Genomic DNA, 54,323 nt, shown 5'->3' on the forward strand with positions numbered 1-54,323 from the left:
GCCGAGCGGTTCGATGATCCAGTACCAGCCCGTCTCCGGCTGGGAAAAGCGCAGATCGCCGAGTTGCGGGCTTCCGGAGAGCTGGTTGTCGCTGCCGATCGTGATCGAATTGATGACGTTGTAGAGTTGAGCGCGCAGAAGGTCGGTGAAGGCGCGCTCCGCCGATTGCCGGTAGAGCTGCGAAATCACGATCGAGATCACCACCAGGGCCAGCGCCGACCAGGCGGTTGCGAGAAGCAGCACGCGGGCTGTCAGCGATCTCGGTCCGATGGTGTGAAACCTAACGCGCATCAGTTGGCGCTTGCATCCTGTAGCCGAGGCCGCGGACAGTCTCGATGAGATCGACGCCGAGCTTCTTGCGAAGCCGGCCCACGAAAACCTCGATCGTATTGGAATCGCGGTCGAAATCCTGGTCATACATATGCTCCACAAGCTCGGTGCGGGAAACGACCTGGCCCATATGGTGCATCAGGTAGGAGAGCAGCCGGAATTCGTGCGAGGTAAGCTTGAGCGTCACGCCGTCGACGCTCGCCTTCGATGCCTTGGTGTCGAGCCTGACCGGCCCGCAGACGATCTCCGAAGAGGAGTGCCCGGCGGCACGGCGGATCAGCGCACGCACCCGCGCCAGCACTTCCTCCACGTGGAAAGGTTTTGCGACATAATCGTCGGCACCGGCATCTATTCCCGCCACCTTGTCGCTCCAGCGGTCGCGCGCGGTCAGCATCAGCACCGGCATGCCCTTGCCGCCGGCGCGCCATTTCTCGATGACGGTGATGCCATCCATGGCCGGCAGGCCGATATCGAGGATCACCGCGTCATAGGGCTCGTTGTCGCCGAGGTAATGGCCTTCCTCGCCATCGAAAGCCTGGTCGACCACATAACCGGCCTCTTTCAAGGCATCGGAAAGCTGCCGGTTGAGATTGACGTCGTCTTCGACCACCAGAATGCGCATGCACCGTCCCTCGAATGATATGCCGGCAGATTGGCCGAGAGCTTACATCGGAACCCTTACGGTGACCTTACGCGGCCTCTCGCTGCCGTTGCCCTGGACGAGCACCGTGACGACACAGGTCTGGCCGTCGGAGGACGGCTGAGCAGAAAGAAGCTGGCCGCCGGTTTCCCGCACAACGCGAGATGCCGCCGAGCCGCAATCGCCCGCAACGAGCATGAGATAATCACGCGCGGAGGCCTTTTCCGGCTGCAGGCCGGAAAAACCGGCAATGCCGGCAGCCAGTATCGCGATGATCGGCAGTCGCGCCATGGTTACAGTTTCCACTCACAAGACAACAGGATACATGCCCGAAGCATATGACGGAGTATGTAACCAAAGGCGGCTGAATGGCAAATGAATGGTCCGTAATGCTTTCTTTCAGGAGGCTATTTTCCCCTGATTCCGGTATCGGCAGAAATCCGCCCATAGATTGCAAGAAGCCCGCCGGCCGCGCCCGCCAACGTCACCGCGATGTCCGCAAGATCGGCCTGCATGTCGGCGCCGAGCTCGATTCCCGCCACCTGCAAAAGTGATGCACCGACTGCAATCAGTGCGCCCCAGACCGTTTTCGACTGATACCAGGCCTTCATCCCGTCCATGTTTCATCTCCGTTTCTTGAGCTAAAGTAAAATGGTCGTTCCAACCGGCACACCGAGCGGCACGGCGCGGCCCATCTGCCGTATGCGCAATGAAAGGCTCGTCTGCGCCGCGCCGAAGTCGGCAGTCTCATCGGCCGCCGGATAGGTGAAGGCCGGTTCCGTCACCTCGATCACGCGCCGGACGATTGCTCCGTCCAGAACCTCGATGCGGTAGCGCTCCGTCGGTTCGTCCAGCGGGATATCCGCTCCCTCCCAGTCGTCCGCTTCCACCCTGCCGCGTCTCACCCAGGTCACCCGGACGTCGCCCGCTGCCTGTCGCTCCCCGCGGACATGCACGGGCGACAATGGCGTCTCCGCGCGGATGCCGCCTGCAAAGACATGCGGGCCTGAGCGGCCGCCAGCCTGGCCAAGGCTTTCCGCCAGCCAGTTCATGCTGAGACCACGCTCTTCCGCCGTGAGCCCCAGCGACACCACCGCCTCGTCGAGAACCACGACGGCAGCGCCCAGACCCGCGCCGGCCAGCATCGCATCTTCCGTGCCGGCGAGACCGCGCAGCAAGCCCCCGAGGCGCCAGCGGTTCGGACTGATCTCCTCCGCATCCGCATAACCGACCACCTCCCAGACGCCGTTCGCCGCCTTTACTGCGATCCGGTTCTCCCCATTCAGCACCGCCCGCTCATCCGCAGAGGACAATCCGCCGAAGAAGAGGTCGAGTTCCACCATGCCGCCCCGATCGAAGCGCCCGGTCATGCCGGGACTGAGCGGCGCAGCCAGAACGCCCACTCTCGCGGGTCGGTCGAGCACCGTCCGCGTCCGGTAGCCCTGGTTTCCGGCTGACGACGACAGCGCCGTGCGTCGCCACGGCCGGCAGAGGCCGGCAATGCGCGCGAAGCTTGGCGCTTCGCCTGACGAGAAACGGGGCAGGTCGAGGAAGTGCAGGACCGGCGCAAAGGCATCGGACACGATGCCGCCCCCGTTCCTGCGTTCCGGCTCGCCGGCGTAATTCGCCGGTGCAAGCGGCGCGTGATGGCGTGCCTCGATCCGCCGTGCGGCACCCTCCTCGATCCGCTCGACGATGAAGGTCCCGTCCGGACCGGCGATATCCGGCAGCGCCAACCGCACCGCATCCCCTGGCTCGACCCCGATATCGGCGGGTGAGAGTGAAAAGGTCACCGTTCTCCGCCCGATCCGCTGCGTGCGCAGCAGCGTCTCGACCGCGCCGAGTGCCGTCTCCTGCGCAAGCACCGCCGGCAGATCGTAGCTCAGGGTCCGCTGGCTTGCGGCCCGCGTCCGGTGGGAGCGCACACTGGCCTGCTCATAATCGAGCCGCGGATTGTATGATGTCAGCACCGCTTCCGCTGCGAAATCGCTGTCGTGACTGCGGTTCTCGGACCAGAGCGGCTCGCCCTCGATATCGGCGACGACCGAAACGTTCGCTGGCGCCAGGCTCGCCCTCAGCCGCGACCGAAAGCGCAGTTTTCCAGCATCCTCGGTGACATCCACCTGAAAGACGTCGAGCAACGGCTCAAGGAGTGCGCGCGCCGAGGTCACCTCACCCTGCACGTAACCTGCCAGGTCACCGCTCACTTCGGAGACGTCGAAATCCATGAACCCGTGCTCGGTCAGGACCGTTGCGATCGCATCCGCCAGCGTCGTGCCTCCCATGCGCCCGTTCAGCCAGTGGCCGGCGCGCCAGTTGCCGCCGTCGCTCCAGATCGACAGGTCGTCGGGGAAGGCTGGCATAGGCCTCGCATCCCAGGTCCAGACGAATATGTGGTCTGGATCGACAATGCCGGTCGATGCGTCTTCGCCCTGCCACCGGCCATGATGTGCTTCGAGAAACCGTCGCTGCATGCTGTCGGAACGGGCGAGGCTGGAGAAATAAGGTGCCGCGCTTTCCGTCGATTTCGGATCGATGAAGACGTTCGGCTGGTTGGCGCCCTTGTCCACGGCCGGGCAGCCGAGTTCGGTGAACCAGACCGGCTTCATGCCGGGCGTCCAGGCTGTCGTCGTCGCTTTCTCCCCACCATCCACCCGGTCGTAATGTCGGTTCGACCACCAGCCGGAGAGATCCTTGGTACGGAATACCCATGGTTTTCCGGCGAGCCCGTCGGTGATCGGCGAGCGCACCCGGTTCTCCCGGTCCGTATCGCTCGCATAATACCAGTCGAAGCCTTCTCCGGCGGTGATCTGCCCCGCCATCGCTTCGGCATCGTCGGCCAGCCGGAAGCCATCCGGATTGTCCGCAGAAAGGTCCTCGTCCCTCCAGTCGGCCAGCGGCATGTAGTTGTCGATGCCAACGGCATCGATATCCGGCGAAGCCCAGAGAGGGTCCAGATGGAAGAACACCGCGCCCGAACCATCCGGCGGGTGATAACCGGAATATTCACTCCAGTCCGCGCCGTAGGTGAGCTTCGTTGCCGCGCCGACGTTCGCCCTTACGTCCGCAGCCAGCGCGACCAGTTCCTGCACGAAGGGAAAGGCATCCGTCTCGTCGCGGAGCTGCGTCAGCCCGCGCAATTCCGAGCCGATAATGAACCCGTCCACGCCACCCGCAGCCTCCGCCAGACTGGCGTAATGCAGGATCATCCGCCGATATCCGTCGGCACCGGCCGAGAACGCCTCGACCTGCGCTCGCGCCGCCGCCGTCCTGTCTGCAGTTCCCGGCTGCCCCTGCGCCGGAAAGCAGGTGATCCGACCGCGCCAGGGAAAAGCCGCTTGCTCCGCATCGCCATAAGGGTCCGGCAGGCTGTTGCCCGGCGGGATATCCATCATCACGAACGGATAGAGATAGACCTTCAGCCCCCGCGCCTTGAGGTTGGCGATCGCCTGCCTCACGCTCGCATCGCTCGGCGTGCCGCCGAAGGCCGGTCCGCCATCCCGGCTCACCAGATGCGCTGCCGAACGCGACATCCCGGCCACGGACCACTCGGTACTCTCCTCCCTCCTTGCCGCGACTTCCACGCCCGGCACGATCCGGCAATGCCCGGCCCTGAGATCGGTCCCGAACCAGGAGACCACCAGCGCCACACGCTGAAGGTTCGGGCAGAGCGCCTGCAACTCGTCCAGCGAAGCCTGCCAGTCCGTCGCCGCCGTCAGCACATTGCGGTTCAGGATGCGCGCGCTGCCCTCGCCGGTCTTTTCGGTCACCGGCACCGTCGAATAACCATGTTCAGTCGCGCCAGGGATGATCGTGACGGCACGGATCTGCCGCTCCAATGCGCCCACCGGCCGCAACACCTCGAACTGCATGAGCGGAATGCGGTTTCCGAAACTGTCGAGCGGCAATCGCTCGAACACCACGTAAGCAAGGCCGCGATAGGCCGGCGCATTATCTTCGCCTTGCTTCGCTTCGACCAGCGGATCGGGCAACTGCCCCTTGTCGCCGCGATAGACCCGCATCTCGATCGCTGTCAGGCTGAGTTCGCGCCCGTCGGCCCAGACGCGCCGCACGCCCGCAATCGGCCCTTCACACAGCCCGACCGCCAGGTTGGCGAAATACCGGAACGTCTCGACACGCTGCCCCGTCGCCTTGCCGCCGGAACGTTCACGCGTCACCTCCTCCTCGAACCGCGTCGCCCAGATCAGCGTGCCACCGATCCGTGCCGTGCCGTAGACGCGGTTGATCGCCGATCCCTCGTCCGCACCCGGAATGCGCGCAGTGGCCAACCGGGCGCCTGAGACCGTCGTGCTGCCATTGATCAGAGCGCGATCGACCAGGCCGCCGGCCAGCGCCCCCGCCGCGCGCCCGAGGATCGCGCCGACAGGACCGAACACACCGCCGAGCGCCGCACCCGCTGCCTGAAAGAGAATGGTGGCCATGAAAATACCTCGCGGCCATCCGGCGGATACCACTGGATGCGCGCCTAGATTGTGATAGCGTGTGGAAATTCGAGAGCAGAAGCAGCAGGCGCCGCGCCAGCCGGCGCATCAGTGGAGATAGGCTACACTGACTCAGGCAGGAGCCCTGCCCTCGATGATGGAGGTGATGTTATGAGGCTTAGGCCGATTGGCATTGCGCTTATATTGAGAATGACCCGGACGAGCTGGTCACTGACCGTCCGGGTCGTATTCAAAAGATAAGTCCACGGTGGGCGGGGTTGCCGCCTCGCTCACCACTCCATCAATATACGCCAAACGGCATGTTTTTCAATCGCGCCCTATCGCCGGAAACCGATGCACGGCTGCAATCCGTCGCCTCCACGAAGGCACCAGCGCCGAGCGCGTCACCGCCGTCTGCTCATAGGCATGAATGAAGTGCTCCGGCTCGGCGAGGATGCCGGCATGCTTGGCGGCGCAATCCGGCCGCCAGCGGAACAGCAGCAGGTCACCCGGCTGTGCCTCACCCATCGGCACTGGCTCCCCGAACAGCCGCCGCGCCGCGTCCACCAGACGATCCTCGCCGCTCCGCTCTGCCCAGTCTGGCGCATAGGCCGGCACCGCCTCCGGCTCCCCACCGTAGAGCTCGCGCCAGATGCCGCGGATCAGCCCGATACAATCGCAGCCGATCCCTTTGGCCGCGCCCTGATGACGATAGGGCGTGCCGATCCAGCTCTCCGCCAACACAACGACCTTGCCGCCTATCCCGCTCATTCGAAAATCGGGCCGCCGTCATGGACCCGCTCCCCGTCGGCATAGGAATAGGCGAAGTCGGCGCCCGGCATATGCGGGAAGCCCCGGAAATTCAGGTGGTTGGCAAAGCGCGCCCTGCAGGTCGCAAACGACTTGTCGCAGCCAGCCGTCACCGTGAACGTCTCGCCCGCTGCAATCGGCTCCTCCAACGGCAGCCAGAAGGTCAGCTCCGCCGTGCCATCCGCTCTCCGCTCGTGCGTTTCGACATCGGCCGCCCCGTCGCTGGAGAACGTCAACGCGCCCTGCCGGAAGAACCCGCTCTCGAAACCGCCGAGCCCGGAAACGACGATCCGGCTTGCATCCTTCACCTCGATAACCGCTCCTTCGCCGCGCCAGGACGAAAGGTCCAGACCGCAGCGGGCATCACCCAGCACGGCATCGCAGCGGCGGCTGTAGACACGCCCCTGCGGCTGGCTCAACCGATGCGCCAGGCTGCGCAGCTCCGCCCGGAACTCACCGCCGGCGCGTGAGACCTCGCCGATCTCGCGAATGTTCAGCAGCATATGCTGATCGGGTGCTGCCCAATTCACCAGAAACTGTTCGACGCGCGCGCCGTCGTAACGCCCGGCCGCCAGGTCTTCCTCGCGGATCGCCGCGCTTGAAAAACCGCCGGACACCTCGTCGGCGCTGATGGAAAGTCCGGCGGCCGCTTCCGCTTCACTCGCTGAAAAGCCGCTCGCAGCCAGGAAGGCCGTGCCGCCGAGGGCGAGATCGCGATCGTGGTCGGTGAAACCGAGCACCACGCCGTCGCGCCGGGTCACCCGCCAGCAATGGCAGGTGGTGGTGGCCTCGCCGGCCAGATGTGCGGCAAGCGCCGCCGGTGCCGTTCTCATGCCAATATCTCCGTCAGTGGAATGGTCTGGATGCGCCCCGCGTCGAAGTGCGCGAGATTGACGTCGATCCGGTCGGTATCGAAGCGCACCGGCACGTCGAATTCGAAACCTGCCCGCACCACCGCGCCGGCCATCGGGATATGCTCGGCCACAAAAGTCACGATTCCGGTCGCCGGATCGACTTCGAACGAACCCGCCGGCTTCTCGATATCGTCCACCGAGACGACCACCGTCCCCGCCACCGGTTTGGCGATCCGCCGTATCCAGCTCCCGCCGCTGTCGGCATAGGTCTTTACGAGCTGAAACTCGGCTGCTGCACCATCCCCGGTGCCGATCACCTGATCGCTCGCCGACACCGCCTCGCCCGGCCCGCAGGACTTCCAGTCGACCGGATCGCGGAAGCGGAATCCGTAAAGCTGTCCGCCGCGCGCCTCGAAGAATTCCAGCACGGCATAAAGGTCGGCCAGCGATTTTACGCCCGATCCGGCATCATAGCTTCGCCGGGAATCCCGCCAACGCTGGTTGCGGCTCTCGCGGCCATTGGAAAGATTGACGATATCGGTGCGCCGCACCGGCCCGCCCGTCGCGCCGAGCGCCAGCCGCAGCGGGAACCGTACATCATGAAAACCGCTCATCCTGTTTCAAAGTCCTCTTCGTCCGCGTGCGACGCTGCGCGCCAGCATGGCGGAAATCTGTCCTTCGCTTTTGCGGAAACTTGCGGCATCGGTCGCGGTAACATTGAAGACGATCTGCGGCTCCGCCCCGCCTGCGGCCGCGGCCACGCCGAGCGCGCCATCCGGCCCGCGCCGGAGCGGCAGGATCGCCTCGGCGCCAGCCTCGCCCATCAAGCCCATATTGCCGCCCATCGGGAAGAAGCTTGGCGCGCGCACCACCCCGCCATCGGCAAACGGCGTCACAGCGCCGACCAGACCACCCACCGCATTGCCCAACATGCTCTCCAGCGGTTTCAGTCCGGCGGCAAGCGTGATATCGGCCAGGCGATTGCCAAGCCCCCGCAGCACGTCCTCCAGCCCCTTGCCGCCTCCGGCAGCGGACTTCAACGCGCCCGTCAATGCGGCGCCGAAACGCTGCGACCGGCTTTCCAGCTCGGCCATCACGCCGGCCAGCGCCTCGGCATTGGAGAGCGCGCCGGCAAATGTGTTCTCATCGTCTTCCATGATTGGTCTCCAATTGCCCCTCATCCGCCTGCCAGCACCTTCTCCCCGCCGGCGGGGAGAGGGCGCGAGCCAGGGTGGCATGCTCCCACCTCCCCCTCGAGGGGGAGGTCATCGCGAAGCGATGGGTGGGGGTGACATCTTCAGGCTAGGTCACCCCACCCCGGCACGGCGTGCCGACCCTCGCCCTCAAGGGGAGGGTACTCACCCATCCGGAAACTCCCTCATCAGCGACTCCAGCCCAGCCCTTTCCATAGCCGCGCCTCGCGATCGCAGCCCTCCGGTCATGGCAAAGAACTCGACGGGCGTCAGTGCCCAGAAATCTCGCGGTACCAGCCGCAGCAGGCAGAGGCCGGCATGCATGACCGTTTCCCAGGGAAACGGTTCCGCCTTGACCTCTTTTTCCTCGATCACAATTCCGGACGGAAAACCGCTTCGCACGTTTCCGGGAGTTGCCTGACCGCCTGCCGCGGCCCTCAAGGGTTTGCGGTGGCTTCCCCGCTGGCCTCGCCGAACGTCGCCAAAAGCAGGTCACCGACGATCCTGGCGGAACCGGCAACCCCACCGTCGACGTTCATCGCCGCCACCTCGTCGTCGGAAAAGAGATTGCCACCGCCTCTCAATCCGGCGCCGATGACGCGGATCATGTCCGCCGCCTTCAGGCGCCCGGAAGAGAAGCGTTCCGCCAGTCCGTTGAGGTCACCGGCGGCAAAGGCCGTCTCCAGTTCCGCCAGCGCCCCCAATGTGAGGCAGAGGATGCGGTGTTCGCCGTCGATCATCGCCTCCACCTCGCCGCGCCTGCGGTTCGCCCGCCCGCCGCCGAGCATCACAGCGCTCCGAATGCCAGGCTGCCGGCCGATTCCAGCGCCAGCTCGAAACGGATCTCGCCATTGTGCTCGCCGGAATATTCGAGCGCCGTCATCTGGAAAGGACCCGTGATCGTTCCGAAAGCCGGAATTGAAATCTGCCAATCCAGAATGCTGCCGGCGAAGAATGCCGTCCGCACCAATGCGTCGCTCGCCTGATCCTTGAAGAGGCCGGCGCCCGTCTCCTCCTCGCACTGGCAGACGAGATAGCGCCGCGTCTCGTCGGGATCGCGGGCCAGCTTGACGACGAACACCCGCGTATAGGCGTCGAAGGCGGCCTTGTGCTCGACCGCTTCGGCGGAAAGTTCGCCGCCGCCCCGGCCGAGCTGCGGACGGGCTTTCTTCAGCACCAACTGGTCGAGCACCTTCTTCTGGTCGTCCATCGCGCGGTTGATGCGGTCCACCTTGTCGCGCGTCACCACGTCGGCCGTCAGTTTCTGCTCGATCTCGCCGAGCCTGCGGTCGTTGACGTCCTTGAACGCCTCGAAGGCTTCCATGAATTCGTCGAAGGCGGCCGTCACCGTTTCCGGTACTCCCTTGACTTCCGGGGCCTTCACCTCAGGCGCCACGCTTGCTGCATTCGTCATATCGCTTTTCCTTTGAAGGTTGACTGCATCATCATCTTCGCCGCCCGCCGCATCTGGCGGGCGAGCTCGGTTTCCCGGTCACGGAAGAACCGCGCATGTTTGACGTCGGAGACCCGGGCCGACGGGAGCATCGGGAAGGTCACGACGGAAATTTCCCAGAGATCGGCCTCGAGGATTTTTCGGACGCCCGTCTTTGCATCGGTGCGAGCCTTCACCGTCCGGAAGCCGATCGACAATCCGTCGAGCGCGCCCGATTTCATCAGCGCCAGCACCTCGCGGGCGCGTGCCACGCCGGGCGACAACACGCCCTCGACATAAAGACCGCGGGCATCCTCGCGGATCGTCTTCCAGGCGCCGATCGGCTCGTTCGGATCGTGCTGGTAGAGCATGCGCACACCCGGCGCGCCGCGTTCGACGAGCGAGTGCCTGAAGGCGCCACGTTCGATCGTGTCCTTCCCGAGATCGACCTCGCCGAAAATGCTGGCATAACCCGAGAAGGTCCCGTCGCCCGCAACGCCGGCAAGTTCCAGATTGGCGAATTTGCGCCCACTGGGGCGTACGGGCGGGCGCGGCCCGCGATAAGCGTGCATGGGTAGTCTCCTGAAATGTCTTTGGATTCTCGGCCCCTCTCCTCCGCGAAACGGAATTTGGAGCATGGACTGCGCGGCAGGCGCCTATCTCCCCCTTGGCGGGGGAGAATGGAATTTCAGCACCTTAGGCGGAGCTAAGTGCTAGAAATTCCAAGAGAGGGGGAAGAGCGGGCTGCGAAGCTGAACAATTGATCCCGTAAATCGATTGTAGTGATGAACGCCTTGAGAGCGAAAGGCCGGACTGGATGGAGACGAATTAGCCCCTCTCCTGAAAAATCTAGCACTTAGCCTCCGGCTAAGCTGCTGATCTTTCTTCCTCTCCCGCAAGGGGAGAGGCGGGCCTTCACCCCACCCGTCTCCCATACCTGTCCGCCACCCGCGCCAGCACGCCCAGCACCCACCAGGCGGACAGACTGGCCGTCGCCGCGCCCGCGAGCATCACCTCGGCGTCTGAAAGCTCGCCGCCGATCCCCAGCCTCGTCTCGAGCCAAAGCCCGGTCGGACCGCCGAAGATCAGCCCGAAGCTCACGCCGGTCAGAAAACGGCTCGCCGCCTCGCGACGGCTTTTCGGCACGAGGTAGATCAGCGAGACACCGGCTCCCGCCATCGAGCCCAGGACCTTGGCGATCCCGACGCCCGGATCGCTTCCGAGGTCAGACATTTTTAATCTCTCTTTTTTAGAATTTGCGCATAAAGAGCCGCCAGGGCTCGGCTGCAGTGCCACGCGCCGTCAGGCGAAAAGGATACCGCAGCTCTTCAAGATGCCGCATGTCCGATCACAGCATGCAGCAGCCATAACGGCTCACTCGGCCTCCCTTCGGGGCGGCCGCTTCTGTTTTCGTCAGTCTTCGGAATCGCTTGGACGTGCTTGTTGCGAAGTTGAGTCCGGGGCTTGAGAGGTTGAGCCAGGTTCTTGACAAACCACGCGAAGGCGATACTTGCCGATTGGCTCAGCCTTCTTCGCCGGGCTCTCCGTCCTTTTCGAGTTCGAGCGGCTCCTGGCGACCGTGACGGATATGCGAAACGTAGACGGCTGACTTTTCAACCCGATAATGGATGATGTAGGCTCCCGATACGAGACGGCGGCGCCCCTCCAGAGCCTGAAGATCACCGCCTGCCCTCGGAAACTCCCCTAACAGCCGCAAGGACGACCGCAACTGGCGCATCACCGCCATTGCGGCGCGTGGATTGAACTGCTCCAGATAGGCGCGCTCCTGCCGGAGGAACCGGCCCGCTTTCTTCGACAGGATCACCTTCATCACGCAGCGTCGCTTTTGCGCTCATCCAGAAGCTCGTCGAAAAGCTCCTCCATGTCGACCGTCTCGCCATCGCGGATCTGCTCTTCGCCCTTGCGGATCTGCAGGATATCGTTCCCCTCCGCCATCAGATAATATTTCAGCGCGCGCACGATCACCCAGGATCGGCTGCGATCCGCGGTCTCCGCGATCTTCTCGACGTCTTCCAGAATGTCGAGCGGCAGGCGCAGCGTGATCGGATCGGAAAGAACAGGCTTGGCCATGGGAGCCTCCATTTGTAATACGGCGTATTACAAATTACACCAATTCCGCTCCTGTTAATACCCCACCGCTTCGCGCTTCTCATCATCGCTCAGGAAGGTCGCGGCCCCCACCCTCGCCCAGAGCGCTTCACGTTCTGCGGAAAGCCCGGCGATTCGGTCGAGGTCGGGCTCCAGCCGCAACCCGCCTCCATAGGCATCCGACAGCCAGGCGGAGAAGCTCGCGGCGGTGCGGGAAATCAGCGGCAGCACGGTCAGGCGGTAGAAGGCGCGGTTCGCCTCCTGGTAATTGGCATAGGTGTTGTCGCCCGGGATGCCGATCAGCATGGGCGGCACGCCGAACGCGAGCGCGATGTCGCGCGCCGCACCGTTCTTCGCCTCGATGAAATCCATGTCCTTCGGCGAGAGCCCCATCGATTTCCAGTCGAGACCGCCTTCCAGAAGCAGCGGCCTGCCGGCATTCACCGCACCGGAATAGCCCGCCTCCAGCTCGTCTTTCAGCCGCTCGTACTGGTCGGCTGAGAGATTGCCGCCGTCCTTCGGCTGGTAGACCAGCGCGCCGGAGGGTCTGGCGGAATTGTCGAGCAGCGCCTTGTTCCAGGAAGCCGCCGCATTGTGCAGGTCGAGCGCCGCACCCGCCGCGCCGATCGGCGGAAAGCCGCAATGGTCGTCGAGCGGATGAAACAGTTTCAGATGCAGCAGCGCCAGCCCATCGGTCTCCGCAGCCAGTCGCCGCGTGACGCCGCCGGCGCGGTAGTCGTAGCCCGTCACCCAGCCGTCGCGGCCCTCGACCACGCTCACCCGGTCGGGACGCAGGAGATGCAGTTCCCGCAGGGTCCCGCCGATCAGAAGCGGCTCCACATAGGCATTGCCGGAAAGCAGCAGATGCCCATAAAGCGCCTCGAAGAAATCCGGTCCGCCCTGCCGCCCGTTCGGCCGGGAGAGGAGCGCCAGCGCCGGATGATCCGCCACCTCGCTTCCGCCTTCATAGGCAAGCCAGGGCACCGCCGCTGCCGCTTCGGCAATCATCCGCATGGCACGGTAGGCGACCGGGTTCCTCATGAAGCCGGCACGCGACAGCGCCGCATAGGAACGTCCGGACCAATAGGCCGCGCCCTCGCCGGAAACGATCGTAAATCCTGACGCAAAGCCCGTTGCCGTTTTGGTCTCGGGCTGGGCAGCAAAAGCGCCTGCAGCTTCGGATGTCCGGGCTTCGCGCATGGCCTTTCGTCCGCCGGCGGAAAACCCCTGAGGGAACCACCGACGCCGGAATGGAGATTTCATGGAGTAATTCCTTCGGCTCTATAAGGATCGGGCGGCTCTGTAGAGATCGGGCCAGGTGCAGCGACCGCGCCTTCAGCCCGTGGTGTAGCTGATGCAGCTATAGAAGGCCCTGCCATAGTCGGCGAGTTGCGGCGCCCGCTCGACACCGTTGATGATCCGGCGTGCGTTCAGCCAGTCCTCCTTCGGTCCCAGGAAGAACTGCTCCAGCCGGTGACCGGTGAAACTGCCCTGCTCCATGCCGAGGAACATGATGCGCAAGGCGACATCCATTCGCAGCGTCACCGAAGGGTCGGTCACAAGATCCATACCGGTCACCCGGCTTAACTTCTCGTAATTGCGGGGATGCGTAAGCTGCACCAGCCCGCGGCCCAGCCAGGTCTGGCCGCCCGGATCCCGCCGCCAATAGGGATTGCTGACCCAGGGAAGCCGACCGCGCCGCCAGGCGTTTTCCAGTATGGCGATGGCCTTGTCGTCCGTCGGTGCCAGCGTTTCCCGCACCGGCTGCATCGTTCGGGCCGTCTCGTGGAATGCCGTCCCGAGCATATAGGCGAGCCAGCGATCGTCCTTGGCAGGACTCGTCTGCTCCCAATGATCAAGGATCGCCTCCAGCCCATGAACCTGATGCTGCTGAAACCGTCCCCCGAACAGCCGCTGACGCGCGTTCTCGAAGAAGAAACGCCTGTTGATCCCCATTCCCAACCCTCCCGTTTCGCGATTTACCAATAAAATACTCTCGCAAAAATTGTATATGCGAATTACATCTTCAAGGTGATTTTTCTATTTACACATCTATAGGATGCAATACTGCGAACGAAGGTGCGCCGGGAGGCATCCCGCCGATCGCGGTCCTCAACATTCAATCGGTTTAGAAAAACTAAATCGTTTTAAGCTCTTAGGCGCCACTTTACTTTTCATTGACGCTATGGAACCAACGGTGCCGCAGGACGTTCATGTCTGCCTTCTAATGAACAAGGAGATCATGATGATGCAGCAGCCGATGCAGGCCGCCCCTTCCAAGCAGATCCCCCAGCATATCGCCGAGCGCATGGAATCCGAATGGAAAGAGATGCGCGAAAACGCTCCGCCGAAGCCGGCAAGCCAGCAGCGCTGATCACCACGATCCAATCATCGAGCCGCGTCAGATGCCCCGCACGCGCGGCTCCCCCGAGCCTTCCAGCAGAAGCGCCGTCAGCGCCCAGACCAGTGCGTCGAGCCGGTCCGGCGAACGGCCGGAAGACAGCCCGTTCGGCCCGAAATCGCACATCTGGTCCTCCAGGTCCGCGAACCGCCCGGCATGGGCGACGCGACCCTGCTCATAGAGTGCCGCCACCGGCTCTGCCCGCAGGAATTTCCCCCGCGTCGCACGCACCATGGTCACCGGCAGGACCGAATCGACGCTTTTCAGCATCGCCGTCACCATCTCGCCGCCCTGGTTGACCTCCGCCACCACGCGGTCCGCCTGGAAGCGCGAAAAGGCCTTCGCCACCGCATGCGCCCAGCCGGCCGGGCTTGCGCCCTCCACCGAGCAGTCGGCAAGCACCACCGCCCTTCCGCTTGTCTCCAGCCCCGCCACGACGATGCCGCAGCAGGAGCCTGCACCTGAACCGGAGGGTGGATCGACCGCCACGACGATGCGCCTGAGCGCGCCGGCGAAGCGTCCCCCCTGAAAACCGATCCGGCAGGCTTCGATGTCGGCGCGTTTCCACAGCGCGTCCTCGCGGTCCTCGATCAGCTCGCCGGCGATCTCCTGCCGCCCGAGCCGAGTGCCGCCATAGCGCGCCTCCAGCACCTCCAGAAAACCCGGCGCCAGATTTTTAGCATTCGCCTCGGTCGAGATCCTGATCAGACTGGTCCCCGGGTCGGCGATCAGCCGTTTCAGCACCGGCACCGGCCGTGGCGTGGTGGTCACGAGCTGGCGCGGATCCGCCCCGAGCCGAAGCCCGAACTGCAGCATGTCGAACGTCTCTTCGGCATGTTTCCATTTGGCGAGTTCATCGCACCAGGCGAAGTGGAATTGCGGCCCGCGCAGCGCCTCCGGGTCTTCGGAGGAGAAGATCTGCGCCACAGCACCGTTCGGCCAGACGAGCCTGCGGCGGGAAATCTCGAAATCCGGCCGCTTCGCCCTCGCGACCCGGCAGATGCCGGAAACGCCGTCGATCATCACCTCGCGGGCATCGCCCAGCGTTTCCGCCACCAGCGCGATCCTGAGATTGGACCGTTGTTCCGCGGAGGCCAGCGCATGCACCCATTCGGCGCCGGCGCGTGTCTTTCCCGACCCTCGCCCGCCCATGATCAACCACGTCCGCCAGTCGCCGGCGGGAGGTTTCTGTTCGGGACGACCTTTGAAATCCCAATCCCGCTCATGATCGAGCATGAACTCATTGAAAGGATCATCAACCTGCTCCTCTCGAACCGGAGGGCGATTGCATATGGCAGCGAGACCATGTGGCGGATCAATCTCCCCTCTTGAGGGGGGTGAGGCGTGATCCGGCGAAGCCGGAGCGATCGATCCAGTGAATCGATCGCAGCGCCGAACGCCCGGCAGGACAGAGGGGGGTGCCGCCTCAACCTCTTCGTCAATGATCAGCTTCTCGGCACGGTCGCCACCCCCCTCTGTCACCTCTGGTGACATCTCCCCCACAAGGGGAGAGATCGGCGGGAGTTCGCCGCGATGCCTCGCCCTGTCATCCGCGATCGCTTTGGCCAGCTTCCTGCCTTCCCCAGATGCTGCGACGTTTTCCTCACGTGCGGCCGTGATCGTCTGCATGCCTCGATTCAATTGCTTGGAAACCACCAGTGCCTTGCTCGCCATCTTCTCGCCCGCCAACCGTTGTGTCCGGAGGCTCGGCGGCTTTGCGTTCAAGTAGCTCGGTGACCCACGGCGGCGGACCATCCCGTTTCCATGCTTCAAAAAGGCGGGCGGCATATTCATTGGCGCGCTCCTCGATCAGTTTTATGAAGCGGGCTTTCGCCTCCTCATACCCACCCTCATCGGCCACGCGCTCGGCTTCGAGCTCCCGGTCGCGGGCGAGTTGGCGCTGCAGGCTGTCGACCTTTTCGAGCGTGCGCACGATCAGCGACATGGCGTCGGTCGCCGCCTTCACGTCGGCGCGCGCCAGTTTCTGGGCCGCCTCGTCGCCGTCCTCCAGCGCCTTTTCCGCCGACCTGCGCATGTCGCGGAACGTTTCGAACTGCGCACGCATCTCGGCGGTCATGTCGTTCAGCAGCCGGCGCAATTCCTCGGCCGGCTGGATCGCGCACTCGGCCGACTTGATTTCCAGCAGCACGCCGCGCGCCCTGTCGGCCAGTATCTCGTCGTCCATGACGATCCCGTCGCCATAGGCAGGCCGTTCCGCCCAGAGCCCGAAGAGCGCCGGATCGAAATTTTCGAAATCATCCATGGCCGATTCCCCGATGCGCTTTCGCGCATGCCGCGTCGCCTGGCGCCCGTTCCCGGTCGCCGGCGCTCCTGCTATCGATTGTCGTGATAAAAAAAGCCCGGCATAAAGACCGGGCCGATGACTGGAAGCCTTGCCACCGAGAACCTCCAAAGGCTCCGCGCCGGCGCAATTCTTCGACTGTAACCAAACCCTATCAAACCACCGTCACACCGTCAAGGATTATTTTCCTAATTATGCGCTTTGCGTACCAAGCGGCGGAAATGGCATGATTCCCGGGCGTGACAGGCTGGGAGAGACGGCAGAGGAAATTAAGATCACGCCTCAGATGGTGGCTTCTGGGGAAGCGGCTTACAGGCGATATCAAGATCTTTCTGACGGGATCATTTGGGAAGCAAATGTGAGGGCAATGATTCTGGAAGTCCTGCGTGATGCGCTTTCAGCTCGTCGCGGACTTGGAGCAACAGCCGCCAAAGATCTTTGCTCAACTCAAAACAACGGAATGCGGCGTTCTTAACCTCGTTCACGAGGGCCTTATCAAGGTCCCTTTTGATTTCGCCCAACAGGTTCACCCCACTCTTGTCTGGGATTGAGTGAAAAGTGAAACTAGCCATTCTCATCGTAAGAGGGTCGGCGTGGTAGTATCCGTGGCAATACATATTTCTTGTTTGGGTAAGCCTGTCGAATTGGGCAGCAAGCCGCGCAATCGCGTCAGATGATTTATCGCTGATGGCTGATATTTTCGATAGGTTTATGATGTAATCTACACGGGCGCGTGTGCTCTTGGTCGATACCCAGAACACTTCGCACGTGCCCTGAGGGCCTTGGACAAAGCAGCGCATAAATCCTAGAAATAAGCTTTCGCACGCTGCCCAATTCATCACCAAGCCGCCGACCCAGTATGCAAACTGGTCGTCAAGTTCGACAAGCCCGGCAGGAGTGCTTGGGAATTTGAGAGATGCCATGACGGACCCTGATAAGAAGATTGACGAAAACAAGGGCGACGACATTTTGCGACGTATGCTCAAGTCGCCGCCCGATCCGAGAACCCCTCCCAAGCCGAAGCCTGGGAAGGACAAGGAGGAACCTAGTAACGATTGATCGGTTACGATCACTGATCGTTGCAGGGAGTTTTTATATGTCTTCTGAGGTCTGTTTCTATCCCCTCACGCAGGGACAAGTGGCCGGGGACGTGCAAGGTACAGAAGTGAGTGGCCCCGGCGGCGCGAATGCGCTGCCACGTATGATGAAGTACCAAGTTCGCGGTGAGGCGGTTGTGGAAGCTTTCTGTTTCACCAATATAGATGGCGTCCCAGTTGCCGTTGGCAGCGAGCTTGCACGCAATGTAAACACCGGGCTTGTGGAGATAGAGGGCCCCGATAAGGTCAAGTTGGAACGCATAGATCGTACCGCTTTGGCCTCTCCAATTAATGATAACTGGGGATGCCGGATACGCTACAGGTCGTTTAGGTAGCTCTGGAAGTGTAGCCATATAAAAAAGTCCTTATGTGTTACCAAAGGACGGCTTGACGACTCACCCGTGAGGATTAAAGTCTGAGATGTCTTCATATCGAGCCGCCCTATGGCTTGGTTTGAGTTGGGGTGATGGTTGTAGGAGACCATCACCCTGCAATCTCAGACAGAGAAATTGATTCGCGCAAGGTTGGCGAGGATAGATTCCTGTTATTCACGGATTGTTTTTCTTTTGCTTCCACAGGAATCTTCGCGCCTTCTGCTTAGGCGTAAGCAGCTTCACCAACCCGCCGATAAGTAAGACGCTTGTCTCGCGACAAGCGAAGCAAGTCTTCGGCGCGTTCGGCATCCGAGATTTTCAAGGCGGCGCGGCGGTTATACCTGAGATCGAAATTGGCAAGGTAACGATGAAGGTGGACTTCGCCACAATGTTGGTAAGCGAACGTATCCTTTGCCGGAATACGGGCGTGTCGGAGGAGGTTCGCCGCCTACACCCTAAGCGCCGCTTGCCACAGGTGAGAACCTGCGGGACAATCGACGCGGGAGGAACCGACCATGGGTGTCTACAACGATGTCATCCTGCCGAAGCTTTGCGATCTTGCGATGCGGAACGAGCGGCTGCGGCCGTATCGCGAGCGCGTGATCGGCGCCGCCGAGGGGCGTGTATTGGAGATCGGCAGCGGTTCCGGCCTCAACCTGCCCTTCTACGGCGCAAGGGTCCGCGAAATTCTGGCGCTCGAACCTTCCCCAAATCTTCTGGCGCTCGCCCGCAGCGCCCCGCAGTCGGCAATGCCCGTCCAGTTCATCGAGGCCTCTGCGGAAGCGATCCCGCTGGATGACGGCAGCGTCGATACGGTCGTGACGACCTGGACGCTCTGCACGATCCCGGGGGCGGCCGCGGCACTTTCGGAAATGCGCCGCGTGCTGAAACCCGGCGGGAAACTGCTGTTCGTCGAACACGGGCGGTCGCCCGACCGCGGCGTGCGCTGGTTTCAGGATGGCCTCACGCCCGTCTGGCGGCGCATCAGCGGCGGTTGCCATCTCAATCGCCCGATCCGGTCGATGATCGAGGACGGCGGGTTTCGGATCGACCGGGTCGAGACCGGCTACATGCAGGGGCCGAAACCGATGACGTTCATGTATGAAGGCAGCGCCCGCCCGAACTGACAGCCACTCACGTGCCGCAGAACGTCTGCGTCACCCGTTCCTCCGGCTTCGGCGGCGCCATCAGGTCGGCGAATTCCGGCCGCTCATCATAGGGATTTTCCAGCGCCTCCAGCAGCCGTTCGAAGAAGCTGAAATCGCCGTAATTGGCAGCGGCAATCGCCTCCTCCACCCGATGGTTGCGGGGAATCACCGCCGGATTGACGGCGCGCATCGCAGCCGCCCGTTCCCCGCCCGACCGGTCTTCACCCGCCAGCCGCTCCCGCCATGCCGTCAGCCAATCCTGCGCCTTGGCGGTGTCGGCAAATGAGGCGAGGAACGCCTCGTCGCGGCCCTCCGCCGCATCGGCCAGACGCCGGAACACAAGGGTAAAATCCGCCTCGCCTTCGTGCATGGCGGCAAACAGCGACTGGATCAGGTCGCCGTCGCCATCCGCCCCGGAAAACAGCCCGATCTTCCTTCGAAAGACAGTGAGCCATTCGCTCTGGAACCGTTCGCCGAATTCTGTCAGCACGGCATTCGCAGCATTCACCGCCTTTTCCTCGTCACCGTCCAGAAGCGGCAGCAGGCATTCGGCCAGCCGCGCGATGTTCCACTGGCCGATGCCCGGCTGGTTGCGATAGGCGTAGCGGCCCATCTGGTCGATCGAGGAAAACACTTTCATAGGATTATATTCATCGAGAAAGGCGCAGGGGCCGAAATCGATCGTCTCGCCGGAAATCGTCATGTTGTCGGTGTTCATCACGCCATGGATGAAGCCGACGCCCAGCCAGCGGGCGATCAGGTCGGCCTGTTTCAGTGCCACGGCCCTCAAGAGCGCAAGATACCGGTTTTCTTCGTCTTTCAGCTCCGGGTAATGCCGTTCGATCACGTAGTCGGCGAGGAGCTTCACGCCGTCATTGTCACCGCGGGCGGCGAAGAACTGGAAGGTGCCAACCCTTACATGGCTTGCCGCGACCCGCACGAAGACGGCGCCCTGCTCGACCGTCTCGCGATAGACCGGCTCGCCGGTCGCAACCGCCGCCAGCGCCCTTGTCGCCGGAATGCCGAGTGCGGCAAACGCCTCGGAGACGATATATTCGCGCAGCACCGGTCCCAGCGCGGCGCGGCCGTCGCCGCGGCGGGAAAACGGCGTCGGTCCGGCACCCTTCAGCTGAATGTCGCGGCGCAGCCCGTGCCGGTCCACGACCTCGCCCAGCAGGATCGCGCGGCCGTCGCCGAGCTGCGGCACGAAATTGCCGAACTGGTGGCCGGCATAGGCCATGGCGATCGGCGCAGCGCCGGGCGGCACGACATTGCCGGCGAGGATCGCTGCCAGCCGCGCCGGATCGGAAAAATCCGCCTCGACACCCAGTTCCTCGGCAAGTTCCTGGTTGAACTTGATCAGCTTCGGCCCCTCGACCGGCTCGGGATAAACGGAGGCGAAAAACCGGTTCGGCAAGCGGGCATAGGAATTATCGAACTGGAACACGGGAAACTCCTTCGGCGCGGCAGGCTTCTTCCGCCGCGCGGGCTCTTCCCCAATATGGGGAATCTCCCCTGTCGAACAAGCGAAATGCGCTTTTGTTGCGCGCTTCAGGCACTCTTCAGCCGTATGCCGAAACCGAACAGGAAGGTGAGCGCAGCACCCGCCGCCGCCGTACCGTAGAGCCACAGCGAGGCGCTCGCATCGCCGTTTTCCAGGCCCGCGACGAGCCCGGTCGCGGTGGCGATCATGCCGGCGATCCCCGCGCCGATCGCGTAGCCCGTCGTCGAGATGGTCGGCAAAAGCGCGCTCGCCAGATCCCGCTCGGCACTCTCGGCCGCTTCCATCGCCGCCTGGTTGATGCTTGCCCAGGCAACCCCGAAGCCGGTGCCGATCGCCATCTGGCCGACAAGCAGCGGCATCACGGAGCCCATCGCGAAGGCTGTGCCGAGCGCCAGGAAGCCGAGGAGCTGAAACAGCGCGCCGCTCAGCATCCATCTCTCCCGCGAACCGACGGCCGCCACCCGGCTCACCAGCACCGCGACCGCGCTCCAGGTGAGCGCCATGATCACGACGATGGAGCCCACCACCGACGGCCGGAAATCGAAGACGGCGCCGATCATCATTGCCAGGTAGACGCTGCCGACCGAATGGCTGGCGGACATGATGAGCAGAACCCAGAACCCGTGCCCCAGCACCGAGCCGAGCCGGAAAGCGCCCGCCGGAAACAGTTTCGGGCCGATCTTCCCGTCGAGCTTCAGCGCCGGCAGGAAAAGTGCGGCACCTGCGGCGATCGTCATGGCCTGCATGCCGCCTCCACTCATCACCGATGACAGCGACAGGACGAAGGCGGCTGCAAGGCAAAGGGCAATCGTTGCGACGGAAAGCGGGACGGGCGCCGCCTCCGTCATCCGGGGCTTTGCGGCAAGCGCGAAGAAAGGCAGAAGCAGGACGAAAGGCGCAACCGCCAGAAACGACGCACGCCAGGAATAGGCTTCCGTCAGCAGCCCGCCGGCCAGCGGTCCGGCGATCGCCGCAACGGCCCAGACGATCGCCTCGACGGCAAAAACCCTGGCGATCAGCGCGGACGGGAAATTGGCCGGGATGAGGCTGTAGCAGATCGCCACGATCAGCCCGTCGGCAATGCCCTGGAACAGCCGCCCGGCCATGATCCAGGAAAAGCTCGGCGCCGACAGCGCCAGAAGGCCGCCGAATGCAAAGACCAGTGTCGAGACGACAAGGCTTGTGCGCGGGCCAAACCGGTCGCGCATGGCCGCCGCCCCCGTGCCGCCTGCTATCGAGCCCAGGAAGTAGAGCGTATAGGCCCAGCTGAAATAGGCCGTGCCGCCGATCTCCGCGGCCGCCGGCGGCAGGGCCGCCACGATCGCGAACTGGTTGAAGGCGTGCAGGCCGACGCCCGCCGAAATCAGCCCGAGCATCGCCCCGTCGCGGCCCTTCAAAAGCCTCGACCAACCCACATTCACGTCCTGCAACACGCCCTTACCCTTCCCTTTGTCACGGTCGCCGGGACGCTACAACCTCAAGCGCAGTTGAGGTCAAGGGACAGGATGAAAATAAAACTCCTTCTGTTTCAGCCTCTTATGGGGGCTCTTCGGTTTTCGCATCCTGTTGTATTTTAGCTACAGCTTTTCAAGTTATCCGCCATACATCATAATCATCTTCAATCGGAGGGAATATCCATGAAGGCTCTTTTCATTTTCGCAGCATCGGCCGCCATGACCGCTTCTTCCGTTGTTTTCGCAGCAGATGCGGTCGAACAGATCCCCGCCGCGCCGGAAGTGGTGGAGACGCCATCCTTCACGTGGTCCGGCCCTTATCTTGGTCTCCATGGCGGCTATGCCTGGGGTGAAGGTGACGCGACGGCAGCCGGCGGCGGCAGTAACGACAATTTCGACGGCGGGCGCTTCGGCGGCTTCGTCGGTTACAACTGGCAGTTCTCCAACGGTTTCGTGGCCGGTGTCGAAGGCGACCTGAACTACGACTGGAACGAGAACAGCTATGCGGGCGATTTCGACATGGACACCGGCTTCTCCGGTGGATTGCGCGGCCGCGTCGGTTATGCTTTCGACCGCGCATTGCTTTATGCGGCCGGCGGCTGGACGATGACCAATATCAGCGTCGAAGGGCCGGGCGTGGATGACGACGACACCCTGCATGGCTGGACGGTCGGCGCCGGTCTGGACTATGCCTTCACGGACAATTTCTTCGGCCGGGTGGAATATCGCTACAACGACTATGGCGACGGGGATCTCGGTGGCTTCGACACCGATTTCAACCAGCACATCATCAATGTCGGCATCGGCGTGAAGTTCTGAGGCCCTGGAGAACCAGCCCTCTGTCTGATTGTCATCACGAGAAAGCCGCCTGAAGGAAACTTCCGGCGGTTTATCCGGTCGGCTGAGTTTGCCGAAGCGGAAAGGGGCGCGGGCATCGGGACCGCGAACGCAGATCGTCCCGGAAGCGAAGGTCCGCCTCATCATGCCCGCAGCCCTTCGCATGAATTGACGTTTGTCAAAATTTTGAAAGGCGACTACTCTACAAGCTCAGGTAGTTCATATCTGCCGTGGCGGGGCGACATCGTGCAGGAATTCATCGCGAAGAAAAACATCGAACGCTTTCGCTCGATGTTGGAAGCGGAAGTGGATGAAGGCCGGAGGCGCATGCTCGAGAAGCTGATCGAGGAAGAAGAACGCGTGCTCGACGCCATCAAATCGGCGACGCAATCTGACGGCGACCAGGACCAAGGGATTGCCTTCCTCTGTCCCGCAGATGTGGACGTTTGGTTAGAATGGCGGCACCCTGCGGTCTCACCCCGGCAGATCACGAAACCGCCCCGGTTGCCGATCCAGCATCAAAGCATAAATCCCCGCTCCGACGGCCGAAGATGTGATCCCGAACTTCATTTGAAGCTCAGGATCACACGGGTGTTCTGCCGGGTTATGTTTCGGAGTTCTCTTCCAAGATGCCTAGACTCCAATACCACCGGCTATGTTCACGGTCTCGCCGGTAATGTAGCCCGCATGTGGTCCGGCGAGGAAGCAGACGGTTTCGGCCACCTCTTCGAGGGTTGCAATGCGACGGATCGGATGCATATCAAGGATGGCGTCACGGTTCGGAAGCTCACCGGCCACATCAGCGGCCATGTCCGTGGGCATGATGCCCGGCTGGATAACGTTGACGGTGATATTGCGGGGGCCAAGATCGCGCGCAATGCCCTTGGCGTAGCCGGCGAGCGCCCACTTTGTTCCGGCATAGTCGGCGACACCCGAGAAAGGCACGACTGAGCCAAGGCGAGAGCCGATGAAGATGATCCGGCCGCCATCGGTCAATTTCGACGCCGCCGCGCGCGTGTTGGCGATCGTACCCATAACATTGACCTGCCACTGGTGATTGTATTTCTCGCCGTCGAGTTCCGGATCGTCGACAGTCTGCCCCTGGATCGCAATGCCGGCATTGTTCACAAGGATATCCAGCCTGCCGAACTCGGCAAGCACCCTGTCGATCAAAGGCCTGGCGGAGGCAAGGTCAGCCTGGTCGCTCTTTACCGCAATCGCGCGAACACCCTTTCCTCTGAGCTTCTCCACGACAGCTTCCGCCTTGTCTGCCGAGGCCGCGTAGCTGATCGCAACGTCTGCTCCGTGGTCGGCCAGCGCTTCCGCGGTCGCAGCGCCAAGGCCGCGGGAGCCGCCGGTTACGAGAACGACCTTTCCCTTCAGTATGTTCGACATGAATACCCTTTCTAGATTTGGTCAGGGCGCCGCCCGGTTGTGATGAGCGATGCCGTCACTTTTAGTAACGTACGTTACTATAATGATCGGTATGAAATTTGACGGCCGCGGTCAAGGGGTTTAATAATGATCATTATGAAACAGGCCGGTTTGAACTGATGGGACGCCATCGCGAATTTGACGTGGAGAAAGCGCTCGACGCCGTTTTGTGCGTCTTCTGGCGCAAGGGCTACGAGGGGGCATCCTACGCCGACCTGACCGCGGCCGCCGGTGTCGAGAGACCTGCCCTCTATTCGGCATTCGGCAACAAGGAAGCGCTCTTTCGTAAAGCCCTGGTGCGCTATTACGAGCGATACCTGCACTACATCCCGGCGGCGCTGGCGCTTCCGACGGCGCGAGAGGTCGCAGCGCACATTCTCTACAATGCAATCGACCTCAACACCCGTTATCCCGACCATACGGGATGTCTGGTCATCAACGGTGTCCTGGCAGGATCGGATGACGCGGAGCCTGTCCGGCAGGTATTGATAGAGGCTCGCGCGGTTGCTGAGGCGCAGCTTCGCGAACGCTTCGAACAGGCAAAGGCCGAAGGCGACCTGCCGGAGACGGCCAGACCCGATGCCCTTGCAGCATTTCTCATGGCCGTGCTTCACGGCATGGCAGTGCAGGCCAAAGCCGGTTTCAGTCGTGAAGCGCTTGAGGCCGTCGCCGAGCAGGCGCTGTCCACGTGGCCTGCGGGCCGCTCTGCGCTATCCGGAAAGTCATCCTGAACGCCAGGCGAGATGCCGGTCGCCGCTTGCAAAGATCTGTGCGCCTGCCGATCCAGCAAAGCCGGGGTTGTTCATCCCGATACTGGAGCGATCGCCAGGATCTTCGTTGTGTTTGCTTTCCAGCAAAGACCCTATGGAAAAAGTCGATACCGTTTCTTCTTCCGAGTAAAACGGGTAACAGACCACGAATGGCCAAGGATCAAAGCAGGACAGCGGCGCGCTCGACGCCTCCTCCGCGGATGAGAACCTGATCGTATGTACCGACTTCGCCATCAGGAAGACGGATGGCCGGGGCTTTGAAGTGAGGGTCATGACCCAACGCGGGTATTATTGGGTTTCAGCCAATCACGCGGATCGTTACGATGGCGAGACACAAACGTTCGTCCTCAGCCTGATCGAAACCAACAATTTCCTGCAGCAGGTGCGAAAGGTCGGCCTGCGAACCCGATATCACGGGCCGACCGATATCGATCTTCTTTGACGCTCGTCGTGATGCCGGATGTGTCAACGGACGGCTTTGATATCGGACAATGTGGTCCGTCCGTTTTCAAGCAAGATGAATACCGGTTCCAAAGAAACCGAGTTGAGGAGCTGGAGCATGAAAAGCATTATCGCATTGACCGCCATTTGCATCGCTCTTGCCGGATGTACCCAGACGAGCCGCTATACCAGCGTGCCCGGATACGCCCATAGAACCGATCCCACCTGCAAAAGAACCCAACCACCCTCGAAATACGACCCGAAATGCGATTGCCCGGATGTAGGTTACGAGGGCTTTTCGCCTCCTGTCGCATGCGGATCCAGATAGGTGCCGGCTCCAGACGGAACGGCTCCGCCTCCTCCAATTTCTGTCTGACCATCGGGTCCTGCGAAAACCGCTTCACACTTTCCAGCCGATGCTTCTGAAGCCGGCACAGCTTGCCGCTAGGTTGACCCGATTGCGGCAAGCCCGGCATAAGAGGATATGGCAGCAAGGATTACCAGATCGACTAAGCATAGCGGCGTACGGTTCGAGTGGCGCGGAACATTCGCCAACACGGAACTCAATGAACTTCATTCCGAGTGTTTCCAGCACCCTTTGACCGACGACGATTGGTGGAGCCGGCTCAATACCTTCAGTCTTGGCTGGATTTGCATGCGCATGTCGAAGCGGCTTGTCGGCTTCGTCAACGTCGCATGGGACGGTGGCGTCCATGCATTTTTGCTCGACACGATGATCACAACGGATCTGAGGCGCCGCGGCTATGCCACTGCACTCGTCGAAGAGGCCGTGAAGCACGCAAGAGCTTTACGCTGCGAATGGCTCCACGTGGACTTCGAGCCGCATCTGTGCGACTTCTATTACGGCGCCTGCACGTTCGAGGCGACCGATGCGGGCCTTATTCGTCTTCGGTAGTTCATCTCCGGCGATCGATGGCGCTGCTGCCATGGCAGATCACCGCCCTCGCACAAGGACGGTGAAGACCGGCCGGTCACGCCGCCACGGGTTGAGGCGTATAGCCCGCTTCGCGGATCGCTTCCTCGGCCCTTGCCGCATCGCCCTCGACTGTCACCCTATGGACCGAGAGATCGATCGTCACCGCAGCATCCGGCAGGGCTTCACCCAGCGCGCCGCGCACGGTCTTTTCGCAATGGCCGCAGGTCATGTCCGGTACGATGAAAGTCGCAATCATTTTCAAGATTCTCCTTGTTGAGATAAACGCCTTCTGCACCTTCCCACAACGGGAAGGTCAAGCGGGCTGTTTCGTCTTTTTCGACCCCGAGGATGCAGGCACGTCGCCGGCAAGGTCGTCGAGGATCGGGCAATTCGGGCGATGATCGCCGCCGCAGCAATGGGCCAGATGCTTCAGCGTCTTCACCATGCCCTGCATTTCGGCGATGCGTCGTTCGAGATCGGCGATATGAGCCGTGGCGACTTCCTTGACCGCCGCGCTTTCGCGGCTCTTGTCCTGCCAGAGTTTCAGGAGCGTCTCGGTCTCTTCCAGCGAAAAGCCGAGCGAGCGCGCCCGCTTGATGAAGCGCAGGATGTGCACCTCGTCCTCGCCATAGACCCGGTAATTGTTGCCGGTGCGGCCCATGGGGCGGATCAGCCCGATCTCCTCGTAATAGCGGATCATCTTGGCCGTCACGCCGGAGGCGTCGGAAGCCTGTCCGATATTCATCTCGTCTCTCCTATCTTTACCGCTTTCAGTCTCAGCGCATTGCCGAGCACGAAGACGCTCGACAGCGCCATGGCGCCAGCCGCAATCATCGGCGACAGCGTGAGCCCGAAGGCGGGATAAAGCACGCCGGCCGCGACCGGGATCAGCGCCACATTGTATCCGAACGCCCAGAACAGGTTCTGCTTGATGTTCACCATGGTCGCGCGGCTCATGGCGATCGCCGAGACGGCGCCGGAAAGCTCGCCGCCGACCAGCACGACGTCGGCGCTTTCGATCGCCACATCCGTGCCGGTGCCGATCGCGATGCCGATATCGGCTTCCGCCAATGCCGGCGCGTCGTTGATGCCGTCACCGACGAAGGCGATCTTCCGGCCGCTTTGGCTTCGCTGGGCGCGCATCTCGTGGACCGCAGCGACCTTGCCTTCCGGCAGGACCTCGGCCACGACCCTGGTGATCCCGACCTGGCGGGCGATGGCTTCCGCCGTCCGGCGGTTGTCGCCGGTCACCATGGCCACTTCGACACCCATTTCCCGCAGCGCCCTGATCGCAGCCCGGCTTGCGGGCTTCAGGGGATCGGCAACGGCGATCACCGCGGCAAGCTTGCCGTCCACCGCGGCATAGAGCGGCGTCTTGCCCTCGTCTGCAAGGCGGCTGGCCGCTTCGGCAAATTCTTCCACCGAAAGCCCGAGCTTCTCCATGAAGCGGTCGGCACCCACGGCGACCTTCCGGCCGTCGACCACCGCCTGAATGCCGTAGCCGGTGACGGATTCGAATTTTTCGGCCTTCGGCACGGCAATGCCCTTTGCTTCCGCCGCCTTGACGATGGCTTCCGCGATCGGGTGTTCGGACTGCGCCTCGACACTTGCCACCAGTTTCAGAACCTCGTCCCCGGCAAGGCCTTCGGTCGTGACGAGATCGGTCAGTTCCGGCCGGCCCTTGGTCACCGTGCCGGTCTTGTCGAGCACGACGAGGCTTACGTTGCGCAGTTCCTGCAGTGCCTCACCCTTGCGGAAGAGCACGCCGAGTTCAGCCGCCCGGCCGCCGCCGACGACGATCGAGGTCGGCACAGCAAGCCCCATGGCGCAGGGGCAGGCGATGATCAGCACGGCAACCGCATTGATGAGCGCGTGGGTCAGCGCCGGGCTCGGGCCGTAGAAGGCCCAGACGGCGAAGGTGAGGATCGCGAACGCGATCACCATGGGCACGAACCAGGCGGTGATCTTGTCGACCAGGGTCTGGATCGGCAGTTTCGCCCCTTGCGCCTGCTCCACCATGCGGATGATCTGGGCCAGCATCGTGTCGCGGCCGACCTTGTCGGCGCGGAAGCGGAAGGAACCCGTCTTGTTGATGGTACCGCCGACCACGGTCGCGCCGGCCGCCTTTTCCACCGGCAGCGGCTCGCCGGAAATCATCGATTCATCGACATTGGAAGTGCCGTCGATCACCGTGCCGTCGACCGGAATGCGCTCGCCGGGGCGGATGACGACGATATCGCCCGCCACCACCTCGCCGGCCGCGATATCGACCGTCTTTCCATCGCGCTCGACGCGGGCGGTCTTGGCCTGCAGACCGGCAAGCTTCTTGATCGCCTCGCCGGTGCGGCCGGCGGCGCGAGCCTCCAGGAGCCGGCCAAACAGGATGAGCGTCACGATCACCGTTGCCGCCTCGTAATAGACGAAGCGGGCGCTTTCGGGCAGCAGGTCCGGCGCAAAGGTCGTCACCAGCGAATAACCATAGGCCGCGAGCACGCCGACGGCGACCAGCGAGTTCATCTCCGGCGCGCCGCGCAGGAGCGCCGGCAGGCCGAGCCTGAGGAAGCGGAAGCCCGGCCAGAAGATCACCGCCGTCGCGGCCAGGAAATAGAGGTAGTAGAGATTCTGCGCGTCGATGCTGCCCATCAGCCAGTGATGGAACGGATCATAGAAATGGCTGCCCATCTCCAGCACGAAAAGCGGCAGCGTCAGCACGAAGGCGATCGCAAGGTCGCGCTTCAGCTTCCCCTCCTCACCCTGGTGCATGTGCGCATGGTCGTGTCCGCCGGCATGGGCGGCATGATCCGCCTGGTCCCGACCCGAAGGGTCAGGGCCCGCATGGTCATGATGATGACCATGCCCTGCATGCCCCGCGCGTATTGCAGCCGGCAGCATTCCGGCCTCGCGGAGCGCATGATCCATGGCGCCCGGCGGGATTTCGTACCCGACCTTCTTGATCGCTTTTTCAAGCTCTTCGGGCAAAAAGCCGTCCGCCGATTCCACCGTCAGCTTCTTCGTCGCGAAGTTGACCGCGCTCTTGTCGATACCCGGCACCTTGGCGGCCGCATTTTCCACCCGGCGCACGCATGACGCGCAGGTCATGCCCTCGACCGGGATGGTGAAGGGTTCGCGAAAACGGTTCGGGTTTACGGTCTGGTTCATCACTGGATCCCTGGGAGCGGTTTCTCTCATTCCCGCCCTATGTGGAGCTTCCCATCATGGGAAGGTCAAGGGGTGATGATGCGGATTTTTTGGCCTCGTCAGAGCAGGAATTCGTCACCGTTTCCGTGGCCGGCCGCCAGACGCGGACGGATGCCCTGGGGGACCGTTGCTAGAGAGAGAGACGTTATTCGTCCTGGTCGCCACGCTCTCCGATGCCGAAGACCGGCGCGCTCAATCCCGCGAGCAGGAGCACCAGTTCCGCCTGCCTCGTGGTGCCGGTCTTGCTCATGATCCGCTTCAGGTGCGAGCGAACGGTTTCGAGCGAAACGCCGAGCGAGGCGGCCACCGTTTCCGGCGTCTGGGCCATCGCAATGCCGCGCGCCACGCGGGCTTCGGCCGGCGTCAGGTCGAAGAGGCCGCAGAGAACCCGCATATCCGGTGAGCCGACCTTTCCCACCTCGGTCACCGCCAGAACCGCCATGGAACGGGAGAAGATGTCGCGCGCCGCGCGGCGGATCGGCAGGAGATGCAGGATCAGCGCCGGCGCCCCGTCGCGCGCCATCATCGGCAGCGACTGCACCGTCGGCACGGCTTGAGCCCTGTAGCGCTTTATCGCATCGTCCAGCAGCGCATTGGCGCCTGCCCCCTCCAGGATCAGCCGGTCGGCGGCGCCGGTGCGGATGCGGGGAGCGAGCGCCTCCATCTCGGGATTCATGGCGATCGCCCGGCCTTCATCGCCAATCACCGTTGCCGGCAGGCCGAGCATGGAAAGCGTCTCGGTCATCGAACGGGCTGCGTTGAAGGAAAGGCGGGACGAAAGATAGGCGGCCCGGGCGATATCCGGCTTCAGAAGATTGAGCCGGGCAAGCTCCTCATCGGCAAAATGCTCGCGTCCATGGCCGCGCATGAGGATGATGGCGATCGTATGCCCGGTCGGCTCCTGAAATACGCAGCCGGCTTCCCATTTCACGCCGTGAGGTTCGAGAAAGGTGGGACGGATGAGATCCTCCTCGTATTCCTCCTTCGTCAGGATGTCGATATCACGGCCGAAGGAGAAGGGAGAGCGCTCCAGTGCCCTGGCCGCCCTGGTATTGTTCAACCGGTGTTCGCTCCTGGCGAACTCGGCATAGATTTCCGCGACATTGGGCGTCGTGACGAAGCGATGGCTGCCCTGGCCGTCCACGGTGAAAATGGAGGAACTGTCCGCCGCAACCGCCGAGGCCAGATGTTCACAGGCCTCCGTCCAAAGCTCAGGGACGAGGGCTGCCTCATAGAGGCGGTCTGCCAATGTACCTTCTGCCTTCATCAAACTGCCATCGAATGGTTGAACTGACGGGCATCAGGTTTAACCTCCGCGGGCAGGAAGGTACATTCGCAAAATTACGTAAGTAAGAACTCGCCTTTTGAATATATTTCGAATTTTACCTACCCGGCCGGCAGATAATTCTCGACGACGTGGTTCTCAGCCGTTTCCACCCACCGTCAGCGGCCAGTCGACCAGATAGTCCTCGAAGTCGTCGACATCGACATCCTCCTCGCTGACCGTTCGACCGCGGGCGGATATGCCGGCGAGATGCACGGTCTCCGGATCGCCGGAGACGAGCGGGTGCCACCAGTAGAGGTCCTCGCCGTCACGCACCAGCCGGTAGCCGCAGGTGGGCGGCAGCCAGGCGATATCATCGACCGTCTCGGGCGTCAGCCGGATGCAATCCGGCACGGTCGCCTGCCGGTTTTCGTAATCCTTGCAGCGGCAACTCGTCCCATCGAGCAGGCGGCATGCCACGGAGGTGAAGACCACTTCCCCCGTATCCCAGTCCTCAAGCTTGTTGAGACAACAGAGCCCGCAGCCGTCGCAGAGGCTTTCCCATTCCTCCCCGCTCAGCTCGTCGAGCCGCTTCGTCTTCCAGAAAGGTTCTTCCGTCATATCACTTTCGCGGCAGCATGGAACAAATCGCCCATCCTGCCCTTTACCTGTTGCGATTTGGCTATCGCGCTTAAACCATTTGTCAGCTATTGCTGAATAACGGTGAGAGCTCATGCCTTTGATCCCTTCATGGGGCGGCGTCAAGCACATCTCATTGAAAACGGGCGGGGGAATCCACGGTGCAGGACGAACTGCAGGACGAGCCAAAGTCACCCGACGACAGGCCGCGCAGAAAGCGCCACTTCCTGCTGCGCATCGATTCCTGGATCGATTCCACCGTCTGGAATCTCGGTTTCACGCTCGGTGAAATATGGGAGGAGATCACCATCTTCTCCCGCAAATTCCGCGTCCGCGGCTTCAAACGCATCGGCTTCGAGCTTGCCGGCGAGACGATGACGCTCGGCACCGCCGGTTTTGTCGTTCTTCTGGCGCTGGCGCAACCCGCCTTCGAGGAAACCAAGGAAGACTGGCGAAATCGCGGCGATTTCGCCGTCACCTTCCTCGACCGCTACGGCAATACCATCGGCCACCGCGGCATCATCCATGAGGATTCCGTCCCGATCGACGAGCTGCCCGACCATCTCATCAAGGCCGTGCTCGCAACCGAGGACCGCCGCTTCTTCGACCATTTCGGCATCGATTTCATCGGGCTCACCCGCGCGCTCAGCGAAAACGCCAAGGCAGGCGGCGTCGTGCAGGGCGGTTCGACCATCACCCAGCAGCTCGCAAAGAACCTCTTCCTCACCAACGAGCGCTCCATCGAGCGCAAGATCAAGGAAGCCTTCCTGGCGCTCTGGCTGGAGGCGAACCTGTCCAAGAAGGAAATCCTGTCGCTCTATCTCGACCGGGCCTATATGGGCGGCGGCACGTTCGGAGCGGCGGCGGCGGCGCAATTCTATTTCGGCAAGAACATCACGGAAGTGAACCTCGCCGAATCCGCCATGCTCGCCGGCCTCTTCAAGGCACCGGCGAAATATGCGCCGCATGTCAATCTGCCGGCCGCCCGCGGTCGCGCCAACGAGGTGCTCTCCAATCTCGTTCAGAGCGGGCTGATGAGCGAGGGCCAGGTGATCGCCGCGCGGCGCAACCCGGCCACCGTGGTCGACCGGGCGGACGTCAAGGCACCCGATTATTTTCTCGACTGGGCCTTCGACGAGGTGCAGCGGCTCGCGAAGAATGGCAAGTTCCGCGAGCATTCCGTCATCGTGCGCACGACGATCGACACCGGCCTGCAGCAGGCGGCGGAATCCGCCATGGAAACCAGCCTGCGCGAATATGGCGAGAGCTATAAGGCGAAGCAGGGCGCTCTGGTGATGATCGAGAACGGCGGAGCCGTGCGCGCCATGGTCGGCGGACGCGACTATGGCGAGAGCCAGTTCAACCGCGCCACCCGGGCACTTCGCCAGCCGGGCTCCTCCTTCAAGCTCTATACCTATTCCACCGCTATGGAGAACGGCTTCACGCCGGAATCGGTCATCTCGGATGCGCCGATCACCTGGCGCGGCTGGTCGCCCCAGAACTACGGCCGGTCCTACAAGGGCAAGGTGACGCTGCTCACCGCCATGGCCCAGTCGTACAACACCGTGCCGGTCCGGCTCGCCAAGGATTATCTCGGCACGGAAGCGATCGTTGCGACCGCCAAGAAGATGGGCATCGAGACCCCGCTCAGAACCGACAAGACCATCCCGCTCGGCACGTCGGAAGTCACCGTGCTCGACCAGGCGACGGCCTATGCGGTGATGCCGGCAGGGGGCATGCAATCACGCCGCCACGGCATCGGGCAGGTGCTCGGCTATGACGGCGACGTGCTATACGATTTCAACCGCGACGAACCGCCGGCCAGCCGCGTGCTTTCGGAACAGGCGACCTCGTCCATGAACCGCATCCTGACGCAGATCCCGGTGATAGGCACGGCCCGCCGGGCGGCCCTTGACGGCGGCATCGTGACCGGCGGCAAGACCGGCACCTCGCAGAGCTACCGCGATGCCTGGTTCATCGGCTTCACCGGCAATTACACGACCGCCGTCTGGTACGGAAACGACGATTTCACGCCGATGCACAACATGACGGGCGGCTCGCTGCCGGCCATGACCTTCAAGACGCTGATGGACTATGCCCATCAGGGCATCGAGCTCAGGGCCATTCCCGGCATCGAAAACCCGCTGCCGACCGGCGGTCACAAGGGTACGGAAGTGGCAAAGAAAGATGGCGAGCCCGGCCTTGTGCTCGTGCGGCCACGCTCGCTCTCGGCCGAATCCACCCGCATCCTCAGGCAGATCGGCGAAAACCTGAAGAAGGCCGGCCCGCTCGCGCCGGCGGGCACCAAGGTGGCCGACGCCGGGGGCGCGGCCGGTGAAACGGAACCGGCAAAGGGCACGCCGGTCATAACGCCGGTCAGCGGAGAGCTGCGGCGGTAGATTCAGGCGGCGTTTCTGGAGAGGAATATCCCCTCACTTGCGATTTCTAACACTTAGCTTTCAGCTAAGATGTTGAAATCGCTTTCTCTCCCACAGGGGGAGAGATAGAGATGCCGCGCTGCCGCGGGCTTACCTCTCCCTTAGTGGGAGAGGTTACAAAATCAGCATCTTAGCGAAGCTAAGTGCTAGATTTTGTTGGTGAGGGGGTCCGCAAACAACTCGTCATTCTCCAGTATTCAACTCCGCCAGAATCGTCAGAACTGTGCCATCGAGATTCTTCACTACGTCATCGTTCCAGAAGCGCAGGACACGAAAGCCCTGAGATTGGAAGAAGGCGTCACGGACTTCATCCGATTTGCTCTCGGCATGCTGGGCTCCATCGACTTCGATGATCAGCCGTGCTTCGAAGCAGACGAAATCGAGGATATAGCTTCGAAGCGGCACTTGCCGGCGAAATTTGAAGCCCTCCAGTTTCCGATCACGGATCGCCTGCCAGAGCATGTTCTCCGCTCTCGTCGAATCCATCCGCATATCGCGAGCGCGGCGTCGATTGATCGGCGGCGGTTCATGGCGCATATCCTCCCCCAGTTGTCGGAATGATAGCACCGATCCCCTCACTTGCAATTTCTGACACTTAGCCTTTGCTAAGATGTCAAAATTACTTTCTCTCCCACAAGGGGAGAGATACCGATGCCGCGAGCACGACGTTCTACCTCTCCCCTTGTGGGAGAGGTTACAAAATCAGCATCTTGAGCCAAAGCCTAAGTGCTAGATTTTGTTGGTGAGGGAGTTTCAAGAGAGGCAATCATGGCAATTGCGCTCACTAAACTGCCTCCCCCGCCCATTCCTTCCCGCCAGAATCAATGCTAACCCTCTGATGCAGCTATTCCGAGGGCCAAAGCAAACCCGTGTTCCGTGTTCCCTTCCTCATCGCGATCGCACTTGCCATCGCCTTCGGCGGCGGGATCTGGTCCACTCTCATAGCGCTTGACGCGACCGTCGGCTTCGGCGCCATCAAGCTCGGGCCCTGGGAAGCCTTTCCGGAGGTGCAGACCGCCAAGGCGGACCCTTACGCGAAATCACACCGGGCGAATGCCGGCAAGCTCATCTATGCCAGCGCCGAAGGCCTCGTCTTCACCGCCGCCACAGACGAGACGGGCGCCCGGCTTTCCGGGAACTGCTCCTACCGTCTGACCGGCCATACGCCGCCGGCGCGTTTCTGGACGCTGTTTGCCAGCGCACCCGGCGCCGCCCCGCCGTCCGCCCGTTCCGACCTGCCGAGGGCGCTCAATTCCCGCATCGTGCTGCGCGACGAGGACGGCAGCTTCGATATCGCCATTTCCTCGACGGCCAGGCCGGGAAACTGGCTCGCCGTGCCGGCTCCCGGCTCGTTCCGGCTGACGCTGACGCTCTTCGATACGCCGACGGCCGGCAGTTCCGGCCTCATCGACCTGACCATGCCGCGGCTGGAAAAGATCGGGTGTGGCAATGCTTAGACCTCGGTCGCGATTTGCGCTGCAGATCCTTTTCGCCGTCGTGACCGGCCTCATCGGCGCAGCACTCCTGCATCTCGTCATCGTGCTACTGCTGCCGGAATTCAGCGAGCGGGACGCCTATACCCGCATTCTGGCGGAAGGCGATATCCACCGCTTTCACCGCCTCGGCGAACGACCGGACCGGGCGGGGCTTTCCAAGGACGATCCATTCGTGGAAGCTGCCGTGTGCGCTTTCGATGTCGGGAGCGGCCCCGTGCGGCTGACGGCTCAAAATGGCGGCGTGCCCTTCTGGTCGCTTGCCGTCTACGACCAGTCGTCCAACGAGGTCTTCAGCATCAACGACCGAACATCGGCCGGCGGCATGCTGGACGTGGTGATCGCCACGCCGGTGCAGATCACCACGCTGCGCAAATCGCTGCCGCAGGCGGTCTCGCAGTCGATCCTGGTGGAAACCCAGCAGGCGGAAGGTTATGTCATTCTCAGAAGCCTCGCGCCGCAGGCAAGCTTTGCGGATATCGCCTCGCAATTTCTGACCCAGGCAACCTGCGCGCCCTTCGAGTGGCGTTCCAGAAGCCGGTTCTGACGGTATTGAGTGAAAGGTAAGGACTTGAGCTGCTGGCAAAGAGCGGCAACATCCCCTTCGTCATGCTCGGGCCTGTCCCGAGCATCTAACCACGGCTACGATTTTAAATCTAATCAACAGATTGGTTAGGTGAGCAGATCCTCGGCACAAGGCCGAGGATGACGCCGCGTATGCCGGAAGGTTTGTCGTCAAATAAACCGGGAACTCGATCTATTCGGCATGAACGGCGTGGTTTTCGGCCTTGCGGTCTCCCCGGTCATCGAAGCGCTCATAACGCACCCCGGTGAACAGCAAGAGCCGGCCGGCATCATCTTCCTCGCCGATCCTGATCTGTGGTCGGCGGATATTCTCGCTCCGCCATCTGTTCAGCACTACGATCTCTGCCATGCTCGTCTCCGTTTTCAGGAATTCGAGACGGATGAAGACGGACCGATCTCACCCTGCCCTCCTTGAGGGCTGGTGCTCCCCGAGGGGTAACCCGCGGGCATACCGCACCTTTCTCCTTGCAGCACCTTTTCAAACAAGGCGCAACGATATTCCCGTACTGGCAGCCGGTTCCGCCTCAGCCGGTCGCCTGACGGATGGCCTCCAGGGTCGAGCCCTGCAACGCGAGGCCATCCGGAACCTGAAATCCCGGCAATACACGCCGGTTACTTCGCAAATTCAGCCAGAGCAGCGTTAATAGTGAGTTAATGCTAAAATAGCATTTGCTACCGGTGCATGTCTGGTGTCGGCAATGGAAACGCACGATCGGCCGATTGGTTCACACATCGATCTGACTCGCTGCGCATGGCGATGATGAACCAACAGGAACTCCAAAAAATCACAGACGTATCAAAACGATCCGTTTTCACTGACCGTTAACCCTCAGAGAGTTAGCATCTGGTTAAACCGGGGCGCTCCCTTTCCGATGGATGTTTTCACAGCTGCGTGAGAGCGGCTCGGCGCCACAGGGAGAGTTCCGATTTGAGGACTTAAGCAAGGTACGATGAAAGCGTCAGGCGGGCCTTGAGGCGGGCCTGGATGCTTCGTGGCACCTCCGGATTTGTATTGCGTTGACGTGAGTTTGCCCGTGACGAACGAGTTTCGCGACCTTGAGAGGCCCCCGGCCATGCGTAAGAAGGATGTGGTGCTGATGGCCACCGTGACGAGCTTCGAAAGTCTGCCGCATCCGTCGCGGTCGGAACTTCGACAGTTCGCCGAACTCTTCGCCCCGCTCTTTACCGCTTCCTCCGAAGAGGCCCGTCGCGAGGCGGTCGCAGCGCTTTCACAATGCAGGACCGTGCCGCCGGCCGTCGCCTTTTTCATCGCCTGTCAGCCGATCACGATCGCGGCTCCCTTCCTCATCTCGTCCGCCTGCCTTACCGACGACGCGCTGATCACCATTGCCCGCACGCAAGGAGAAGCGCATGCCCGCGCGATCGTCAGCCGCGAAGCACTGTCGCCGACCGTCATCGATGCGCTCGTCGGTCTGCGCTACGATCACGCGAAGCGCCTGAGCGCCAATGGCGGAGGTACCGAGGAGGTGCGGGCCGTGCGACCGATGCCGGGCGCGACGGACGATGCCGAGCGGCTGGCGCGCGAGGAGCATTTGCGCCGGCACATCAAGGCGCTCGCCGGACATGTCAACCGGCCGGCCGCGGACCGGCTCGGGCTTCGCACCCTTTCGCCGATCCAGGAAGCGCTGCTCGTGCGCTTCGCCCGCAACCGTGAGGCCGGCCTGTTCGCCAGCGTGCTCGCCGACACGCTTTCCGCCAGCCGATGGCTCGCGGAGCGCATCATGCTCGATATCTCCGGCCAGCAGCTCGCCACCACACTAAAGGGCGTGGCCATGGAGACCGAAGATGCAGTCTTCATCCTGCAGCGGCTCTACGACCATCTCTCGGCCCCGCAGAACGGCATGCCCCGGGCACAGGCGCTCTGGGAGGCGCTCGACGAGGACGAATGCGGCAGGCGTGTCGAAGCCTGGCGCCGCGCCGACCGCTACACCTACGCCGAACCGCAGCGGCCGGTCGCTTCCGACGCGCGTGATGGCGAAGGACACGAGGCCCTGCCGCAGGTGATCCGCACCACGGCGAGCGCCCGCAGGCCGGTGCACGGCCTGCGCCGGGTTCGATAAAGCGCTGTCTTCAACCGGCGGGCTTGATGACCTCGAAAAGACCGGCAACATCGTCGGTCTCCAATTCCAGCAGCCAGAGATCCGGATCGAAGCGGAGTTCGCGCGACAGCATCTCGCGGACGGCATCGGGTTCTGCCCTTTCCGCCCTCGTCTCGAACTTGCGCCCCGCATCCTCCTCGCCGAAGAAGTTCTGCGGCGCCGGCGCGTAGAGCGTCTGCAGTCCGTCGCGGAACCGCTGGCGGATAAAGATCGCGCCCGCCTCCTCCGCCCCCTTCTTCTCGACGGCGGCGAAACCGCCGAGTGCGAAGACGCGGCGTATCAGGGCGGAAACAAAGATATCGGACTTCAGGCGCATGGCCCGTCTTACGGCGGTTCGCCGCGAAGGGCAAATGGCTGAACGAGCGGCCTTATGTCCAGATGGCCACCCCGAGGCATGTCGAGATCGCGAGGCGACCTGTCCCAAAGGCTTCCATTACGGTTGCTTCTTGTCGCCAATCGATTTCTGGATGGCTTTGACGGCCGCTTTAAGCGGCGAGATGTTTTCACTCACAACGACCCAGATCACGTCGTCTGCAATCTTGTGATACTCGTGGCGCAGGATATTGCCGATACCGCGAATCTTCTTCCCGGGAATATCGGGAGCAAGGTTTAACAGCTCATCAGGTATGTGACGGGAGGCTTCCGATATGATTTCCAGCGCTCGTTGCGTGCCGTGGCGCAGCAACCAATCGTGTTCAAACTCGGCCAGGGACTTTCCGGCGGTATGGGTTTCAATGCCTTCGATCGCTTCCAGAATTTCAGCTAGAACCGGCTCGACCTTGCGCTTGACCATCAGAAAATACGGACGGCGGATTGTTCTATATCGGTCCGCAGCATCGGATGCAGGCTGCTGCGGGTCGTAACGTCAACCTCAACGGAAAGCTCTTCCTCTAGAAACTGCTTGATCCCGACGAGGTCGAGGAGCGAGAACCGCTTGGCCGGGTCATAGTCGATGAACAGGTCGATGTCGCTCAATGCCCGTGCTTCATTGCGGGCCGTCGATCCGAAAAGGTAAAGAGCCGTGGCGCCCATGCCTTTCACGGTATCGGCGTGTTGCTGGAGTTTCTTGATGGCGTCGGCTCTGTTCATGACGATAGCCTATATCATTTCGTGCAAGGCATCCATCTTCATCGCCTGACGGGCCGGCAAAGCTCCATTCCCCGGGATTTGCCGATATCCGGCAATCATCGCCGCCACCTAAAGCGTCAAAGCGCGCCGATCGACTTGAGCTTCTTCAGCACCATCTCGTTGGGCTCGCCGGTTTCCGGCAGGCGGTAGTGCTTCTGGAAACGGCGGATGGCGGCCTTGGTCTGCTCGCCGGCAACGCCGTCCACCGCGACATCCGCATAGGCGATGTTCGACAGACCGCGCTGGATCTGCAGGACGAGATCCGCCGAGGATGAAGATGCCGCCGGCTTTTGGGCGACAGGTGTTGCCCGGGGCCTGGCATTCGTCCGGGGAGTCGATCCGGTGCTGGGAATCTCGGCAGGCGGCCTCATCACCGGGCGGCGCTCGGCCGAGCGGATCGCCGCCGCCACGGGGTCCTCGTTGCGCGCAGCAGCAACCTTTTCCGGCGGACGGCTTACGGGGATCGCCTTCGACGAGGAGGCCGGCTGGGCAGGCTTTGCCGGGGCTGCCTTCGCGGTTTCAACCGGAGCCGGCCTTTGCGGGACGGGTTGCGGCGCGGCCTCCCGGGCCTCTCTCTGGATTGTTTCCGGGCGCGGTGCGGGAACGGCGACCGGCAGCGGATCGGATACGGGAGCGGAGACCGGCCCGGCTACCGATTCGGTCGCAGGTGCCGTTGTGGCGGGCGACGATGGGGGCGCATCCGGATCGGCGCGCTCGATGCGGAAGGTCGTCACTTCCTCGGGCGCTGCGCGGCGCACGGGCCGATAGCCGGCGATGGCATTCGGGTCGCTGGCGTCGCGGGTGGCAAGGAATGGCGCGGGATGGCCCCCCGGCTGGTACCAGAGCGCATTGGCAGCGACGAACGAGAAGACGACGATGAAGGCCGCAGCGCCGATGACGGGCCTGGGATGGCGCGCAGCGGCGCGTCCCGCTGCCGAGAGGAGGCTCGACAGAAGGCCCGGCTGCCGGACAGGCTTTCTCCTGTCAGGCGATTTTCGCTTCCGCGCGGCCATCGATAAAATCCTGTTCGTCCATCATGAACGTTTTCTGCGGCGTTAGCCGGGCTTTGCTGAGCCGCGGCGGGAATTCGACTTTCTCCTCCCGGGTTTGGTCCCGTTTGCTTCCGATCCCCGACCCGTCGGCCGGCAGCGAGACCGTCACCACGGTCCCTTCGCCCGCACGGCTGGCGATCGAAAAACGGCCGCCATGCAGCGCCACCAGACCCTTGACCAGCGAAAGGCCGAGACCGGTTCCTTCGTAGCTTCGAGTATAGGCATTTTCAACCTGCATGAAAGGCTGGCCGATGAACTCCAGCTTCTCGGCCGCAATGCCGATGCCGGTGTCGCTCACGGAAATCACCACGTCGTCACCGGCGAGCACCGCGTCGATCGAAACGGCGCCGCCGGCCTCGGTGAACTTGATGGCATTGCTTGCGAGATTGATGAGGATCTGCTGCACCGCGCGGCGGTCGGCGATGACTTCGCCAAGGCCCCGGGAGGCGCGGCTTGCCAGCGTGACGCCCTTTTCACGCGCGGACAGGTCGAGCATGGCGCGGCAGGCCTCCATGGCCTCGGCGAGCGCGAAGGGTTCGGCGATCAGTTCGTAGCGGCCGGCCTCGATCTTCGACATGTCGAGCATGGTGTTGACGACAGAGAGCAGATGCGCGCCCGACTGGCGGATCAGCCCGACATATTCGCGCTGGCGGTCGTTCTCGAGCCTGCCGAAATATTCGCCGGCGAGCACGTCCGAAAAACCGAGGATCGCATTGAGCGGCGTGCGCAGTTCATGGCTGACGGCAGCGAGGAAGCGTGACTTCGCCTCATGGGCGGAGCGCGCCTCGGCGACACGGGCGACCGCCTCAGCGCGCAGGTCTTCCTCTTCCGACATGTCCCGCGCCTGCGCGAAGGCATGCACGAACTGCCCCTCGCCGTCGCGAATTGCGGTCATGTCGAGCCGGACGGGCAGGAACTGGCGGCCGGCGGCCGAGAGAGGCCGTTCGATCCGGATGTCGACAACCGCGCTTGCCGCCCCCTGGCGCAGCACATCGAGCGCCTGGACGAGGCCGATCCGGTCCGACACATGCACGCATTCGGCAAGCGGCAGGCCCGAAGCCTCGCTGAGGCCGACGGGAAAGGCGTCACGGTCGCGTCCACCCGTCTTCATGACCTGACCCTGCGGGTCGAGGATGAGCGACAGGCCCGGGCAGGCCTCGAAAGCAATGTCCTCCGGCTGCGGGACGACGGCGGAGACGATCGCATGGCGCGGCAGCGCAAAGAGGGCCGCGACGGCCAGCAGGAAGAAAGAGATGACCAGTGCGGCGCCGACCGGCAGCGCCAGCGCGGGGGTGAAGACGAGCGTGAGCGCGGACGGCACGACAACCAGCGTTGCGAGGCAGGCAAAGACCAGGCGGCGGAAGAGCGCAATCTCCTGCGCGCGAGCCACTTCGCCTTCGCCAAGGCGAGTGAGCCAGCGGTTCACGGTCTCATCGACCAGAAGAACCATCCTGTCGGCAATGTTACTCAATACGCGCACGCCATACCCTGAAGAGACTCGTTTTTAACACGAGGGACAATAGGCCCCCGCGGCTTAAGGAAAGGATAAAAGATAGGGTGCCGAACGCCCATCCGAAGCCCGAAATCCGACTTTGGCACATCTTCGCCAAGCCTTCTCCGCTTGTGGTTAACACGACGTAAGCGACGGATTTGGTTTGATTTTTCCTGCGACGTTAACTTTTGTGGCAATCGAGCGGGCGCAAAGCCCAGAGCTTTTCGGGCGTCTGCCGCAATTATGCTTAACATCATCCGCTAAAATTCGAGACAAGCTCGCCAGAAGTGTCATGCAGCGGAACCGATAGATCGAATTTTAGATAAATTTGCCGAAAAACCGAGCGGTTGCGTCAAAGCCATATTTGCTTCCGGGCGGTACAACCATGTTCAAGACCGGCACAGACCCGGCGGCCCTGCACTATCCCGGAATCACTCCGGAAGCCGGCAGGGAAAACAGGTGGACAGGACGATGTGGTTTCTCATCAAGGGAACATTCTGGTTCGCAGCCGTGCTGGTGGTGCTCTCCTACTTCAGCAACCGGCCTGTGACCGTGACCGAGGGTGTCTCGGCGATTGAGGTCGGCGACGCTTTTCACGCCGCGACCGAAGCCTATCAGTATGTCAGCGCCATCTGCCTGGAAAAGCCGGATGTCTGCGAAAAGGGCGCCGAAACCTTCTCGGCACTCGGGGTCAGGGCCAAGGAAGGCGCCCGCGTCGCCTTCGAACTGCTCGACAAGCAATTTGGAAACGGGCAGTCCGGCGTGAAGGAACCGGAAACCGCAGTGCTCGCCGATCCGGACCCGACACCCTTTCCGTCCGAGGCCGCCGAAACCGCTCCCGCCCCTGCCGACACGATCTCCACCGGCACCATCCTGACCGGTTCGGTGCCGGTACCGCAGAAACGCCCGGTTCACTGAACGGGATCGTCCTTACGAATTTCAAAGCTTGTGCCGGGCCTGATTGCCTCGGTTCCCGGCGCTGGACCTGCCTGCCCTGCTATTCGGCATTTTGCTGACGCCGTGAGGAATGAACGCCTCACGGCGCATTTTTTTCTTTTATCCCGCATTGCAATGCCTATATGAAACGCAGATAAACCGGAGCGCCCATGGCCAGTATCGACCAGATCATCGACGATTTCGCCTTCCTCGACGAGTGGGAAGACCGCTACCAGTACATTACTGAGCTCGGTAAATTGTTGCCGGACCTTGCTGAAAGCGAAAAAGTTGATGAGAATAAAGTTCAAGGCTGCATGAGCCAAGTCTGGGTGATCAGTCATGTTGAGGACGACGGCGCTGATCCCGTCATGACATTCGAGGGCGATTCAGACTCTCAAATCGTGCGCGGCCTCGTGGCGATTGTGCTTGCTGTTTATTCAGGCAAACGCGCTTCTGAAATCACTTCTACAGATGCGATCGAGATCTTTAACCGCTTAGGCCTCATGGATCATCTTATCTCGAAGCGGACGAATGGCCTGCGTTCGATGGTCAAGCGGATTCAGAACGAGGCGAGCATGCGGGTCGCGGCTTAGATAAAAAACTCTCCCGGCCTGTCGGCCACCCTCCCCACAAGGGGGAGGGAAACAAGCGGCAACATCCTGTCTTCCTGAAGCTTCTCGCCCTCTGAAGCGATTTCTCCATCCCAATGTGTCTGATTTGTGCCCATTCGCCTTACCGCGGTGAGGACGTGCAAAAAGGTTGCGGCATATCCCCTCCCCCTTGTGGGGAGGGTGGCCTGCAGGCCGGGAGGGGTAACAGATATCTACAAGACAGGCCGGTAATCCTCCGTGCCCCAATGGTGGCTGCTGCGGCGGCTTGCGGGCGGCGGCGCGTAATGACGGGCGAGCGCCAGAAGTGCGGCGCGCAGCATCAGCTTTGCCGAGCGCGCCGGCCACTGGCGTTCGCGCTCCACCGTCTCCAGCCCCTTGGAAAAGCAGCAGACGTCCACCGCGACGCCGGAAAGTTCCGGCCCCATGGCATCCATCGCCCTGGAGAATCTCAGCCTTGCGGCCATGGCGCTGTCGGCAATCTCCGCCTGACCACCCGCATGCCCCTTCCCCCGGCTCGACAGACGCGGTTCCCAGGAGGCGGTGACGCGCGGCTGCAGCTGCCCGCGGGTGAAATCGGCAAGCAGCCGTTCGCCGGCCTCGATCGCGTCTGCCGGCAGGAAGGGCTTGCCCTCACGATCCTTCATCCGCGCCACCGCGCCCAGCGGCGATTCCAGAAGATTGCGCCGGACCGGCTGGCGGGCACCTTCCACCTCGGCGGTGGCGGCAACCATCTCGCCATGCTGCTCGATGAATGCCTCTCCGCCCGTGACCAGGGCCCGGCGCAGGAAGGCCGATGCCTCGGCACTTGCCGTAAGCCGGCCGCCTGAAAGACACGCCAGCCCGAGCGACCGGGCCTTGGCAATCACGGCTTGCGGATAAAGCCGTTCCCCGCCACCGGTTACCCGCATCTCGCCGCCTTCCGCCGTCTCGACCGCGCATTCGCCGCGGGCGAGCTGGCGGATCAATCTGAGGAGCTGCTTTCCACACGATCGATCGGCCTTCCTCTCATTCATGGGCCGGTACCTCCGACATGCCGAAGACGACCGTGACGATCCGTTCCACCGCCGAGACGAAATCGTCGAAGGCGGGATCGTCGCGGCGATCCTCGACCACATGGCAGGCATGGCCGACGGTCGTGCGATCGCGGCCGAAGGCCTCGCCGATATCGCTCATCGAGATCCGCAGGGCGACGTGGCAGACATACATGGCGATCTGCCGCACATGGCATGAAAGGCGCCGCCGGTCCCGGCGCAGCATCACCCGGTCACCGAAAAGCGGCACAAGTTCGCCGACCATCTGGCGGACGATCCGGCACACATTCCTGAGCGGCAGGCTGGCGGGAAGCCCAGACGGACGGCTAGCGGCACAGGCAGCGATCAAGCGGCCGGGCGGCGGGACGAAAGGCTCGAAATGTTTCTCCAAAGGCATGACAAATTCCCTCATGAATAGGAATTAATTCATACACCTTAGAGCAAGAGCGGGGATGCAAGAAACCGCCCGCCTACAACCTCTCGCTGAAATTATTGATATTTTTGACAAGAGGCAGAAAGAAAATGGGATTTTTTTCCTCTCACCGTCCCCCTCCTGCCTCCCGCAAGGAAAAACCGGGCGTGGAAGCCCGGTCTTCATCGCATTCGCATTTTCGGGTACAAAATCCCATCCCCGGTCGCGTTACGATCGGTCTCCACCGGAGGGATTGGCTTTTTCCCAATTGGCCAGCCAGCGTCTGTCCCGGCTCAGGCGGCCTTGCTGCGCTTGCGGCGCTGCCCAAGACCCATTTCCTTGGCGAGCCTGGAGCGCGCTTCCGCGTAAGCCGGGGCTACCATCGGATAATCGGCCGGCAGACCCCACTTCTCGCGGTATTCTTCCGGAGTCATGTTGTAATGGGTCATGAGGTGCCGCTTCAGCGACTTGAACTTCTGACCATCCTCGAGGCAGATCAGATAGTCGTCTTCGATGGACTTCTTGATCGGAACGGGCGGCTTCGGCTTTTCGACGGCTGTCGCAACCGGAGCCGGCGAGGAGGTGTTGCTCAGTGCCGAATGCACGTCGGCGATCAGGTTCGAAAGATCGCTGACGGGGACCACGTGGTTACTCACATAGGCAGCCACGATATCTGCTGTCAGTTCAACCAGCAGGTCCTGGCCTTTGCCCAATGCGATGTCTGTCATTTCCTGTCTCCTGTTGTAAGTGACCGGCAGGCCCGCGACCTCCGCGGCACCCGACCGTTCGCAGAGTCTCCCGAAGAAACCCCAAAACCCCCGCATCGTCCCTGGACCGAAGCCTACCCCTAAGCTTCATGCGGAAGAAAAGCGATTTTCGCCGGATATTGCTTTCGACTGAAATCAGCCTCGCCATCGACCTACACCTGTTTTTCAGTCTGAAAAACTTGCCGGCTCTATCGAATTAACGAGGTGACGCCTAATCTAGAACAACATCTGCACTCTACTATTCATGAAGTAGCACTGCTTCGCTAAATGTCCAAGTGCGTTTTTACCAGCAACCGGCCTTTCTGCCGGTTATAGAAGGCAAAAAGCAGCTTTACTGCCGGATACACGAGTGTTCTCTCAATTATGACAGGCTTATAACTCGTTTCTGACAGACTATATTCATTCTCGATAATCATTCATTTCGTCTCGTACAGACAACTCGGAGAGCTTGTAGCCTACTTTGTGCGCTGCCATGGCGAGCAAATGCGCCGAAACCGGGGCCGTCAGGACGAAGAAGAAGAAGCCCGCGATCGCACGTGCAAACGTCGCAAGATCGCCGGCATGCAGACCGACCGCCAGAAGCATCAGACCGGAGCCGACCGTACCGGCCTTGGAGGCGGCATGCATGCGGGTATAGAGGTCCGGCAGGCGGTTGATGCCAATCGCCGCAACCAGGACGAAGCCGGCCCCGACGAGGACGATGAGAGCGGTGAGTATGGCAACGAGCGAACCGATCATTTTCCTGCCTTTCTCCGCACGGCCGGCCCGGCACCGTCCTTGCGCTTGCCCGACGGCTTTCGCCTGCGCGCGGATGGAGCCGCGATCAGCCTCATGTGCGGTCCTTCCGATGTTTCCTCCCGCCGGACGCGCGACAGGATGAAGCGGGCAAATGCAACGGTCGCCAGGAACCCGACAAGGCCGAGCGAGATCGCGATATCGATATAGAGCGTGAAGCCGGTGCGGATGGCGATCAGCGCGATGAAGCCGATGACGATGCCGACCAGCATGTCGAGCGCCAGAACCCGGTCGGGAAGCGTCGGCCCCTTGATCACCCGCCAGACGGTCAGGAGGAAGGAGAGGCCGAGTATCAGGAGCGCCGCCCACAATACCCAGGAAAGGATCGCTTCTGCCGCCGTCACCGGAACGCCTCCATGATCTTCCTCTCGAAACCGCCGGCGATATCCCTCACCGTCGCATCGGTATCCGAACAGTCGATCGCATGCACGAAGAGCGTCTTGCGATCTTCGGAGACATCGACCGACAACGTGCCCGGGGTGAGCGTGATGAGATTGGCAAGCAGCGTGATCTCGAAATCCCGGTCGACCGTCAGCGGGAAGGCGAATATGCCGGGCTTCAGGTCCATGCGCGGACTGACGACCAGGACCGCCACTTTCCAGGCCGAAAGCGCCAGTTCCTTGAAGAACAGCAGAAGAAGCGACAGGATGCGCCCGAGCCGCCGCCAATAGCCGCGGGCACTCATCTGGTCACGCACGACCCAGAGCGACAGCGTCGAAAGCGCAAAACCGAAGATCAGGTTGTGCAGCGTCGCGCTGCCGGTAATGGCGGCCCAGATGATGGCCAGGACAAGCGACAGGATGAAGATGATCACGGCAGGGCACCCCGCTCTATCGCGGATTGGGGAAAGACGGACAATATATAGGCCGCCGGATCGGCGAGATTCGTCGCCGCCTTCTGGGTAAGATCCAGCAGCGGTTCCGGCAGCAGGCCGAACAGGACGACGAGGAAGGTCAGGGCGCCGAGCGGCAGGACAATGCGCCAGTCGCCGGGGGGCGCACCCTCGCCGGGCATTTCGGGCGCCGGTGCGGAAAGCGGCCGCCAATAGGCGAGCAGGAAGACGCGGCCGAGCGCCAGGGTGATGACAAAGGCGGAGACGAGGATCGACGCCGCCAGCCACCACGCGCCGATGTCGAGCGAGGCCTTGAGCAGCACCACCTTGGGCCACATGCCGGCAAGCGGCGGCAGGCCGGCGGCGGCCAGGAAGAAGGCAAACGAAGCGGCCGAAAACCATGGCGCCCGGCGATAAAGCCCGCCGAGCCCCGAAAGCGACCAGGCACCGGCAAGCCGGGCGGCTTCGCCCGCCACGAGATAAAGCGCGGTCATCGTCGCCACGGAATTCAGGGCATAGAGGATCGCGCCGCTGACAGCCGCCGGCGTGCCGATCGCGACACCTGCCATCATGTTGCCGATGCCCGCGATCACCAGATAACCGACCAGCTTGCGGATATCGTTCTGGGCAAGCGCGCCGAGCGCCCCGATCAGCATGGTCAGCGCTGCGGAAACCGCGATCATCAGGCTCAGTTCCTCCCGTTCGACGGGAAGCAGCATGACGGTGACGCGGATCAGCGCATAGATGCCGATCTTGGTGAGCAGGCCGCCGAACAGGGCCGACACGACGATGCGCGGCGTGTGATAGGAGGCCGGCAGCCAGAAATTCACCGGAAAGGCGGCCGCCTTCATCGCGAAGGCGAAGATGAACAGCGCCGTCAGCGTCGTCAGCGGCGCCGTCTCGCGCAAGGTCCCCGCCTTCCTGGCGATATCGGCCATGTTGAGCGTGCCGAAGATCGCATAGAGATATCCGACCGCGATCAGGAACAGCGTCGTGCCGATCAGGTTGAGGATGGCATATTTCAGCGCGCCGTCGATCTGCTCGGGTTCGGACCCCAGGATCAGCAGGCCGAAGGAGGCGATCAGCAGCACCTCGAACCAGACGTAGAGGTTGAAGATGTCGCCGGTCAGAAACGCGCCCGTCACGCCGGCCATCAGCAGCATCAGGAAGGGAAAGAAGCCGTAGCGGCGGCCGCTCGCATCGATGTCGGTGAGCGCGAAGATGCCGGCGGCGAGCGCCACGACGGCCGATACGAGCGCCATGACGGCACCGAAGAGATCAGCGGTGAAGGCAATGCCGAACGGCGGCAGCCAGCGGCCCATCACCATGGTGACGGGACCGTGAACCAGGACGCGCCAGAGCAGCCCCGCATCCAGAAGGACGAGCAGCGCGAGGCCGGCGATCGCGATCGTGCCCTGCAGGCGAACGGATTTGCGGACCATCATCAGGAGCGCGCCGAACGCGATCATCGATGCCACGGGCAGGACCACCAGCCAATCGGCAAGCGGCACGGGTGCAAGGACAAGTGCTGCGGAAAGGTCGACGGGAACGGTGGAGGGAGTTGCCATCAGATGCGCACCTCCGCCAGCGGCTGTTGCCCCGCATGCTTAACGATTCGGAGGGGCGAAATACCCCCCCCTGCCCTGCCGGGCATCTCCCCCTCAAGGGGGGAGATCGGCAAGACGCGCCAGCTTCCCAAACCATCAACCGTTTCGGATTTAGCCACGGCAGTCTCGAACCTGTGTTCAGCGTGGGAGTTCACCGTTATCCGATCTCCCCCCTTGAGGGGGAGATGGCCGGCAGGCCAGAGGGGGGTGGCCGGAGAGGCAGGCCAGAGGGGGGTATCTGTCGCAAACTGCATCACTCAATACCCCATCGGCGGGCGTTCTTCGTCCCGCGGTTCGGCGAGGCGCATCTCGTCCGTATTGTCGGTGCCGAGTTCCTGGTAGGCGCGATAAGTCAGCACCAGGAGGAAGGCGAAGAAGGAGAAGGAGATCACGATCGCCGTCAGGATGAGCGCCTGCGGCAGCGGGTTTGCAGTGCCGGCCGGGAGTTGGTCCATGCCCGTCGGGATGATCGGCGGGACTTCGCGCGTCAGCCGGCCGGTGGTGAAAAGAAGCAGGTTCACCGCATTGCCGAGCAGGACGATACCGAGCAGCATGCGCACCGTATGCTTCGACAACAGAAGATAGACTGCGGCGGCGAAGAACAGCCCGATCAGGATGGCAAAAAGCGCTTCCATCAGCCTTCCTCCCCGCCTGTTTCCGGCCCCGGTTCCTGTTCGAGCGCAAGCGCGATCGAGGTGATGGCGCCCAGCACGACCAGATAGACGCCGAGATCGAAGGACATGACAGTCGCCAGCGGCACTTCGACGTCGAAGAACACGGGATAGATCCAGAGGCCGGTCATGAAGGGCACGCCGAAGAAAATCGAGACGAGGCCGGAGAGAGTGGAGAGGAAAAGCCCGGCGCCCGCAATCGCCATCGGATGGAAGCGGATGGCGCGGCGCACCGCGCCGACCCCGAAGGCGATGCCGTAGATCGCCAGCGCCGAGGCGGCGATCAGCCCGCCGATGAAGCCGCCGCCGGGCTCGTTATGGCCGCGCAACAGCACGAAGATCGAAAACAAAAGCATCAGGGCGGTGAGTACGGGGGCGACCGTGCGCAGGATGAGCGTGTTCATGCTGCACACCCTTTCGCTATCAGATGAAGATTTACCAGAGGGGGATAAAAGACTGCCGTCACTGACCCACCTCCTCATCAGTCACCTTTTTCGCCGCCCGCACCCGGATCAGCGCCAGGACCGCAAGGCCGGTCACCATCACCACGGCGATTTCACCCAGCGTATCCGTGCCGCGGAAATCGACGATGATGACGTTCACGACGTTGGCGCCATGGGCGATCACCTTGGAATAGGCATTGAAGAAATCGGTCAGCAGATTATCGAACGGCGCCTCGACAGACTTCAAGAGCAGGAGCCCGAAGCCGAGCCCACAGGCGACCGCGACGCACGCATCGAAGAGCAATTGCCTGCGCGGCCGATGATCGGCAGGCGAAAGCCGAAGCCGCGTCATGACCAGCGCCAGGATGACGACCGACAACGTCTCCACCATGAACTGCGTGAAGGAAAGGTCCGGCGCGCCGAACAGCAGGAAGATCACCGCGACGGCAAAGCCCTGGATGCCGAGCGAGACGATCGCCGTCAGCCGGTCCTTCGCCCTCAGCACCGCGACAATGCCGATCAGCGCGATCAGAAGGAAGGCCCCTTCCTGCACGAGGATGTTTTCCGGCCAGGCCGGCATGCCCGGCAATTCGTCGAAGACGACGAGGGGAACCAGCAGCGTCAGCGCCAGCAGGATGAACGTGGCGGTGATATAGACCTCCAGCCTTCCGGGCTGCACGAAGCGGGTGATGGCGACCGAAAGCCGGACAAGCCCGGAGACGAAATGATCGAAACCGAGATCCGGTCCGGGCCCCAGATTTTCCAGCACACGGACCATCAATGCGCGGGCACCGTCCAGCCGCCAGAAGACGAACACGCCAAGCCCTATGGTGATGACCGAGAGAACGAGTGGCATCCCGATATGCGGCACGGTGGTGATATCGATCATCACCTTCTCGCCGGAGACCGCGCTTGCCATGGGCGAGGAAACATAGCGATGCGCAAGACCGGAAAACAGCGCTCCGAACAGCCCCAGCACGGCCAGGACGGCCGGCCCCAGCCAGAGGGCGACAGGCCCCTCGTGAGCCGATTTCGGATTCGCGCTGGGCGGCCCGAAAAAGGGCCTGATGGCGATGGCGAAGGCCACCGCAAACATCAAGGCATTGCCGATCACCGCAAGACCGGTAAAGAAGACGGCACGCGGATTGCCGGCCGCAAGGGCGGCATAGATTTCCTCCTTGGCGAGAAAGCCGAAGAAGAGCGGCAGGCCGCCCATCGAAAGGGCACAGAGCATTGCCGCCGCGAAGGTGATCGGCATGGCGGATCTGAGCCCGCGAAGCTGAGTGACGTTGCGGTCTCCCGCTTCGTGGTCCACGGTCCCCACCACCATGAAGAAGCCGCCCTTGAACAACGAATGCGCGACGAGATAAAGCACCGCCGCCTCAACCGCATGCGGCGCCCCGAACCCCGTCAGCATGACGAGCAGACCGAGCGAGGCCATGGTCGTATAGGCCAGCATCAGCTTCATATCCACCTGACGGAGGGCGAGGAAGGTGCCGGCAATCAGCGTGATGCCGCCGAAGAAGGGCAGCAGGATTTCCCAGGCGGGCGTCGCGCCCATGACCGGATTGAGCCGCATCAGAAGATAGACGCCGGCCTTCACCATGGTGGCCGAATGAAGATAGGCCGAGACCGGCGTCGGCGCCTCCATGGCGTTCGGCAGCCAGAAATGAAAGGGAAACTGCGCGGATTTGGTGAAGGCGCCGCCGAGGACCAGAAGAAGCGTCGCGAGATAGAACGGGCTTTCGCGCAGGCCGTCTTCCGTGTGGACGAGCAGCGAAAGCTGGTTCACGCCGGTGATGTTCCAGAGGAAGACAAGGCCGGCGAGCAGGCAGACCCCTCCCCCGCCGGTGACCACCAGTGCCTGCAGCGCGGCGCGGCGCGCCTTCTCCCGCCCGTGATCGAAGCCGATCAGCAGGAAGGAGGTGATGGAGGTCAGTTCCCAATAGACGAAGAGCATCAGGAAACTGTCGGACACGACGAGGCCGAGCATCGCCCCCATGAACAGGAGGATGAAGGACAGGAAACGGCCCTGATCCGGATGGCCCTTCATATAGCCGCCGGAATAGATCACGATCAGGGTTCCGATGCCGGTGATCAGCAGAGCAAAGGTCAGCGACAGGCCATCAAGGAACCAGGAAAAGGATAGGTTGAAGCTCGGCGCCCACGCATAACCGCCCGTCACGACTTCGCCTGCGGCGACTTCGGACAGGAAGCCGCAAAAGTGCAGAAAGGCGAAAAACGGCGCCAGAGCCAGCAGCCAGGCCGCCTTGTCACCGAACCGGCGGGTGAGAACAGGAGCGAAAACGGCGCCCATAAAGGGGAGGAACAGGACAACGAATGTCAATGCCGGCACATTGGCAGCCATGCCATCTCCTTTTGAAACCGCGAGAACCGACCAACCGCCGGGAGGAAATGGCTTTCTAGGGTAAAGAATCCCCCATCTCAAGCATAACCGGACGGAACACACAGAAACGCGACTTTCCGTCAACGCCTCGGATGCCTATCTAAAGGAAAAACGAAAGGAATCTTAAGCGATGTCCGATGTGACCACTCCGAAAATCCAAAAGAGCGATGTGGAATGGCGCGAACAGCTTTCGCCCGAACAGTACCGCATCCTGAGGCAGGCCGGCACCGAACGGGCCTTTACCGGTCCTTTCTGGAACGCGAAGGAAAAAGGCCTCTATCGCTGTGCCGGCTGTGGCGAGGAACTGTTCATCTCCGACACGAAATTCGATTCGGGTTGCGGCTGGCCGAGCTATTTCGAGCCGGTGAAGCCCGGGGCGGTGACCGAGCACCGCGACATATCGCACGGCATGGTCCGCACCGAAGTGCGCTGCGCCAATTGCGGCGGGCATCTCGGCCACGTCTTTCCGGACGGTCCGCCGCCGACGGGACTGCGCTACTGCATCAACGGCCACGCGATGACCTTCGAGCCGCTGAAGTAAACCGTAGAACTGCGGATGCTTCCCCGGCCAGCAGACCGGGGAAGTCATGACGAACATGGCCTCTCCTCAAGGGTTATGATAGGTAATTCTGCACCGACCGCAGGAAGATGTCCGTCATGCCCAAGATCGATATCGCCACCGTTCCCAAATATAAAAGCGCGGGCTATCCGCCGCCATTCGATGCCCCCTGTGCCGGACGCGTGCGGCAGCGCCTCGGCGATGCCGGCGGGCTCACCGATTTCGGCATCAATCTCATGCGCCTGCCTCCCGGCAACTGGTCGAGCCGGCGCCACTGGCACTCGCACGAGGACGAATTCGTCTATGTGCTCGAAGGCGAACTGACGCTGATCGAGGACGACGGCGAGACGATATTGCGCGCCGGCGATTGCGCGGCCTTTCCGAAAGGCTCCGGCAACGGCCATCACATGATCAACAGATCAGGTGCGATGGCGGTCTATCTCGAAATCGGCTCGCGCCAGCCCGCCGACATCACCACCTGCTCCGACATAGACATGATGAGCGCCAATACCGACGGCCGGTTCGTGCACAAGGACGGCACGCCCTATTCTGAGCCCGGCTGAACCGGCGCTGTCATTCCACCGCCCGGCCGCGTACGGCCCATGCCCTTGCCTTGAACGGAATGGAGCCGTCGTCGGCATAGGGCAGGTTTGCCTTCAGCTTTTCCCTGAGCTTCCGCCGTCTGTCGGCGGGAAGGTTGGCGCAATATGCGGGCGCAGGCCCGGCTCCCAATGTGAATGGTCGCCAGAAATCGTCGAAATTCTCAAAGTGCGTCGCAATCTCGATCTCTTCGTCTTCCACCTCCGCCAGGCCCGACTGCCTTGCGAGATGGGCGAGATTGTCGCGCGTACAGAAGGGAAACCGGCGGTTCTCGGTCAGATCCTGTGCGGCTGGATCGAGGTCGACGGCAACCGTCCAGAAGGCACGCATGAACTCCACGCCGCCGCCCGGGTAATCCCAGACATAGAACGCGACCCTGCCGCCCGGGCGCGCCACGCGGGCCATTTCGCGCAGCGCCTCCTCCCTCCTCGGAACGAAGTTGAGCATCAGGCCGGACACGACAATGTCCGCGGCCTGCGACGGCATCGCGAGCATCTGCGCGTCGCCCACCCGGAATTCGACGCGGGGATCGGGAACGTTCAAGCGCGCCTTTTCCAGAAACCCTTCCGAAGGATCGAGGCCAATCAGGCTTTTCGGATCGTAGCTGGAGACAATTGCCGCGGAAAGCGCTCCGGTGCCGCAGCCGACATCCACCCAGTCCAACCCTCTGGCCGGATGCAGCCATTCGAGGAAGCGAGGAGCGACCTGCCGGCTCCATCGACCCATATAACGGT

At 62.4% G+C, this 54,323-nt stretch carries 62 protein-coding genes and 3 pseudogenes (2 of these 65 cut by a window edge); 14 read left to right on the top strand and 51 right to left on the bottom strand.

Annotated elements, in window-relative coordinates; translation table 11 throughout:
* The 19 genes and pseudogenes from JL39_RS25790 to JL39_RS25875 all read right to left on the bottom strand — a co-directional run.
* Window positions 1-270: the 5' portion of a HAMP domain-containing sensor histidine kinase gene (locus JL39_RS25790; RefSeq protein ID WP_152601305.1), read on the bottom strand. The gene continues 1,131 nt to the left of window position 1, outside the view; 270 of the gene's 1,401 nt are visible here — the first part of the coding sequence; the start codon lies at window positions 268-270; its stop codon lies beyond the left edge, outside the window.
* Between the two features lie 10 nt (window positions 271-280).
* Window positions 281-952: a response regulator transcription factor gene (locus JL39_RS25795; protein ID WP_037157513.1), complete on the bottom strand. Its 672-nt coding sequence runs from the start codon at window positions 950-952 to the stop codon at window positions 281-283.
* 42 nt (window positions 953-994) lie between these two features.
* Window positions 995-1,261, bottom strand: a complete 267-nt coding sequence (locus JL39_RS25800) for a hypothetical protein (RefSeq protein WP_037157516.1) — start codon at window positions 1,259-1,261, stop codon at window positions 995-997.
* 116 nt (window positions 1,262-1,377) lie between these two features.
* On the bottom strand, window positions 1,378-1,590 hold the full coding sequence (locus JL39_RS25805) for a hypothetical protein (protein ID WP_037157519.1): 213 nt from the start codon (window positions 1,588-1,590) through the stop codon (window positions 1,378-1,380).
* A gap of 21 nt (window positions 1,591-1,611) precedes the next feature.
* Window positions 1,612-5,412: a glycoside hydrolase/phage tail family protein gene (locus JL39_RS25810; protein WP_037157522.1), complete on the bottom strand. Its 3,801-nt coding sequence runs from the start codon at window positions 5,410-5,412 to the stop codon at window positions 1,612-1,614.
* 327 nt (window positions 5,413-5,739) lie between these two features.
* Window positions 5,740-6,183 carry an NlpC/P60 family protein gene (locus tag JL39_RS25815; protein WP_037157525.1) on the bottom strand — a complete coding sequence of 148 codons (444 nt, stop codon included), beginning with the start codon at window positions 6,181-6,183 and terminating at the stop codon, window positions 5,740-5,742.
* On the bottom strand, window positions 6,180-7,055 hold the full coding sequence (locus tag JL39_RS25820; RefSeq protein WP_037157528.1) for a DUF2163 domain-containing protein: 876 nt from the start codon (window positions 7,053-7,055) through the stop codon (window positions 6,180-6,182). Before JL39_RS25820 ends, JL39_RS25815 begins: the two co-directional genes overlap by 4 nt.
* Window positions 7,052-7,690 carry a DUF2460 domain-containing protein gene (locus JL39_RS25825; RefSeq protein ID WP_037157533.1) on the bottom strand — a complete coding sequence of 213 codons (639 nt, stop codon included), beginning with the start codon at window positions 7,688-7,690 and terminating at the stop codon, window positions 7,052-7,054. Before JL39_RS25825 ends, JL39_RS25820 begins: the two co-directional genes overlap by 4 nt.
* 6 nt (window positions 7,691-7,696) lie before the next feature.
* Window positions 7,697-8,233, bottom strand: a complete 537-nt coding sequence (locus tag JL39_RS25830; protein ID WP_037157536.1) for a phage tail tape measure protein — start codon at window positions 8,231-8,233, stop codon at window positions 7,697-7,699.
* A gap of 201 nt (window positions 8,234-8,434) precedes the next feature.
* Entirely contained in the window at window positions 8,435-8,644 is a 210-nt protein-coding gene (locus JL39_RS25835) for a rcc01693 family protein (RefSeq protein WP_052183119.1), read from the bottom strand.
* 62 nt (window positions 8,645-8,706) lie between these two features.
* Window positions 8,707-9,057: a gene transfer agent family protein gene (locus tag JL39_RS25840; RefSeq protein ID WP_037157539.1), complete on the bottom strand. Its 351-nt coding sequence runs from the start codon at window positions 9,055-9,057 to the stop codon at window positions 8,707-8,709.
* A pseudogene (locus JL39_RS25845) lies at window positions 9,057-9,278 on the bottom strand (phage major tail protein, TP901-1 family); the annotation flags it as partial. The gene JL39_RS25840 and the pseudogene JL39_RS25845, both read right to left, overlap by 1 nt.
* 72 nt (window positions 9,279-9,350) lie before the next feature.
* A pseudogene (locus JL39_RS31310) lies at window positions 9,351-9,683 on the bottom strand (phage major capsid protein); the annotation flags it as partial.
* Complete coding sequence (locus JL39_RS25850; RefSeq protein ID WP_037157542.1) at window positions 9,680-10,273, bottom strand: HK97 family phage prohead protease; 594 nt, start codon at window positions 10,271-10,273, stop codon at window positions 9,680-9,682. The gene JL39_RS25850 and the pseudogene JL39_RS31310, both read right to left, overlap by 4 nt.
* 343 nt (window positions 10,274-10,616) lie before the next feature.
* Window positions 10,617-10,934 carry a DUF6107 family protein gene (locus tag JL39_RS25855; RefSeq protein WP_037157545.1) on the bottom strand — a complete coding sequence of 106 codons (318 nt, stop codon included), beginning with the start codon at window positions 10,932-10,934 and terminating at the stop codon, window positions 10,617-10,619.
* A 289-nt stretch (window positions 10,935-11,223) separates the two neighbouring features.
* Entirely contained in the window at window positions 11,224-11,532 is a 309-nt protein-coding gene (locus tag JL39_RS25860) for a type II toxin-antitoxin system RelE/ParE family toxin (protein ID WP_037157547.1), read from the bottom strand.
* Entirely contained in the window at window positions 11,532-11,792 is a 261-nt protein-coding gene (locus JL39_RS25865; RefSeq protein ID WP_037157548.1) for a ribbon-helix-helix domain-containing protein, read from the bottom strand. The genes JL39_RS25860 and JL39_RS25865 overlap by 1 nt, the downstream gene beginning before the upstream one ends.
* A gap of 54 nt (window positions 11,793-11,846) precedes the next feature.
* Entirely contained in the window at window positions 11,847-13,010 is a 1,164-nt protein-coding gene (locus JL39_RS25870; protein WP_052183120.1) for a phage portal protein, read from the bottom strand.
* Window positions 13,011-13,145: 135 nt separating this feature from the next.
* Complete coding sequence (locus JL39_RS25875; protein ID WP_200884008.1) at window positions 13,146-13,766, bottom strand: hypothetical protein; 621 nt, start codon at window positions 13,764-13,766, stop codon at window positions 13,146-13,148.
* 286 nt (window positions 13,767-14,052) lie between these two features.
* Here JL39_RS25875 and JL39_RS32850 point away from each other — a divergent pair, with 286 nt between their 5' ends.
* Window positions 14,053-14,184 (top strand): hypothetical protein, encoded by a 132-nt coding sequence (locus JL39_RS32850; RefSeq protein ID WP_280114099.1) that lies wholly within the window; start codon window positions 14,053-14,055, stop codon window positions 14,182-14,184.
* 27 nt (window positions 14,185-14,211) lie between these two features.
* On the opposite strand, the gene JL39_RS25880 is transcribed toward JL39_RS32850, so the two are convergent.
* The 4 genes and pseudogenes from JL39_RS25880 to JL39_RS31315 form a co-directional block, all read right to left on the bottom strand.
* Window positions 14,212-15,447: a terminase family protein gene (locus JL39_RS25880; RefSeq protein ID WP_037157557.1), complete on the bottom strand. Its 1,236-nt coding sequence runs from the start codon at window positions 15,445-15,447 to the stop codon at window positions 14,212-14,214.
* 367 nt (window positions 15,448-15,814) lie between these two features.
* On the bottom strand, window positions 15,815-16,474 hold the full coding sequence (locus JL39_RS25885; RefSeq protein WP_081952993.1) for a hypothetical protein: 660 nt from the start codon (window positions 16,472-16,474) through the stop codon (window positions 15,815-15,817).
* A 380-nt stretch (window positions 16,475-16,854) separates the two neighbouring features.
* Window positions 16,855-17,436: a hypothetical protein gene (locus JL39_RS25890; protein ID WP_037157559.1), complete on the bottom strand. Its 582-nt coding sequence runs from the start codon at window positions 17,434-17,436 to the stop codon at window positions 16,855-16,857.
* Window positions 17,437-18,207: 771 nt separating this feature from the next.
* A pseudogene (locus tag JL39_RS31315) lies at window positions 18,208-18,381 on the bottom strand (IS1595 family transposase); the annotation flags it as partial.
* Between the two features lie 118 nt (window positions 18,382-18,499).
* On the opposite strand from JL39_RS31315, the gene JL39_RS25900 reads away from it, so the two are divergent.
* Complete coding sequence (locus JL39_RS25900) at window positions 18,500-19,111, top strand: class I SAM-dependent methyltransferase (protein WP_037157563.1); 612 nt, start codon at window positions 18,500-18,502, stop codon at window positions 19,109-19,111.
* A 7-nt stretch (window positions 19,112-19,118) separates the two neighbouring features.
* Here the strand turns inward: JL39_RS25900 and JL39_RS25905 are convergent, their stop codons facing one another.
* Together JL39_RS25905 and JL39_RS25910 are read right to left on the bottom strand one after the other, a co-directional pair.
* Window positions 19,119-20,579 (bottom strand): protein adenylyltransferase SelO, encoded by a 1,461-nt coding sequence (locus JL39_RS25905; RefSeq protein WP_037157565.1) that lies wholly within the window; start codon window positions 20,577-20,579, stop codon window positions 19,119-19,121.
* A 104-nt stretch (window positions 20,580-20,683) separates the two neighbouring features.
* Entirely contained in the window at window positions 20,684-22,069 is a 1,386-nt protein-coding gene (locus JL39_RS25910) for an MFS transporter (protein WP_052183121.1), read from the bottom strand.
* Window positions 22,070-22,273: 204 nt separating this feature from the next.
* Between JL39_RS25910 and JL39_RS25915 the strand changes: the two genes are divergently transcribed.
* Complete coding sequence (locus JL39_RS25915; RefSeq protein ID WP_037157567.1) at window positions 22,274-22,909, top strand: outer membrane protein; 636 nt, start codon at window positions 22,274-22,276, stop codon at window positions 22,907-22,909.
* Window positions 22,910-23,146: 237 nt separating this feature from the next.
* Here JL39_RS25915 and JL39_RS25920 read toward each other — a convergent pair whose 3' ends face one another.
* Both JL39_RS25920 and JL39_RS25925 read right to left on the bottom strand, forming a co-directional pair.
* Window positions 23,147-23,338: a hypothetical protein gene (locus JL39_RS25920; protein ID WP_037157569.1), complete on the bottom strand. Its 192-nt coding sequence runs from the start codon at window positions 23,336-23,338 to the stop codon at window positions 23,147-23,149.
* Window positions 23,339-23,560: 222 nt separating this feature from the next.
* Entirely contained in the window at window positions 23,561-24,322 is a 762-nt protein-coding gene (locus JL39_RS25925) for an SDR family oxidoreductase (RefSeq protein WP_037157571.1), read from the bottom strand.
* A gap of 158 nt (window positions 24,323-24,480) precedes the next feature.
* On the opposite strand from JL39_RS25925, the gene JL39_RS25930 reads away from it, so the two are divergent.
* A complete protein-coding gene (locus JL39_RS25930) occupies window positions 24,481-25,092 on the top strand; it encodes a TetR/AcrR family transcriptional regulator (RefSeq protein WP_037157574.1) in 612 nt (203 codons plus the stop codon).
* Here JL39_RS25930 and JL39_RS25935 read toward each other — a convergent pair.
* Window positions 25,084-25,404, bottom strand: coding sequence for a hypothetical protein (locus JL39_RS25935; RefSeq protein WP_037157578.1), 321 nt, complete (start codon window positions 25,402-25,404; stop codon window positions 25,084-25,086). The genes JL39_RS25930 and JL39_RS25935 overlap by 9 nt on opposite strands.
* Here JL39_RS25935 and JL39_RS32030 point away from each other — a divergent pair.
* Together JL39_RS32030 and JL39_RS25945 are read left to right on the top strand one after the other, a co-directional pair.
* Window positions 25,403-25,573, top strand: a complete 171-nt coding sequence (locus JL39_RS32030) for a hypothetical protein (protein WP_161784805.1) — start codon at window positions 25,403-25,405, stop codon at window positions 25,571-25,573. The genes JL39_RS25935 and JL39_RS32030 overlap by 2 nt on opposite strands.
* 483 nt (window positions 25,574-26,056) lie before the next feature.
* Window positions 26,057-26,488, top strand: a complete 432-nt coding sequence (locus JL39_RS25945; RefSeq protein ID WP_052183122.1) for a GNAT family N-acetyltransferase — start codon at window positions 26,057-26,059, stop codon at window positions 26,486-26,488.
* A 76-nt stretch (window positions 26,489-26,564) separates the two neighbouring features.
* On the opposite strand, the gene JL39_RS25950 is transcribed toward JL39_RS25945, so the two are convergent.
* The 5 genes from JL39_RS25950 to JL39_RS25970 all read right to left on the bottom strand — a co-directional run bounded on the left by JL39_RS25950 (window position 26,565) and on the right by JL39_RS25970 (window position 31,592).
* Entirely contained in the window at window positions 26,565-26,765 is a 201-nt protein-coding gene (locus JL39_RS25950; RefSeq protein ID WP_037157581.1) for a heavy-metal-associated domain-containing protein, read from the bottom strand.
* 57 nt (window positions 26,766-26,822) lie between these two features.
* Window positions 26,823-27,254, bottom strand: a complete 432-nt coding sequence (cueR, locus tag JL39_RS25955) for a Cu(I)-responsive transcriptional regulator (protein ID WP_037157584.1) — start codon at window positions 27,252-27,254, stop codon at window positions 26,823-26,825.
* On the bottom strand, window positions 27,251-29,668 hold the full coding sequence (locus tag JL39_RS25960) for a heavy metal translocating P-type ATPase (protein WP_037157587.1): 2,418 nt from the start codon (window positions 29,666-29,668) through the stop codon (window positions 27,251-27,253). Before JL39_RS25960 ends, cueR begins: the two co-directional genes overlap by 4 nt.
* A 184-nt stretch (window positions 29,669-29,852) precedes the next feature.
* A complete protein-coding gene (locus JL39_RS30650; protein ID WP_161784806.1) occupies window positions 29,853-30,956 on the bottom strand; it encodes a helix-turn-helix transcriptional regulator in 1,104 nt (367 codons plus the stop codon).
* A gap of 174 nt (window positions 30,957-31,130) precedes the next feature.
* Complete coding sequence (locus tag JL39_RS25970) at window positions 31,131-31,592, bottom strand: YcgN family cysteine cluster protein (RefSeq protein WP_037157590.1); 462 nt, start codon at window positions 31,590-31,592, stop codon at window positions 31,131-31,133.
* Window positions 31,593-31,783: 191 nt separating this feature from the next.
* Here JL39_RS25970 and JL39_RS25975 point away from each other — a divergent pair, with 191 nt between their 5' ends.
* On the top strand, window positions 31,784-34,009 hold the full coding sequence (locus tag JL39_RS25975; RefSeq protein ID WP_081953039.1) for a transglycosylase domain-containing protein: 2,226 nt from the start codon (window positions 31,784-31,786) through the stop codon (window positions 34,007-34,009).
* Between the two features lie 222 nt (window positions 34,010-34,231).
* On the opposite strand, the gene JL39_RS25980 is transcribed toward JL39_RS25975, so the two are convergent.
* Window positions 34,232-34,585, bottom strand: coding sequence for a DUF559 domain-containing protein (locus tag JL39_RS25980; protein ID WP_037157593.1), 354 nt, complete (start codon window positions 34,583-34,585; stop codon window positions 34,232-34,234).
* Window positions 34,586-34,917: 332 nt separating this feature from the next.
* Between JL39_RS25980 and JL39_RS25985 the strand changes: the two genes are divergently transcribed.
* Both JL39_RS25985 and JL39_RS25990 read left to right on the top strand, forming a co-directional pair.
* Window positions 34,918-35,505, top strand: coding sequence for a DUF1214 domain-containing protein (locus tag JL39_RS25985; protein WP_037157596.1), 588 nt, complete (start codon window positions 34,918-34,920; stop codon window positions 35,503-35,505).
* Window positions 35,498-36,088 carry a DUF1254 domain-containing protein gene (locus JL39_RS25990; protein WP_037157599.1) on the top strand — a complete coding sequence of 197 codons (591 nt, stop codon included), beginning with the start codon at window positions 35,498-35,500 and terminating at the stop codon, window positions 36,086-36,088. The genes JL39_RS25985 and JL39_RS25990 overlap by 8 nt, the downstream gene beginning before the upstream one ends.
* Window positions 36,089-36,298: 210 nt before the next feature.
* Here JL39_RS25990 and JL39_RS32235 read toward each other — a convergent pair whose 3' ends face one another.
* Window positions 36,299-36,475 (bottom strand): hypothetical protein, encoded by a 177-nt coding sequence (locus JL39_RS32235; RefSeq protein WP_200884009.1) that lies wholly within the window; start codon window positions 36,473-36,475, stop codon window positions 36,299-36,301.
* A gap of 685 nt (window positions 36,476-37,160) precedes the next feature.
* Here JL39_RS32235 and JL39_RS25995 point away from each other — a divergent pair.
* The gene (locus JL39_RS25995; RefSeq protein WP_081952995.1) at window positions 37,161-38,207 is read left to right on the top strand and encodes a DUF2336 domain-containing protein; all 1,047 of its coding nucleotides are present in this window, start codon (window positions 37,161-37,163) and stop codon (window positions 38,205-38,207) included.
* 10 nt (window positions 38,208-38,217) lie between these two features.
* Here the strand turns inward: JL39_RS25995 and JL39_RS26000 are convergent, their stop codons facing one another.
* From JL39_RS26000 to JL39_RS26020, 5 genes are all read right to left on the bottom strand, one after another.
* Window positions 38,218-38,562 carry a DUF1491 family protein gene (locus JL39_RS26000; protein WP_037157602.1) on the bottom strand — a complete coding sequence of 115 codons (345 nt, stop codon included), beginning with the start codon at window positions 38,560-38,562 and terminating at the stop codon, window positions 38,218-38,220.
* A 117-nt stretch (window positions 38,563-38,679) separates the two neighbouring features.
* On the bottom strand, window positions 38,680-39,039 hold the full coding sequence (locus JL39_RS26005) for a HepT-like ribonuclease domain-containing protein (RefSeq protein WP_037157604.1): 360 nt from the start codon (window positions 39,037-39,039) through the stop codon (window positions 38,680-38,682).
* Window positions 39,039-39,335 carry a nucleotidyltransferase gene (locus JL39_RS26010; protein WP_037157607.1) on the bottom strand — a complete coding sequence of 99 codons (297 nt, stop codon included), beginning with the start codon at window positions 39,333-39,335 and terminating at the stop codon, window positions 39,039-39,041. The genes JL39_RS26005 and JL39_RS26010 overlap by 1 nt, the downstream gene beginning before the upstream one ends.
* 116 nt (window positions 39,336-39,451) lie before the next feature.
* On the bottom strand, window positions 39,452-40,387 hold the full coding sequence (locus JL39_RS26015) for a peptidoglycan-binding domain-containing protein (RefSeq protein ID WP_037157610.1): 936 nt from the start codon (window positions 40,385-40,387) through the stop codon (window positions 39,452-39,454).
* Complete coding sequence (locus tag JL39_RS26020) at window positions 40,359-41,906, bottom strand: HAMP domain-containing sensor histidine kinase (RefSeq protein ID WP_037157613.1); 1,548 nt, start codon at window positions 41,904-41,906, stop codon at window positions 40,359-40,361. Before JL39_RS26020 ends, JL39_RS26015 begins: the two co-directional genes overlap by 29 nt.
* Before the next feature lie 483 nt (window positions 41,907-42,389).
* Between JL39_RS26020 and JL39_RS26025 the strand changes: the two genes are divergently transcribed.
* Both JL39_RS26025 and JL39_RS26030 read left to right on the top strand, forming a co-directional pair.
* Entirely contained in the window at window positions 42,390-42,836 is a 447-nt protein-coding gene (locus tag JL39_RS26025) for a DUF5330 domain-containing protein (protein WP_037157616.1), read from the top strand.
* Window positions 42,837-43,024: 188 nt separating this feature from the next.
* Entirely contained in the window at window positions 43,025-43,447 is a 423-nt protein-coding gene (locus JL39_RS26030; RefSeq protein ID WP_037157624.1) for a SufE family protein, read from the top strand.
* A 230-nt stretch (window positions 43,448-43,677) separates the two neighbouring features.
* On the opposite strand, the gene JL39_RS26035 is transcribed toward JL39_RS26030, so the two are convergent.
* From JL39_RS26035 to JL39_RS26085, 10 genes are all read right to left on the bottom strand, one after another.
* Window positions 43,678-44,478, bottom strand: a complete 801-nt coding sequence (locus JL39_RS26035) for a DUF6456 domain-containing protein (protein WP_037157627.1) — start codon at window positions 44,476-44,478, stop codon at window positions 43,678-43,680.
* Window positions 44,471-44,893: a helix-turn-helix domain-containing protein gene (locus JL39_RS26040; RefSeq protein ID WP_037157629.1), complete on the bottom strand. Its 423-nt coding sequence runs from the start codon at window positions 44,891-44,893 to the stop codon at window positions 44,471-44,473. Before JL39_RS26040 ends, JL39_RS26035 begins: the two co-directional genes overlap by 8 nt.
* Before the next feature lie 308 nt (window positions 44,894-45,201).
* Entirely contained in the window at window positions 45,202-45,636 is a 435-nt protein-coding gene (locus JL39_RS26045; RefSeq protein WP_037157632.1) for a MucR family transcriptional regulator, read from the bottom strand.
* Between the two features lie 438 nt (window positions 45,637-46,074).
* The gene (gene mnhG / locus JL39_RS26050; RefSeq protein WP_037157634.1) at window positions 46,075-46,413 is read right to left on the bottom strand and encodes a monovalent cation/H(+) antiporter subunit G; all 339 of its coding nucleotides are present in this window, start codon (window positions 46,411-46,413) and stop codon (window positions 46,075-46,077) included.
* The gene (locus JL39_RS26055; RefSeq protein ID WP_037157637.1) at window positions 46,410-46,814 is read right to left on the bottom strand and encodes a cation:proton antiporter; all 405 of its coding nucleotides are present in this window, start codon (window positions 46,812-46,814) and stop codon (window positions 46,410-46,412) included. The genes mnhG and JL39_RS26055 overlap by 4 nt, the downstream gene beginning before the upstream one ends.
* Window positions 46,811-47,284 carry a Na+/H+ antiporter subunit E gene (locus tag JL39_RS26060; protein WP_037157638.1) on the bottom strand — a complete coding sequence of 158 codons (474 nt, stop codon included), beginning with the start codon at window positions 47,282-47,284 and terminating at the stop codon, window positions 46,811-46,813. The genes JL39_RS26055 and JL39_RS26060 overlap by 4 nt, the downstream gene beginning before the upstream one ends.
* Window positions 47,281-48,870, bottom strand: a complete 1,590-nt coding sequence (locus tag JL39_RS26065) for a Na+/H+ antiporter subunit D (RefSeq protein ID WP_037157641.1) — start codon at window positions 48,868-48,870, stop codon at window positions 47,281-47,283. Before JL39_RS26065 ends, JL39_RS26060 begins: the two co-directional genes overlap by 4 nt.
* Window positions 48,871-49,166: 296 nt before the next feature.
* Entirely contained in the window at window positions 49,167-49,544 is a 378-nt protein-coding gene (locus JL39_RS26075) for a Na+/H+ antiporter subunit C (protein WP_037157644.1), read from the bottom strand.
* Window positions 49,544-49,984: a Na+/H+ antiporter subunit B gene (locus tag JL39_RS26080; protein WP_037157647.1), complete on the bottom strand. Its 441-nt coding sequence runs from the start codon at window positions 49,982-49,984 to the stop codon at window positions 49,544-49,546. Before JL39_RS26080 ends, JL39_RS26075 begins: the two co-directional genes overlap by 1 nt.
* A gap of 58 nt (window positions 49,985-50,042) precedes the next feature.
* A complete protein-coding gene (locus JL39_RS26085) occupies window positions 50,043-52,391 on the bottom strand; it encodes a putative monovalent cation/H+ antiporter subunit A (protein ID WP_037157650.1) in 2,349 nt (782 codons plus the stop codon).
* Window positions 52,392-52,560: 169 nt separating this feature from the next.
* Here JL39_RS26085 and msrB point away from each other — a divergent pair, with 169 nt between their 5' ends.
* Window positions 52,561-52,971 carry a peptide-methionine (R)-S-oxide reductase MsrB gene (gene msrB, locus JL39_RS26090; protein WP_037157654.1) on the top strand — a complete coding sequence of 137 codons (411 nt, stop codon included), beginning with the start codon at window positions 52,561-52,563 and terminating at the stop codon, window positions 52,969-52,971.
* Between the two features lie 116 nt (window positions 52,972-53,087).
* On the top strand, window positions 53,088-53,552 hold the full coding sequence (locus JL39_RS26095; protein WP_037157657.1) for a cupin domain-containing protein: 465 nt from the start codon (window positions 53,088-53,090) through the stop codon (window positions 53,550-53,552).
* A gap of 10 nt (window positions 53,553-53,562) precedes the next feature.
* Here JL39_RS26095 and JL39_RS26100 read toward each other — a convergent pair whose 3' ends face one another.
* Window positions 53,563-54,323: the 3' portion of a class I SAM-dependent methyltransferase gene (locus tag JL39_RS26100; protein ID WP_037157660.1), read on the bottom strand. Its footprint extends 49 nt past the window's final position; 761 of the gene's 810 nt are visible here — the last part of the coding sequence; its start codon lies off the right edge, out of view; its stop codon occupies window positions 53,563-53,565.

The sequence above is a fragment of the Rhizobium sp. YS-1r genome, from assembly GCF_000757525.1.
Taxonomy (GTDB): Bacteria; Pseudomonadota; Alphaproteobacteria; order Rhizobiales; family Rhizobiaceae; genus Neorhizobium; species Neorhizobium petrolearium.

What these genes read in the sequence shown, in the direction of transcription:
- JL39_RS26080 (WP_037157647.1), bottom strand. Translation starts at nt 49,984, where the DNA reads ATGAACACGCTCATCCTGCGCACGGTCGCCCCCGTACTCACCGCCCTG.
- JL39_RS25820 (WP_037157528.1), bottom strand. Translation starts at nt 7,055, where the DNA reads ATGAGAACGGCACCGGCGGCGCTTGCCGCACATCTGGCCGGCGAGGCC.
- JL39_RS25925 (WP_037157571.1), bottom strand. Translation starts at nt 24,322, where the DNA reads ATGTCGAACATACTGAAGGGAAAGGTCGTTCTCGTAACCGGCGGCTCC.
- JL39_RS25950 (WP_037157581.1), bottom strand. Translation starts at nt 26,765, where the DNA reads ATGATTGCGACTTTCATCGTACCGGACATGACCTGCGGCCATTGCGAA.
- JL39_RS25825 (WP_037157533.1), bottom strand. Translation starts at nt 7,690, where the DNA reads ATGAGCGGTTTTCATGATGTACGGTTCCCGCTGCGGCTGGCGCTCGGC.
- JL39_RS25805 (WP_037157519.1), bottom strand. Translation starts at nt 1,590, where the DNA reads ATGGACGGGATGAAGGCCTGGTATCAGTCGAAAACGGTCTGGGGCGCA.
- JL39_RS25890 (WP_037157559.1), bottom strand. Translation starts at nt 17,436, where the DNA reads ATGGCATCTCTCAAATTCCCAAGCACTCCTGCCGGGCTTGTCGAACTT.
- JL39_RS26045 (WP_037157632.1), bottom strand. Translation starts at nt 45,636, where the DNA reads ATGACAGACATCGCATTGGGCAAAGGCCAGGACCTGCTGGTTGAACTG.
- JL39_RS25840 (WP_037157539.1), bottom strand. Translation starts at nt 9,057, where the DNA reads ATGCTCGGCGGCGGGCGGGCGAACCGCAGGCGCGGCGAGGTGGAGGCG.
- JL39_RS25970 (WP_037157590.1), bottom strand. Translation starts at nt 31,592, where the DNA reads ATGACGGAAGAACCTTTCTGGAAGACGAAGCGGCTCGACGAGCTGAGC.
- JL39_RS25980 (WP_037157593.1), bottom strand. Translation starts at nt 34,585, where the DNA reads ATGCGCCATGAACCGCCGCCGATCAATCGACGCCGCGCTCGCGATATG.
- JL39_RS25930 (WP_037157574.1), top strand. Translation starts at nt 24,481, where the DNA reads ATGGGACGCCATCGCGAATTTGACGTGGAGAAAGCGCTCGACGCCGTT.
- JL39_RS25935 (WP_037157578.1), bottom strand. Translation starts at nt 25,404, where the DNA reads ATGACCCTCACTTCAAAGCCCCGGCCATCCGTCTTCCTGATGGCGAAG.
- JL39_RS26065 (WP_037157641.1), bottom strand. Translation starts at nt 48,870, where the DNA reads ATGGCAACTCCCTCCACCGTTCCCGTCGACCTTTCCGCAGCACTTGTC.
- JL39_RS26085 (WP_037157650.1), bottom strand. Translation starts at nt 52,391, where the DNA reads ATGGCTGCCAATGTGCCGGCATTGACATTCGTTGTCCTGTTCCTCCCC.
- cueR (WP_037157584.1), bottom strand. Translation starts at nt 27,254, where the DNA reads ATGAATATCGGACAGGCTTCCGACGCCTCCGGCGTGACGGCCAAGATG.
- JL39_RS26040 (WP_037157629.1), bottom strand. Translation starts at nt 44,893, where the DNA reads ATGCCTTTGGAGAAACATTTCGAGCCTTTCGTCCCGCCGCCCGGCCGC.
- JL39_RS25870 (WP_052183120.1), bottom strand. Translation starts at nt 13,010, where the DNA reads ATGCGCGAAGCCCGGACATCCGAAGCTGCAGGCGCTTTTGCTGCCCAG.
- JL39_RS25880 (WP_037157557.1), bottom strand. Translation starts at nt 15,447, where the DNA reads ATGCTCGATCATGAGCGGGATTGGGATTTCAAAGGTCGTCCCGAACAG.
- msrB (WP_037157654.1), top strand. Translation starts at nt 52,561, where the DNA reads ATGTCCGATGTGACCACTCCGAAAATCCAAAAGAGCGATGTGGAATGG.
- JL39_RS25830 (WP_037157536.1), bottom strand. Translation starts at nt 8,233, where the DNA reads ATGGAAGACGATGAGAACACATTTGCCGGCGCGCTCTCCAATGCCGAG.
- JL39_RS25915 (WP_037157567.1), top strand. Translation starts at nt 22,274, where the DNA reads ATGAAGGCTCTTTTCATTTTCGCAGCATCGGCCGCCATGACCGCTTCT.
- JL39_RS25990 (WP_037157599.1), top strand. Translation starts at nt 35,498, where the DNA reads ATGCTTAGACCTCGGTCGCGATTTGCGCTGCAGATCCTTTTCGCCGTC.
- JL39_RS26025 (WP_037157616.1), top strand. Translation starts at nt 42,390, where the DNA reads ATGTGGTTTCTCATCAAGGGAACATTCTGGTTCGCAGCCGTGCTGGTG.
- JL39_RS25815 (WP_037157525.1), bottom strand. Translation starts at nt 6,183, where the DNA reads ATGAGCGGGATAGGCGGCAAGGTCGTTGTGTTGGCGGAGAGCTGGATC.
- JL39_RS25800 (WP_037157516.1), bottom strand. Translation starts at nt 1,261, where the DNA reads ATGGCGCGACTGCCGATCATCGCGATACTGGCTGCCGGCATTGCCGGT.
- JL39_RS25860 (WP_037157547.1), bottom strand. Translation starts at nt 11,532, where the DNA reads ATGAAGGTGATCCTGTCGAAGAAAGCGGGCCGGTTCCTCCGGCAGGAG.
- JL39_RS25885 (WP_081952993.1), bottom strand. Translation starts at nt 16,474, where the DNA reads ATGGATGATTTCGAAAATTTCGATCCGGCGCTCTTCGGGCTCTGGGCG.
- JL39_RS26075 (WP_037157644.1), bottom strand. Translation starts at nt 49,544, where the DNA reads ATGGAAGCGCTTTTTGCCATCCTGATCGGGCTGTTCTTCGCCGCCGCA.
- JL39_RS25850 (WP_037157542.1), bottom strand. Translation starts at nt 10,273, where the DNA reads ATGCACGCTTATCGCGGGCCGCGCCCGCCCGTACGCCCCAGTGGGCGC.
- mnhG (WP_037157634.1), bottom strand. Translation starts at nt 46,413, where the DNA reads ATGATCGGTTCGCTCGTTGCCATACTCACCGCTCTCATCGTCCTCGTC.
- JL39_RS26010 (WP_037157607.1), bottom strand. Translation starts at nt 39,335, where the DNA reads ATGAACAGAGCCGACGCCATCAAGAAACTCCAGCAACACGCCGATACC.
- JL39_RS26030 (WP_037157624.1), top strand. Translation starts at nt 43,025, where the DNA reads ATGGCCAGTATCGACCAGATCATCGACGATTTCGCCTTCCTCGACGAG.
- JL39_RS26000 (WP_037157602.1), bottom strand. Translation starts at nt 38,562, where the DNA reads ATGCGCCTGAAGTCCGATATCTTTGTTTCCGCCCTGATACGCCGCGTC.
- JL39_RS25865 (WP_037157548.1), bottom strand. Translation starts at nt 11,792, where the DNA reads ATGGCCAAGCCTGTTCTTTCCGATCCGATCACGCTGCGCCTGCCGCTC.
- JL39_RS25900 (WP_037157563.1), top strand. Translation starts at nt 18,500, where the DNA reads ATGGGTGTCTACAACGATGTCATCCTGCCGAAGCTTTGCGATCTTGCG.
- JL39_RS25875 (WP_200884008.1), bottom strand. Translation starts at nt 13,766, where the DNA reads ATGGGGATCAACAGGCGTTTCTTCTTCGAGAACGCGCGTCAGCGGCTG.
- JL39_RS32850 (WP_280114099.1), top strand. Translation starts at nt 14,053, where the DNA reads ATGATGATGCAGCAGCCGATGCAGGCCGCCCCTTCCAAGCAGATCCCC.
- JL39_RS25810 (WP_037157522.1), bottom strand. Translation starts at nt 5,412, where the DNA reads ATGGCCACCATTCTCTTTCAGGCAGCGGGTGCGGCGCTCGGCGGTGTG.
- JL39_RS25795 (WP_037157513.1), bottom strand. Translation starts at nt 952, where the DNA reads ATGCGCATTCTGGTGGTCGAAGACGACGTCAATCTCAACCGGCAGCTT.
- JL39_RS25960 (WP_037157587.1), bottom strand. Translation starts at nt 29,668, where the DNA reads ATGAACCAGACCGTAAACCCGAACCGTTTTCGCGAACCCTTCACCATC.
- JL39_RS26095 (WP_037157657.1), top strand. Translation starts at nt 53,088, where the DNA reads ATGCCCAAGATCGATATCGCCACCGTTCCCAAATATAAAAGCGCGGGC.
- JL39_RS26015 (WP_037157610.1), bottom strand. Translation starts at nt 40,387, where the DNA reads ATGGCCGCGCGGAAGCGAAAATCGCCTGACAGGAGAAAGCCTGTCCGG.
- JL39_RS25855 (WP_037157545.1), bottom strand. Translation starts at nt 10,934, where the DNA reads ATGTCTGACCTCGGAAGCGATCCGGGCGTCGGGATCGCCAAGGTCCTG.
- JL39_RS32030 (WP_161784805.1), top strand. Translation starts at nt 25,403, where the DNA reads ATGACCCAACGCGGGTATTATTGGGTTTCAGCCAATCACGCGGATCGT.
- JL39_RS25945 (WP_052183122.1), top strand. Translation starts at nt 26,057, where the DNA reads ATGGCAGCAAGGATTACCAGATCGACTAAGCATAGCGGCGTACGGTTC.
- JL39_RS26005 (WP_037157604.1), bottom strand. Translation starts at nt 39,039, where the DNA reads ATGGTCAAGCGCAAGGTCGAGCCGGTTCTAGCTGAAATTCTGGAAGCG.
- JL39_RS26035 (WP_037157627.1), bottom strand. Translation starts at nt 44,478, where the DNA reads ATGAATGAGAGGAAGGCCGATCGATCGTGTGGAAAGCAGCTCCTCAGA.
- JL39_RS32235 (WP_200884009.1), bottom strand. Translation starts at nt 36,475, where the DNA reads ATGGCAGAGATCGTAGTGCTGAACAGATGGCGGAGCGAGAATATCCGC.